The sequence below is a fragment of the Paraburkholderia sp. SIMBA_054 genome, assembly GCF_046534875.1.
Taxonomy (GTDB): Bacteria; Pseudomonadota; Gammaproteobacteria; order Burkholderiales; family Burkholderiaceae; genus Paraburkholderia; species Paraburkholderia hospita.
In genome coordinates this window covers 1-55,274 of sequence record NZ_JAWRXV010000069.1, presented here as the reverse complement: position 1 = coordinate 55,274, position 55,274 = coordinate 1, and the positions used below count along the sequence as shown (strand labels likewise).

Annotated in this window: 60 protein-coding genes and 1 pseudogene; 30 read left to right on the top strand and 31 right to left on the bottom strand. The window is 62.6% G+C overall.

Features of this window, described 5'->3' with window-relative positions:
* The first annotated feature begins 133 nt into the window (after positions 1-133).
* The 7 genes from SB822_RS46305 to SB822_RS46275 all read left to right on the top strand — a co-directional run bounded on the left by SB822_RS46305 (position 134) and on the right by SB822_RS46275 (position 2,889).
* Complete coding sequence (locus tag SB822_RS46305; RefSeq protein ID WP_090838939.1) at positions 134-346, top strand: hypothetical protein; 213 nt, start codon at positions 134-136, stop codon at positions 344-346.
* A gap of 154 nt (positions 347-500) precedes the next feature.
* Positions 501-749, top strand: coding sequence for a hypothetical protein (locus SB822_RS46300; protein WP_090838941.1), 249 nt, complete (start codon positions 501-503; stop codon positions 747-749).
* Between the two features lies 1 nt (position 750).
* Entirely contained in the window at positions 751-1,215 is a 465-nt protein-coding gene (locus SB822_RS46295; protein WP_090838942.1) for a glycoside hydrolase family 73 protein, read from the top strand.
* Between the two features lie 173 nt (positions 1,216-1,388).
* Positions 1,389-1,745, top strand: coding sequence for an HNH endonuclease (locus tag SB822_RS46290; protein ID WP_090838944.1), 357 nt, complete (start codon positions 1,389-1,391; stop codon positions 1,743-1,745).
* Positions 1,746-1,755: 10 nt separating this feature from the next.
* Entirely contained in the window at positions 1,756-2,031 is a 276-nt protein-coding gene (locus SB822_RS46285) for a hypothetical protein (protein ID WP_090838945.1), read from the top strand.
* Positions 2,032-2,071: 40 nt separating this feature from the next.
* Positions 2,072-2,512 (top strand): hypothetical protein, encoded by a 441-nt coding sequence (locus SB822_RS46280; RefSeq protein ID WP_090838947.1) that lies wholly within the window; start codon positions 2,072-2,074, stop codon positions 2,510-2,512.
* Positions 2,509-2,889 carry a DUF1353 domain-containing protein gene (locus SB822_RS46275; protein WP_208525948.1) on the top strand — a complete coding sequence of 127 codons (381 nt, stop codon included), beginning with the start codon at positions 2,509-2,511 and terminating at the stop codon, positions 2,887-2,889. Before SB822_RS46280 ends, SB822_RS46275 begins: the two co-directional genes overlap by 4 nt.
* Positions 2,890-2,923: 34 nt before the next feature.
* On the opposite strand, the gene SB822_RS46270 is transcribed toward SB822_RS46275, so the two are convergent.
* The 8 genes from SB822_RS46270 to SB822_RS46235 all read right to left on the bottom strand — a co-directional run bounded on the left by SB822_RS46270 (position 2,924) and on the right by SB822_RS46235 (position 7,993).
* Positions 2,924-3,232, bottom strand: coding sequence for a hypothetical protein (locus SB822_RS46270; protein WP_090838949.1), 309 nt, complete (start codon positions 3,230-3,232; stop codon positions 2,924-2,926).
* 122 nt (positions 3,233-3,354) lie between these two features.
* Positions 3,355-3,630 carry a type II toxin-antitoxin system HicB family antitoxin gene (locus tag SB822_RS46265; protein ID WP_090838952.1) on the bottom strand — a complete coding sequence of 92 codons (276 nt, stop codon included), beginning with the start codon at positions 3,628-3,630 and terminating at the stop codon, positions 3,355-3,357.
* 11 nt (positions 3,631-3,641) lie between these two features.
* Positions 3,642-4,292 (bottom strand): DNA ligase, encoded by a 651-nt coding sequence (locus SB822_RS46260; RefSeq protein WP_244144506.1) that lies wholly within the window; start codon positions 4,290-4,292, stop codon positions 3,642-3,644.
* Positions 4,264-4,518 (bottom strand): hypothetical protein, encoded by a 255-nt coding sequence (locus tag SB822_RS46255; protein ID WP_090838969.1) that lies wholly within the window; start codon positions 4,516-4,518, stop codon positions 4,264-4,266. The genes SB822_RS46260 and SB822_RS46255 overlap by 29 nt, the downstream gene beginning before the upstream one ends.
* Before the next feature lie 47 nt (positions 4,519-4,565).
* Positions 4,566-5,279, bottom strand: coding sequence for a translesion DNA synthesis-associated protein ImuA (gene imuA / locus SB822_RS46250; RefSeq protein WP_090838954.1), 714 nt, complete (start codon positions 5,277-5,279; stop codon positions 4,566-4,568).
* Positions 5,280-5,336: 57 nt separating this feature from the next.
* A complete protein-coding gene (locus SB822_RS46245) occupies positions 5,337-5,819 on the bottom strand; it encodes a hypothetical protein (RefSeq protein ID WP_090838956.1) in 483 nt (160 codons plus the stop codon).
* A gap of 485 nt (positions 5,820-6,304) precedes the next feature.
* Positions 6,305-6,517 (bottom strand): DUF3820 family protein, encoded by a 213-nt coding sequence (locus tag SB822_RS46240; RefSeq protein ID WP_007588014.1) that lies wholly within the window; start codon positions 6,515-6,517, stop codon positions 6,305-6,307.
* Positions 6,518-6,547: 30 nt separating this feature from the next.
* Positions 6,548-7,993 (bottom strand): MFS transporter, encoded by a 1,446-nt coding sequence (locus tag SB822_RS46235; protein WP_090839029.1) that lies wholly within the window; start codon positions 7,991-7,993, stop codon positions 6,548-6,550.
* A gap of 172 nt (positions 7,994-8,165) precedes the next feature.
* Here SB822_RS46235 and SB822_RS46230 point away from each other — a divergent pair, with 172 nt between their 5' ends.
* The 3 genes from SB822_RS46230 to SB822_RS46220 all read left to right on the top strand — a co-directional run bounded on the left by SB822_RS46230 (position 8,166) and on the right by SB822_RS46220 (position 11,213).
* Positions 8,166-9,218, top strand: a complete 1,053-nt coding sequence (locus SB822_RS46230; RefSeq protein WP_007737340.1) for an NADP(H)-dependent aldo-keto reductase — start codon at positions 8,166-8,168, stop codon at positions 9,216-9,218.
* A 265-nt stretch (positions 9,219-9,483) separates the two neighbouring features.
* Positions 9,484-10,542: a permease gene (locus SB822_RS46225; protein WP_090839030.1), complete on the top strand. Its 1,059-nt coding sequence runs from the start codon at positions 9,484-9,486 to the stop codon at positions 10,540-10,542.
* A 248-nt stretch (positions 10,543-10,790) separates the two neighbouring features.
* Entirely contained in the window at positions 10,791-11,213 is a 423-nt protein-coding gene (locus SB822_RS46220) for a hypothetical protein (protein WP_007588002.1), read from the top strand.
* Between the two features lie 54 nt (positions 11,214-11,267).
* Here SB822_RS46220 and SB822_RS46215 read toward each other — a convergent pair whose 3' ends face one another.
* Together SB822_RS46215 and nodI are read right to left on the bottom strand one after the other, a co-directional pair.
* The gene (locus tag SB822_RS46215; protein ID WP_090839033.1) at positions 11,268-12,092 is read right to left on the bottom strand and encodes an ABC transporter permease; all 825 of its coding nucleotides are present in this window, start codon (positions 12,090-12,092) and stop codon (positions 11,268-11,270) included.
* A 44-nt stretch (positions 12,093-12,136) separates the two neighbouring features.
* Positions 12,137-13,051, bottom strand: coding sequence for a nodulation factor ABC transporter ATP-binding protein NodI (gene nodI / locus SB822_RS46210; protein ID WP_086916371.1), 915 nt, complete (start codon positions 13,049-13,051; stop codon positions 12,137-12,139).
* Positions 13,052-13,318: 267 nt separating this feature from the next.
* Between nodI and SB822_RS46205 the strand changes: the two genes are divergently transcribed.
* The gene (locus SB822_RS46205) at positions 13,319-13,783 is read left to right on the top strand and encodes a universal stress protein (RefSeq protein ID WP_007587993.1); all 465 of its coding nucleotides are present in this window, start codon (positions 13,319-13,321) and stop codon (positions 13,781-13,783) included.
* Positions 13,784-13,820: 37 nt separating this feature from the next.
* Here SB822_RS46205 and SB822_RS46200 read toward each other — a convergent pair whose 3' ends face one another.
* The 3 genes from SB822_RS46200 to lexA all read right to left on the bottom strand — a co-directional run bounded on the left by SB822_RS46200 (position 13,821) and on the right by lexA (position 15,603).
* On the bottom strand, positions 13,821-14,462 hold the full coding sequence (locus tag SB822_RS46200; protein WP_090839035.1) for a DUF2939 domain-containing protein: 642 nt from the start codon (positions 14,460-14,462) through the stop codon (positions 13,821-13,823).
* Between the two features lie 118 nt (positions 14,463-14,580).
* A complete protein-coding gene (locus SB822_RS46195) occupies positions 14,581-14,925 on the bottom strand; it encodes a hypothetical protein (RefSeq protein WP_090839037.1) in 345 nt (114 codons plus the stop codon).
* A gap of 27 nt (positions 14,926-14,952) precedes the next feature.
* Positions 14,953-15,603: a transcriptional repressor LexA gene (lexA, locus tag SB822_RS46190; protein WP_007587989.1), complete on the bottom strand. Its 651-nt coding sequence runs from the start codon at positions 15,601-15,603 to the stop codon at positions 14,953-14,955.
* Between the two features lie 345 nt (positions 15,604-15,948).
* Between lexA and SB822_RS46185 the strand changes: the two genes are divergently transcribed.
* The 8 genes from SB822_RS46185 (at position 15,949) to SB822_RS46150 (ending at position 24,047) form a co-directional block, all read left to right on the top strand.
* Positions 15,949-17,007: a sulfate ABC transporter substrate-binding protein gene (locus SB822_RS46185; RefSeq protein WP_007587988.1), complete on the top strand. Its 1,059-nt coding sequence runs from the start codon at positions 15,949-15,951 to the stop codon at positions 17,005-17,007.
* Between the two features lie 105 nt (positions 17,008-17,112).
* Positions 17,113-18,009, top strand: coding sequence for a sulfate ABC transporter permease subunit CysT (cysT, locus tag SB822_RS46180; protein ID WP_007587987.1), 897 nt, complete (start codon positions 17,113-17,115; stop codon positions 18,007-18,009).
* Positions 18,006-18,974, top strand: coding sequence for a sulfate ABC transporter permease subunit CysW (cysW, locus tag SB822_RS46175; RefSeq protein WP_090839039.1), 969 nt, complete (start codon positions 18,006-18,008; stop codon positions 18,972-18,974). The genes cysT and cysW overlap by 4 nt, the downstream gene beginning before the upstream one ends.
* A gap of 15 nt (positions 18,975-18,989) precedes the next feature.
* Positions 18,990-20,048 (top strand): sulfate/molybdate ABC transporter ATP-binding protein, encoded by a 1,059-nt coding sequence (locus tag SB822_RS46170; protein ID WP_090839041.1) that lies wholly within the window; start codon positions 18,990-18,992, stop codon positions 20,046-20,048.
* Between the two features lie 76 nt (positions 20,049-20,124).
* Positions 20,125-21,051, top strand: coding sequence for a CysB family HTH-type transcriptional regulator (locus SB822_RS46165; protein WP_086916378.1), 927 nt, complete (start codon positions 20,125-20,127; stop codon positions 21,049-21,051).
* Between the two features lie 50 nt (positions 21,052-21,101).
* Positions 21,102-22,163, top strand: coding sequence for an asparaginase (locus tag SB822_RS46160; RefSeq protein WP_090839043.1), 1,062 nt, complete (start codon positions 21,102-21,104; stop codon positions 22,161-22,163).
* 313 nt (positions 22,164-22,476) lie between these two features.
* Positions 22,477-23,739 (top strand): PQQ-dependent sugar dehydrogenase, encoded by a 1,263-nt coding sequence (locus SB822_RS46155; RefSeq protein ID WP_090839045.1) that lies wholly within the window; start codon positions 22,477-22,479, stop codon positions 23,737-23,739.
* Positions 23,740-23,768: 29 nt separating this feature from the next.
* Positions 23,769-24,047, top strand: a complete 279-nt coding sequence (locus SB822_RS46150; protein ID WP_407671671.1) for a c-type cytochrome — start codon at positions 23,769-23,771, stop codon at positions 24,045-24,047.
* A 1,046-nt stretch (positions 24,048-25,093) separates the two neighbouring features.
* Here the strand turns inward: SB822_RS46150 and SB822_RS46145 are convergent.
* The 3 genes from SB822_RS46145 to gcl form a co-directional block, all read right to left on the bottom strand.
* Positions 25,094-26,002, bottom strand: a complete 909-nt coding sequence (locus SB822_RS46145; RefSeq protein WP_009769540.1) for a 2-hydroxy-3-oxopropionate reductase — start codon at positions 26,000-26,002, stop codon at positions 25,094-25,096.
* A 65-nt stretch (positions 26,003-26,067) separates the two neighbouring features.
* Positions 26,068-26,868, bottom strand: coding sequence for a 2-oxo-tetronate isomerase (gene otnI / locus SB822_RS46140; protein WP_090839266.1), 801 nt, complete (start codon positions 26,866-26,868; stop codon positions 26,068-26,070).
* 97 nt (positions 26,869-26,965) lie between these two features.
* Positions 26,966-28,741, bottom strand: coding sequence for a glyoxylate carboligase (gene gcl, locus SB822_RS46135; protein WP_042310181.1), 1,776 nt, complete (start codon positions 28,739-28,741; stop codon positions 26,966-26,968).
* Between the two features lie 180 nt (positions 28,742-28,921).
* On the opposite strand from gcl, the gene SB822_RS46130 reads away from it, so the two are divergent.
* Positions 28,922-29,833: a LysR family transcriptional regulator gene (locus SB822_RS46130; protein WP_007745410.1), complete on the top strand. Its 912-nt coding sequence runs from the start codon at positions 28,922-28,924 to the stop codon at positions 29,831-29,833.
* A gap of 952 nt (positions 29,834-30,785) precedes the next feature.
* Here the strand turns inward: SB822_RS46130 and SB822_RS46125 are convergent.
* Together SB822_RS46125 and SB822_RS46120 are read right to left on the bottom strand one after the other, a co-directional pair.
* On the bottom strand, positions 30,786-31,163 hold the full coding sequence (locus tag SB822_RS46125) for a cupredoxin domain-containing protein (RefSeq protein ID WP_090835326.1): 378 nt from the start codon (positions 31,161-31,163) through the stop codon (positions 30,786-30,788).
* Between the two features lie 13 nt (positions 31,164-31,176).
* Positions 31,177-32,070, bottom strand: a complete 894-nt coding sequence (locus SB822_RS46120) for a metallophosphoesterase family protein (protein ID WP_090835324.1) — start codon at positions 32,068-32,070, stop codon at positions 31,177-31,179.
* 156 nt (positions 32,071-32,226) lie between these two features.
* On the opposite strand from SB822_RS46120, the gene SB822_RS46115 reads away from it, so the two are divergent.
* From SB822_RS46115 to SB822_RS46075, 9 genes are all read left to right on the top strand, one after another.
* Positions 32,227-33,063, top strand: a complete 837-nt coding sequence (locus tag SB822_RS46115; RefSeq protein ID WP_176133829.1) for an RNA polymerase sigma factor — start codon at positions 32,227-32,229, stop codon at positions 33,061-33,063.
* Complete coding sequence (locus SB822_RS46110) at positions 33,053-34,003, top strand: anti-sigma factor family protein (protein WP_090835319.1); 951 nt, start codon at positions 33,053-33,055, stop codon at positions 34,001-34,003. The genes SB822_RS46115 and SB822_RS46110 overlap by 11 nt, the downstream gene beginning before the upstream one ends.
* Before the next feature lie 221 nt (positions 34,004-34,224).
* Positions 34,225-34,599 carry a 30S ribosomal protein S6 gene (gene rpsF / locus SB822_RS46105; RefSeq protein ID WP_007586564.1) on the top strand — a complete coding sequence of 125 codons (375 nt, stop codon included), beginning with the start codon at positions 34,225-34,227 and terminating at the stop codon, positions 34,597-34,599.
* A gap of 65 nt (positions 34,600-34,664) precedes the next feature.
* Positions 34,665-34,964, top strand: coding sequence for a primosomal replication protein N (gene priB, locus SB822_RS46100; protein WP_410857826.1), 300 nt, complete (start codon positions 34,665-34,667; stop codon positions 34,962-34,964).
* Between the two features lie 2 nt (positions 34,965-34,966).
* Positions 34,967-35,242: a 30S ribosomal protein S18 gene (gene rpsR, locus SB822_RS46095; RefSeq protein WP_007586560.1), complete on the top strand. Its 276-nt coding sequence runs from the start codon at positions 34,967-34,969 to the stop codon at positions 35,240-35,242.
* Between the two features lie 27 nt (positions 35,243-35,269).
* The gene (gene rplI / locus SB822_RS46090) at positions 35,270-35,722 is read left to right on the top strand and encodes a 50S ribosomal protein L9 (RefSeq protein ID WP_007586558.1); all 453 of its coding nucleotides are present in this window, start codon (positions 35,270-35,272) and stop codon (positions 35,720-35,722) included.
* 166 nt (positions 35,723-35,888) lie between these two features.
* Positions 35,889-37,277 carry a replicative DNA helicase gene (locus SB822_RS46085; protein ID WP_007735136.1) on the top strand — a complete coding sequence of 463 codons (1,389 nt, stop codon included), beginning with the start codon at positions 35,889-35,891 and terminating at the stop codon, positions 37,275-37,277.
* Positions 37,278-37,425: 148 nt separating this feature from the next.
* The gene (locus SB822_RS46080) at positions 37,426-38,052 is read left to right on the top strand and encodes a DUF47 domain-containing protein (protein WP_042310193.1); all 627 of its coding nucleotides are present in this window, start codon (positions 37,426-37,428) and stop codon (positions 38,050-38,052) included.
* On the top strand, positions 38,052-39,062 hold the full coding sequence (locus tag SB822_RS46075) for an inorganic phosphate transporter (protein WP_007586553.1): 1,011 nt from the start codon (positions 38,052-38,054) through the stop codon (positions 39,060-39,062). Before SB822_RS46080 ends, SB822_RS46075 begins: the two co-directional genes overlap by 1 nt.
* A gap of 26 nt (positions 39,063-39,088) precedes the next feature.
* Here SB822_RS46075 and SB822_RS46070 read toward each other — a convergent pair whose 3' ends face one another.
* The 13 genes from SB822_RS46070 to SB822_RS46010 form a co-directional block, all read right to left on the bottom strand.
* Positions 39,089-39,895, bottom strand: a complete 807-nt coding sequence (locus tag SB822_RS46070) for an SDR family NAD(P)-dependent oxidoreductase (RefSeq protein ID WP_090835317.1) — start codon at positions 39,893-39,895, stop codon at positions 39,089-39,091.
* Between the two features lie 90 nt (positions 39,896-39,985).
* On the bottom strand, positions 39,986-41,137 hold the full coding sequence (locus tag SB822_RS46065) for a C40 family peptidase (RefSeq protein ID WP_090835315.1): 1,152 nt from the start codon (positions 41,135-41,137) through the stop codon (positions 39,986-39,988).
* A gap of 235 nt (positions 41,138-41,372) precedes the next feature.
* Positions 41,373-43,190 (bottom strand): PhoH family protein, encoded by a 1,818-nt coding sequence (locus tag SB822_RS46060; protein ID WP_090835314.1) that lies wholly within the window; start codon positions 43,188-43,190, stop codon positions 41,373-41,375.
* Positions 43,191-43,288: 98 nt separating this feature from the next.
* Complete coding sequence (locus SB822_RS46055) at positions 43,289-43,420, bottom strand: hypothetical protein (RefSeq protein WP_255221895.1); 132 nt, start codon at positions 43,418-43,420, stop codon at positions 43,289-43,291.
* A 123-nt stretch (positions 43,421-43,543) separates the two neighbouring features.
* Positions 43,544-44,005: a peroxiredoxin gene (locus SB822_RS46050; RefSeq protein WP_007586546.1), complete on the bottom strand. Its 462-nt coding sequence runs from the start codon at positions 44,003-44,005 to the stop codon at positions 43,544-43,546.
* Positions 44,006-44,176: 171 nt separating this feature from the next.
* Positions 44,177-45,073: a polysaccharide deacetylase family protein gene (locus tag SB822_RS46045; protein ID WP_079485822.1), complete on the bottom strand. Its 897-nt coding sequence runs from the start codon at positions 45,071-45,073 to the stop codon at positions 44,177-44,179.
* A gap of 12 nt (positions 45,074-45,085) precedes the next feature.
* Positions 45,086-46,132, bottom strand: a complete 1,047-nt coding sequence (locus SB822_RS46040; protein WP_007586543.1) for a bifunctional UDP-4-keto-pentose/UDP-xylose synthase — start codon at positions 46,130-46,132, stop codon at positions 45,086-45,088.
* Positions 46,129-47,076: a formyltransferase gene (locus SB822_RS46035; protein WP_090835312.1), complete on the bottom strand. Its 948-nt coding sequence runs from the start codon at positions 47,074-47,076 to the stop codon at positions 46,129-46,131. The genes SB822_RS46040 and SB822_RS46035 overlap by 4 nt, the downstream gene beginning before the upstream one ends.
* Positions 47,073-48,122, bottom strand: coding sequence for a glycosyltransferase (locus tag SB822_RS46030; protein ID WP_007586541.1), 1,050 nt, complete (start codon positions 48,120-48,122; stop codon positions 47,073-47,075). The genes SB822_RS46035 and SB822_RS46030 overlap by 4 nt, the downstream gene beginning before the upstream one ends.
* A gap of 42 nt (positions 48,123-48,164) precedes the next feature.
* Entirely contained in the window at positions 48,165-49,316 is a 1,152-nt protein-coding gene (locus SB822_RS46025) for a DegT/DnrJ/EryC1/StrS family aminotransferase (protein WP_090835311.1), read from the bottom strand.
* 244 nt (positions 49,317-49,560) lie between these two features.
* Complete coding sequence (locus SB822_RS46020; protein WP_090835309.1) at positions 49,561-49,932, bottom strand: SMR family transporter; 372 nt, start codon at positions 49,930-49,932, stop codon at positions 49,561-49,563.
* Between the two features lie 28 nt (positions 49,933-49,960).
* Positions 49,961-51,793 carry a glycosyltransferase family 39 protein gene (locus SB822_RS46015; RefSeq protein WP_090835307.1) on the bottom strand — a complete coding sequence of 611 codons (1,833 nt, stop codon included), beginning with the start codon at positions 51,791-51,793 and terminating at the stop codon, positions 49,961-49,963.
* A 359-nt stretch (positions 51,794-52,152) separates the two neighbouring features.
* Complete coding sequence (locus tag SB822_RS46010) at positions 52,153-52,527, bottom strand: Mth938-like domain-containing protein (RefSeq protein WP_007586537.1); 375 nt, start codon at positions 52,525-52,527, stop codon at positions 52,153-52,155.
* A gap of 1,263 nt (positions 52,528-53,790) precedes the next feature.
* On the opposite strand from SB822_RS46010, the pseudogene ltrA reads away from it, so the two are divergent.
* Positions 53,791-55,197 (top strand): annotated as a pseudogene (gene ltrA / locus SB822_RS46005) (group II intron reverse transcriptase/maturase); the annotation flags it as partial.
* Positions 55,198-55,274: the final 77 nt, after the last annotated feature.

Genomic DNA, 55,274 nt, shown 5'->3' with positions numbered 1-55,274 from the left:
TCGGCTCCCAGGCGACCGAAGTGGCGGTTCGCGTCGGCGTGCTCAACCGCATGACGGCGCTCGCACGTCCGCAATCCTCTCGCATTGCCTGAATTCAAGATCACACGACCGCCTTTGTCTTCAAACCCGATTTATGCAACAACGCCCTGGCGATCCGGAAAAGATCAATGCGAAATTCAAGGTCACCGGCAAGAAGTTTCCGGCGTCGACCGAATATGAGTCGAATCAGAAGTGGATCGGACAACGCATGCGTGCCGATGCGCGGATGGAGCGGCAAATGATCGTCCTCGACTCCCTCAGCGCAGCCTTCCACGCAATGGTTTCGACGGGAAGGGCTGCCGCATGAAGCTCTACATCGCGGGTCCAATGACCGGTTACGTCGACCTCAACGATGATCGGCGTCTACAACATTCTGTTCACCGCAGCGACGGCCTTCACCGTCACCGCTCCGGACGGTCAAACCGCAACGGGATCGACGGGTGGCCGCACTGGAGAGCCAGATGAGGACTTTCGAACAGGAGATCAGCGCGTATCGCGCGGAGCTTTTGACGAACACGGAAGCGACGCTCCGCGTCGAGTCGAACACAAAGGAACTGGTCGAGTTGCTGAAGCTCGCTAAGTCGGGCGTCGGCTTCTTCACCGCGACAGGGCGCGTGCTCCGCCGTGTGGTTATCTGGGTCGGCCCGTTCCTCACGGTCGCCGGCGCTCTCTGGGCTCTCGCTCACGGCAAATGGCCGTCACTGGACTGATATGAACCCGAACGACTTCATTTACGCGATCGCGCCGGCGGCGCGCGCGAGCGCGAAGGCGACGAAGATCCCTGCATCGTTCGTCGTGGCGCAGGGCGCGCTCGAGTCAGGCTGGGGCACGTCCGCGCTCTCGAAACAGGCATTCAACCTGTTCGGTGTGAAGGCCGACTCAGCGTGGCATGGCGACGTGCTCACGATGGATACGCGAGAGTTCCTGAAAGGCCAATGGGTGACGGTGTCCGCGAAGTGGCGCAAGTACCCGAACTGGCAAGCGTGCATCGACGATCACGCGGCGTTTCTGCTGAACAACAGGCGCTATCAGCCCGCGTTCGCATATACGAGCGGCTCGACATTCGCGCTCGCGATCGCGGCGGCCGGGTACGCAACCGATCCGCAATACGGCCAGAAGATCGTGTCGATCATCAAGGCGCACAACCTGTCGACGCTGGACTCCGCTCCCGCCTGACGCAGACGGACAAAAAGATGGCCCGACGGCGAATCGCTCATCGGACCTTAACACGCACCGGAAATCGGGGATGACCTTCCGGTGCGTAAATCTACAGGTCCGTCGATCAGCAAACAAGACGAAAAAGTTGCTTCCACCACGACCGCCTTCGGGCGGTTTTTCCGTTTACGAACATGCCAATCATCAAACACCTCGTCGACGCGGCGAAGGGCAAGCATCCCATTGCGTCAAAGCGCTCGACGCATTGGCCGACCGTGCGTAAGCACCACCTCGAGCAAAACCCAACGTGCGCGGTGTGCGGCGGCGCCGACAAGCTTGAAGTGCACCACATCCGGCCGTTTCACCTGCACCCGGATCTCGAACTTGATCGGTCGAACCTCGTGACGTTGTGCGAGGCGAACAAGGGCGGCGTGAACTGTCATCTGCACTTCGGCCACCTGGGAAATTTCCGCAGTTTCAACGTCGAAGTCGTCGCCGACTCGCATCACTGGCACGACAAGATCTCTCACCGGCCGCTGGCCGATTCCTGAAGGAGAAAGCGTGAATAAAACTTCCAGCCTCATCACGGGCGGCCTGACCGTCAGCGCAGCTGAACTCGTGCCCGCAGTCGAATGGATCCTCGGCGGTTGCCGCGGCCCGGTACCGGCCAGCGTTTCTTCGCTCGTCGCCGGTCTGGTGGCCGCAGGCATCCACGCGGCATACAACGTCGTCGCCGCGCGCGCGGCAGCAAAGACGCAATTCGCGACGGCGCCGCTCATCAATCCGGTGAACGTCATTTCGCCCGCGGTGTCGGTGCCCGCCGGCGCACACCAGTAAATCCCCGCCGCACCCGCGGCAAATTTCAAAGGAAACCGAGATGAAAAAAATGCTGCTTGCGGCAGGCCTCGCCGCGCTCATGTTCTTCGCTGGCTGCGCGAATGCGCCGCAGGTCGCCAGCAACTTCCAGGCGCAAGTCGCCAAGGCTTGCGCAGTAGTTCAGCCGACGCTGTTGTCGGTGCAGGCCATGACGGTCAGCGACCCGACCCAACAGGTCATCATCGGCCAGGTGGTGAAGCTCAACGGCTCCGTGTGCGCCGCCAATGCATCGGTCGATCCTTCCAACGTGGTCGCACTCGTTAATACGTCGATTCCGGCCGCCGTGCAGGTGATCGCGCTGCTGCCGATCGACGATGCCGCGAAGTCGGGTGCGCAGATCGGGCTGATGGCGTTTCAGGTGGCTTTGTCGGCCGCGCTTGCGCAGTACGGCACCCCGACGACCGCCGCGCCGGCGGCCGCATTCGGAGCGGCGACGCAATGAGCAAGTTCCTGACTTCGCTGGTGATGGAGAACGCCACCGGCATCGATGACGGGAAGTGGCGCCTGACAGCGCCGCTGATCTACGACTCGGATGTCACGGGGAAGGTGATCGTCGTGCCGACCGGCTTCGTCACGGATCTCGCATCGGTGCCGCGCGTGCCGATCGCGTACATGCTCGCCGGTGGGACCAGCAACGAGGCGAGCGTCGTGCACGACTACCTCTATACCGCTCACATCGTCGACCGCGAGACGGCCGACGCGGTGCTGCGGGAGGCGTCGGCTGTGACGGGCGTTCCGGCGTGGCGCCGCGCGATCATGTGGGCGGCAGTGCGTGCGTTTGGCGGCTCGCATTGGGATGAGAAGCCAATCGCTGCGTGATAACAGCCCATAGCCTGTATTTCATTTTTACAGGCTATGGGCTGTATTTAATGGCTGGCTGGCCGAGGGGGACGATAAACGAATTGATCTCGCTTTGCTCGAGCGGGTCCCGACCGCCAATGCACACGACGTGCCCGATTTCCGTCACTCCGCGTCCGTTGCCAGTCATGGCGAGTTTCATTCCGTGGTAGTCGCCGACTCGATAGACAGTGGGTTCCGGTGCCCTGCCGAAAGTAAAACCTTGAGCGCACGCGGGTGCCTTGGGGCTGGTTTGAATAACAAGCAGGTCACCCTCGGCTTCCAAGATTGATTGGAGCCGTGCGATATATTCAGACAGCTTCATCCTTTCTCCTCGGACTGCCGAAAAGCGGCGCGACAATCTTACATTTCCCGCTTCCTCATTCGCGTCGATTTGCTAATGGCGTCGAATATGAGCCTGCAGGCCGCGGGCTGTACTGCGCCATCTTATGTGTTCGTCAGCGCTTCATTGAACGCCAGCACTTTGTCAGACATGCTTTCTGACAGGGCAACCAGTTCCTCCCCATCCTCGACGGCAGATGGAGGTGGGACGGGTCGCTGATCCTCGAAATAGAAGTCCATAGCAGTGGCCAACGCATCTGCGGCCATGATCACGGCTTCATCGATCGTGTCACCTTGGGTGATCGCCTCGGGAATGTCCCGGAACGTTACAACGAATCCGCCTTCCTCGAACGGTTGGAATCTAGCCGGGTACCTCAACATGTTCGTCTCCCTTATGTTTTGCCAAAGCCTAAAGCAGCCTGCCTACAGTAGCCAGCATTCTTCACTTTAATCCAGTTGAGCGAGCGGCCGCGCATATAGACGGACCATGTTCGCTTTGCCACCATTCCCTCGAAGTCGTTGAGCTGCACCTGCTCGAACACAAGCTCCCCGACGCCTTCAACATGCGTCGTATAGGCGAGGTGCGGCGTGTCGTCAAAGCTGTCGCGAAGCTGTTCTTTGCGCTCGAATAGCGGTCTGTCTCGAACGTCCCGCTTCCCCGACGAGAGCATGTCAAACACGTATAGCCGCGCCGGGCACTTTTTTGCGGCAGCCGGAACGTTCCTGGGCAATAGTGTGCGGGCCCGTTGCTGGAGGCTGGCAAATTCGATTGCACCTCGACCGCTACCGACGGTTAGCTCAGCATCCCACACAAAATCGCCGGGCACGGCTGCGATTGCCTTCACAATCTCTGGAAATGAGGTGTTGAAGAAATTGCCTTGGCGGCTGATCAGATCAACCTGTTCGCCATACTTCCTGACGAGGCATCTGAAGCCGTCAAGCTTCCATTCGAACACCCAGTCGCGGTTCGAGAACGGACGCGTTTGCAACGTCGAGTGCATCAGATCTGTAGCTTCAATCATCACCGCCATCGGAATCGTCATCGCGTCGCCGGGCAGGCGCAATCATCGGTTGCGTCGTATCGATCCCTGCGAGTTCGAGCGCAGCGTCTATGACTTCGATCTCTGGGCGAAAGTCCAGCGTCCATTCCTCGCCCTCGCACCTGATGATATTGCTGTCATGTATGACGAGTGTATAGCGAGCGAGAAGGAGCGCTTCGACGATTTTCGCCTGACGCTCAGCTTGTTGGATGAACTCGGTAGTATTCACGGCACCACCTCCTTGCCGTAGGTGCCGCACGAATCGAGCCTGATTCACTACGCAGGTACGTCGACCGGAATGCGGGCCGGTGCAATGTCCGGCGTGACGCTACGGCGCACGCGGTTGCGACTGCGGCTGCTGATGAGCGCGGTAGCCGGTTGGAGGTCAATGTCGAGCGAACCCTCGAAGCGCGGGCCTTTGCGCTTCAGGATCTCAACCGATGCGCCTACTTCGGAAGGTCTCACCGCGACCCTCAGGTCCGCCGGCGATGCGTCGCGGGCTTCGCTCAAATGGCGCATGACGAAGAAAATCGTTGTGCTCGATCTTGCGGCAAGAAGGAGACGGCGTAGAGAGTCGGTGCGCACGTGCTTTTGCCAGAGCAACACTGCGGCGCACGTGCCGGCGGTCAGAGCCTGTTCGGCTGACCATAGCTGATCGCGTGCTTGCTGCGCGCGGACTAGGATGAGCCGCTCCGGCGAGATGCCGGCATACGCTAAGCCGTGTGCCGACGGTTCAGCCGGTGGGCTGAGCAACAAGATTGGCGCCGATAATTTCGCGAGCGCTGGCGCGATCAGCCGCATTTCTCCGCACCCGTGGGTCTGCGCCAGTATCTCGATGAGTGAGCTGATAGGCCATCCTCCGCCGGGCAATTCCGCCGATAGGGACGGGTATCCGGTCTCGACTGTCGAAATCCGGCCGCGCGCCAACTGTGACGCGCGCCAGAGCGACGGGTGAATGCTTTCAGGTTGTGGGGCCGGAACAGTGCTCATGACCGCCTCTGATACTGTGCGGATATACAGTATAGACCACTCTCCCGCATGCGCTCCCTATTTGCCGCAGATCAAGTGCGCGACCTGCCCGAACGCGGTCCTAATGAATGGCCATGCGCCAAGGACGAACATAACGGCTGATGTCCATCCAGCGATGCTAGCTGCGACGAACCACCTTTCTCCCTTGCGGGTCATTTCGAACGCACGCCTCGCTTCCAACTCATCGGCGTCAAAGCGCTTGATACGCTCGAATATTTCGATGTTCCTGCCCAGCCATCCTTGCGCGTTGAAATACATATCAAATCCGGCAGCCATGAGTCCGACCATAAATAGAGCGGCCGATGGGTAATTTCCTAGCATCGCTTTCGCCACACCGTCGCTCGCGAAGATTGCCGCGACGCCGGCGAGGCCAGCGCTGTTTAGCAGCGCCAGAGTCTTTACGGTTTCGAGAATCCATTCTTTGAAGAGGCCGTCTGTTTGCTGTTTCCACTCAAAAAGCGACGCTCGTACCCTACGTCTACTTTCCTCTTGCAGGTCCATTTTTGCCCCCGGTCTGATGTTCAATTTGTGTCTAATACCGAATCAAGGAAGTCGTCCACATGCCGGCTTGAGACGCTCAAAAAAACAGCATGCATTAGACGAATCTGATCGATCGCCAATACTAATGCGCTTCTCTGGCGAGTGAAACCCCGCATGGGGTGCAGGAATGCGAGCGTCTTTTTTGCGCGAATTCGGCGAAGAAAATTTCAGAACGACTGCCCTGAAACCCGCATAAAACCGTTGTTGTCAGAGTGTATTTTGTTCCGAGATTATTTAGGCCGATCCTTCCCTGTCAAGGCTTAGGGCGATTTTGACGGCTGGATTGTGATTCCTGTCGTCGTGGGTTCGAGTCCCATCAGCCACCCCAAAGAATTCAGAAACGGCATTGCGAGAAATCGCAATGCCGTTTTTGTTTTGGCGTCCGTGACATGCGACGCGCTGTCGTTCAAAGAATTGAACGCGCGCGCATCAGGTCAACCGCAGATTCATCCCTTCCGCAACGGCTTCAGCAACTCCTTCAAGCCGTTGTGATCGATCTCGTGCATCAACGCGAGCAGCCTGCCGATCTCGCCAGGCGGAAATCCTTCGCGCGCAAACCAGTTCAGATAATGTCCCGGCAGATCGGCGATCACGCGGCCTTTGTATTTGCCGTAAGGCATCGTGCGCGTCACGAGTAATTCAAACTGTTCGACATTCATTTCAAGTCCACCTGTTCAGCGCCGGGCATCTCAAACCCGTTTCCGCCGATGATGCCCGCTTACATGCGCGCCTGCATCGCGTTCGAGCCCGAACACATCGACGATCGCCACCAGCCCGACGGCCGCCACCAGCAGGAAAGCAATGCTGAAATCGGCCGGCGTCACCGACTGCGCTTCATGTCCATGCAGCCACGCTGCAACCCGCAGTGCGATCGCGCCGAGCGCGACGCCCATACCCATCGTCATTTGCGAGAGTGTGCTCGATAACGTCGATGCGCCGCTCATCTGCGGCTTCGGTACATCAGCGAACGCAAGCGTGTTGACCGCAGTGAACTGCAGCGAGCGCGACAAGCCGCTAGCAAACAGCACGACGGCCATCGGGACGAGCGGCGTCGCAGCCGTCAGCAGACTCATCGCCGCAATGCTGATCGCCGCGAGCGCGCCATTCACGAGCAATACCGGACGAAAGCCAAAGCGCCGCATCACGGGCGTCGTCACGAGCTTCATCGACAGGTTGCCAGCGAACACGATGAGCGTCAGCAGCCCCGAATGGAACGCATTCATGCCGAAGCCGAGCTGGAACATCAGCGGCAGCAGAAACGGCACGGCGCTGATCGACACGCGAAACAACGAGCCGCCGCCCATCGCGACAGCAAACGTCTTCACACGAAACGCCGACAGATCGACAACAGGATGCGCGCTGCGGCGCAGATGAAAGAGGGCGCCGATGCCCGCGCCGAACCCGCCCGCGAGAAACGCGAGCGCTTCGCGCCACGGCGCATCCGAGCGTCCGAGCAGTTCCATCGCATACATGACGGCCGTGCCCGCGATGCCGCACAGCGCGAAGCCGATGCCGTCGAACGGACGTTTCTGCGATTCACCTTCCGCGCCGATAAAGCGCCACGCGAGCACGATGCCGAGAATCCCAAGCGGCACATTCAGATAGAAGATCCAGCGCCACGACGAGTACGTCGTGATGAAGCCGCCGAGCGGCGGTCCGAGCACGGGCGCGACGAGGCCGGGCCAGGTGATGATCGAGATCGCGCGCATCAGGCCGTCCTTGGGCGTCGCGCGCAAGACGGCGAGCCGCCCGACGGGCACCATCATCGCGCCGCCGATGCCCTGCACGATGCGCGCCGCCGTGAACTCGACGAGCCCGTTCGTCATCCCGCATACAACCGACGACGCCGTGAACACCGCGAGCGCCGCCGTGAACACGTTGCGTACGCCGAAGCGGTCGGCGGTCCAGCCGCTGATCGGGATGAACACGGCGAGCGTCAGCAGATACGACGTGATGCCGATGGAGAGATCGACGGCATGCACGTTGAACGACTGCGCCATCTGCGGCAGCGCGGTCGCGATGATCGTGCCGTCGAGGTTCTCCATGAAAAACGCCGCGGCCACGAGCGTCACGATCAGCGACTGCCGTCCGTGCGACGGGACGGATGACGTGGACGGCGTATCTGACATCGACATGACTCTCCGAACGTTGTAAGCGCATCGAAACCGGCCACGCGCCTGGCCAGATGCCTGGTCATGTGCCGGCGCGGCCAGCCGCTATTCTAGCCACGCACGCGGTTCGCGCGGACATGGTAATTTCGCCTTTTCCCGATTTATCACCCGCAAGAACACGAACAGGAACCAGGCGATGGAATACCGCAGACTCGGCGATACGGATGTGAAGGTCAGCCTGATCGGTCTCGGCACGATGACGTGGGGCGAGCAGAACACGGAGCGCGACGCGCACGAGCAGATCGATTACGCGCTCGACCAGGGCGTTACGCTGATCGACGCCGCCGAGATGTACCCGGTGCCGCCGCGTCCGGAGACGCAGGGCTTGACGGAGCGCTACATCGGCACGTGGATCGCGCAGCATCGCAGTATGCGCGACAAGATCGTGCTCGCGACGAAGATCGCAGGTCCCGCGCGTCAGCCGCACAACCCGCGTCACATTCGCGGCGAGGGCAACCAGTACGACCGCAAGAATCTCACCGAGGCGCTGAACGACAGTCTCAAGCGTCTGCAAACGGACTACGTCGATCTGTACCAGCTGCACTGGCCCGATCGCAGCACGATGACGTTCGGCCGCCCGGCGTATCCGTGGATCGACGATGCATACACGGTGCCCATCGAAGAGACGCTCAGCGTGCTGGCGGATTTCGTGAAGGAAGGGAAGGTGCGTCATATCGGCGTATCGAACGAAACGCCTTGGGGCGTCGCGCAATTTCTGCGCGCGTCGGAGAAGCTCGGTTTGCCGCGCATCGTGTCGATCCAGAATCCGTACAGCCTGCTGAACCGCACGTTCGAAGCGGGGCTGTCGGAGTTCTCACATCGCGAGCATGTCGGGCTGCTCGCGTATTCGCCGCTCGCGTTCGGCTGGCTGTCGGGCAAGTACGAAGGCGGTGCGCGTCCGGCGGGCGCGCGCATCACGCTATTCGAGCGCTTCCAGCGCTACAGCAAGCCGCAAGCCGTGCAGGCAACGACACGTTACGTCGAGCTTGCGAAGCGCCACGGCCTGTCGCCCGCGCAGTTCGCGCTCGCATTCGTCAACAGCCGGCCGTTCCTGACGAGCAATCTGATCGGTGCGACGTCGCTCGATCAGTTGAAAGAGAATATCGCGAGCGCCAATGTGAAGCTGTCGCCGGAAGCGCTTGCCGAAATCGACGCGCTGCACGAACTGCAGCCGAACCCCGCGCCCTGAGCGGCACGCCGCGCGCCGCGATGCCAATGTCGCGGTGCGCTGGCGGCAAGTGCACGAACGCACCCAGCGCCACGTTCAACAGCACGCGGTCGTGGATAAAAACCACCCGTCGCGCCGCTTTCGTCCCCACTTTTTACGATCCCGTTCGATCCGTGTAGAGTGACCGCTGCCGCGTGCCGATGCGGCAGCCCAGACGGCGCGCGAGCCCGCGCATGCCGTACGAGCGGCAACGTAGTCAACAACACAACGACCAATCCCCACGACGATGAACGCTACGCGTCCCACCACTTCGTCCGCCGCCTCGACCTGGCCGATTTTCGTGCTGCTCGCCATCGTCGGGCTCTTCTACGTCAAATGGTTTCCGTATTACAACCGCGCGTTCACGGCGGCATCGACGCATTCGATCGGCGCGTCGATCCTGATGGGCAAGGCGTCGAGCCCGCCTGCGCCGTCGTGGAGCGCGGCGCTGGCCTACGCGCTCGCGTACGGTAAGGCGATCTGGCAGGCGATGGTGCTCGGCCTGCTGCTCGGCTCGGCCGTGCAGGCGCTGCTGCCCGCGCATTGGGTCGCGCGGCTGCTCGGCAAGACGGGCTTCGGCAGCGTCGCGGCGGGCGGCCTGCTCGCGCTGCCGGGCATGATGTGCACGTGCTGCGCGGCGCCCGTCGTCGCCGGACTGCGTGCGCGGCAGGCTTCGCCGGGCGGCGCGATCGCGTTCTGGCTCGGCAATTCGGTCCTCAACCCCGCGACGCTCGTGTTCATGGGCTTCGTGCTCGGCTGGCACTGGGCCGGGTTGCGGCTCGTGCTCGGCATCGCGATGGTGTTCGGCCTCGGCTATCTGGCGAACCGGCTCGTGACACCCACGGAAGCGCAAGCGGCCGACGCGCACCTCGTCGAACTGGTCGGCGAGCAGCGTGACGGCAATCCGTTCGCGCGCTGGCTGTCGATCTTCGCGCGGATGGCCGTACGCCTCGTGCCGGAATACATCGTGCTGGTCCTGCTGCTCGGCGCGGCGCGCGCGTGGCTCTTTCCGCAAGTCGGGCCGGAGATCGGCAACGACATCGTATGGATCGTCGCGCTGGCCGTCGCGGGCACGCTGTTCGTGATCCCGACGGCGGGCGAGGTGCCCATCGTTCAGGCGATGCTGTCGCTCGGTATGGGCGTCGGGCCTGCGGGCGCGCTGCTGATGACGCTGCCGCCCATCAGCGTGCCGTCGCTCGCGATGCTCGCGCGCTCGTTCCGGCCGCGCGTGCTGAGCGTCGTCGCCGTCGGCGTGGTCGCGTTCGGCGTGCTGGCCGGGCTGCTGGCCGTGGCGCTCGGCTTCTGAGCAAGCGCTTGTAATTAAAACGCGGCGTCGCGGCGGCGAATCTCGTCCTAAACTGGGGAGGCAAGCGCGCGATCGCATGCATCGCCTGGTTGCATGGGCGTTGCCTTGTTGCACTGCAAGACGCAGGCGGACGGACGCAAATGCTACGATGGCGCCCGTTCATGCTGCCAACGCGGCGCAAGACAGGACGAATCATTCAGCTGCAGAAAACGGCGTGCAAGCGCCAACCAGATAATTCAGGACATCGCATGGCCCAACAAAAGACCAATCCGAAACTCGAGCAGGCGCTGACGCGCGGGGATCTCGCTATCCGTCAGGCCAACTCGGCACGCGCAACAGCCGTGCTGCGCGCATTGGGCAAGATGATCATCGACGCATCGGCGACGATCGGCGTCGAAGCGCATACGTCGATTCCCGACGGCGACCGCATTTACGATCCCGTCGACGGCATGTGGCCGCAGGCGCTGCTCGTTTCGCTCGATGGCCCCGTCGAGGAAGCCGATCCGGAAGAGTTGCGCACGATCCGTTTGCGCTCCGACGATCCGGGTACGATGTTCCGCGTGGAATGGCATCGCGCGGACGGCAAGATCGGTCGCCAGGAAGGCGGGCCGTTCGCGACGGTCGAGTTCATCTCGGACGTCGACGTGCCGTGGTCGGACGACGAAGAGTGATCTGATTGAATCGGCTTGAGGGCGCCGCCGCGTATGAACCTGCGCGCGGCGCCCTCAGCGCATCATGCGGCGGCGGAACAGCACCGCCGATACGCAGAACGGCACCACCACATACGCGGCCAGCACGGCCACGTGCAGCGCCGCGTCGTTCATCGGACGGTCGAGCAGCGCTGGACGGATAAGGTCGACGGTGTGGGCGAGCGGCAGCAGTTGCGCGGCGAACTGCGCAGCGTGCGGCAATTGCGACAGCGGAAAGAACACGCCCGAGAGCAACAGCATCGGCGTGAGCACCAGCGTCTGATAGAACATGAAGAAATCGTACGAGGGCGCGAGCGCCGTCACGATCATCGCCGTGCTCGCAAACGCAAGCCCCGCCAGCACGATGACGGGCAATGCGATGAGCATCGACGGAAAGCTCGCATAACCGAGCGCGCCCGCCACGACCATGATGGCGGCGCCCGACAGCACAGCCTTGCTGGCCGCCCACACGACCTCGCCGAGCACGATGTCGCCGAGTGTGAGCGGCGTGTGCATGATCGCTTCCCAGGTGCGCTGTACGTGCATCCGCGAAAAGCCCGAATACATCGACTCGAAGCTCGCCGACATCATCACGCTCGACGCCACCGTGCCCGCCGCGAGGAACGAGATGTACGAGACACCGTCGACATATCCGACCATGAGCCCCAGGCCGAAGCCGAGGCCGAACAGGTAGATCATCGGATCGGCGAGATTGCCGAACATCGACGCGAGCGCGAGCTTGCGCCACACCAGATAGTTGCGCCGCCAGACGGCAATCCAGTTGACGGCGTTCGCGGGCAACGCGGCGAAGCGCTCGCGTGTCGCGGCGTGCTCGGGGGTGTTGTAGGTGCGTAAGTCCATGTGTGCGGTGCGCCTGATGTCGTTGGCAAATTATTGTGTGCCCGTCAGTCCTGCATTTCGCGGCCGGTCAGACGCAAAAACACGTCTTCGAGATTTGCCGGCCGGTGCAGATAACGCAGCCCCGCGCGCTGTTTCAGCCGCGCATGAACCGGTTGCGGGTCGTCGACATAACAGAAGAGCGTCTCGCCGCTGATCTCGGTGCGTACCGACAGCGGCGCCAGTTCGTCGCGCAGCTTTGCCGGATCGGGGCCGTACACTTCGATCACGTCGCAGCCTATTTCCGAAGCGATCAATTCATTCGGCGCGCCTTCCGCGATCTTGCGTCCTTCCTCGATCACGCACAGCCGGTGACACAGACGCTCGGCTTCTTCCATGAAGTGCGTGGTCAGCAGAATCGTCTTGCCGCGCGCGAGCAGCGAGCGCAGCCGCTCCCAGATCAGATGGCGCGCCTGCGGATCGAGGCCTGTCGTCGGCTCGTCCATGATGAGCACGTCAGGGTCGTTGATGAGCGCGCGCGCGAGCGTGAGCCGCCGTTTCATCCCGCCCGACAACTCGCCGACGCGCGCATCCGCCTTGCTTTCGAGGCGCGCGAATTCGAGCAGCGTCGGCACCATCGCGCGACACTGCGCGGCGGACAGGCCGAAGTAGCGGCCGAACACGAGCAGGTTTTCGCGGACCGTGAAATCGGGATCGAGATTGTCGAACTGCGGCACGACGCCGACGCGCGCCCGCGCGAAGCGTGAGCGCACTGGAATCGGTTCGCCGCACAAACGGATGCTGCCTGCATCGGGTGCCGCAATGCCGAGCAGCATGCGCAGCGTCGTGGTCTTGCCTGCGCCATTGGGACCGAGCAGTCCGAAACATTCGCCCGCGCGCACATGAAACGACAAGCCGTCGACGACAGTTTTCTCGCCGTAGCGCTTCTCGACCTGATGAAATTCGATTGCAGCTTCAGACATACGAAGACGGATGTTCCCTGAATAGGTGCGTGTCGGGTGCAAAGCGGGGTGCAAAGCGCGAGACGGCTGCCTATTTTAGGGCATCGTGCGCGCCACGTTTGGCGCATGGATGCGCATCGCTGGCGGATCGTGTGCACGATCTTGCACCGCGTCATGGCGGACTGCGCGGGCCACCGCACTTAGCGTTTTCCATCCCTTGCATGTGGAATTGCGGCGCACCATGATTCAGATGAGACCGCGATAGTCGCGGGCATGGGGGGAAGCAAAATGGCGAGCTACAACAAGATTCTGCTGTGCTACGACGGCTCGCGTGAAGGCCGCAAGGCATTGCGTTGCGGCGCGAATCTGGCGCTCGATCTGGGCGCGGAAACGCATTTGCTGTCGGTCGTCGACATGCGTTCGAGCATCGCGCAAAGCGCAGGCCTGCTGACGGACGTCGCATGCGGCAGCTTCGAAAAGACCGCGCGTGAAATTCTGCAGGAAGGCGTCGACTGGCTCACGGAACGTGGCGTGAAGGCGACGGGGCATTTCGCGTTTGGTCATCCCATCGACGAAATTGCGTCGCTAGCGACCGAGTTGCACGCCGATCTCGTGGTGGTCGGGCATCGTTGCCGCACGGGACTGTCGCGCTGGTGGATGGGCGCGGGCAATACGCCGCTGCTGGACCGCGTGTCGTGCAGCATTCTGGTCGCGTGCTCGTCGGCGGCTGAGGAGGAGCAGGCGGCTGCGTGAGGCAGCCGCCATCTGGCGCACGTGTTGTGAAGAAGCGTCAGCCGTTCAGATCGACGGCTGACAGCTTCCACGTGAAAAGCCCCTGCCTACGAAAAATCGCCGCATAGCGCGTGTCGCCGACACCGTGCTGATAGCTCACAACGAACTCATTGACACCGCGATATCCCGCCGTGGTTTGCGGCGGCTGCGGCGGCGTGTTGCTATTGGCACTAGCCTGGCTAGATGCGGGCGCAGGCGTTTGTGGCGAGTTGGGCGCCGGATTGTCCGCTCGAGCAGCGGGCGGCGGAGGCGGGCGCTCTCCCGGTTCGCCGCGCGGCGGAATGCCGTTGAGCAACGCGGCGACACCATCCGGCGTCGCATAGGCATCGACGAGCGGACCAATCAATGCAACGCCGATCATCGCGCCGATGGCAGCTAGCGGATTGCCGTTGTGCTGCACGTCGAGCCGGCGCGTCAGCAATCCCGTGACCTGTAGCTTGAGGCTGTCGCGCAGCGCCGGATAATCGACGTACGCGTTGACCGTTTCGACATCTCGGGAATCGGCGGCGCGTTTGAGCCGGTCGAGCGCGATATACGGCGATGCGTACGCATAACCCAGCGCGGCCACGACGACGATCACGATCAACGCGATCAGAATCGACCGGCCAACCCGGCCTTTCATCCTTATCAAACCTGCCATTGTGCAGAACGCTCCGTTTTCAATATCGATCAGGTGTGGACCCGATCGGCACCGAAACGATCCCGCAAGTTTGCAAGCAAGCGTTTCTCAGCGTGAATGTCACACGCCTGTACCGCGCTCACGCCGCCTGCTGGGCCAACTGATCGCCTTGCTCCGCAATCGCGCGATCGATCATATTGCACACGGCGTCCACCGTGCCGACCATGATGAGTCGCGACGACCCGTGGTAGACCCGCACGGGCGCGCGCCGCGCCGGTTCCGCATTGAGGCCCGAGTTCAGCGACACGCGTGCGAATGCCGGCTGCGCGGACGGCAGCGGTTGGGGTTCTTCATCGAACAGCGATGCCGTGCCGCCCGTGACGTTCGACGCAAGCGCCGTCAGCGAACCACAAGGGACAAGCTCGCGCAGATGGCGCAGACGACCGAACTGGCGAAAGGGCAGCAAGCGGGCAAGGCGTTCCATGAGTCTCTCCAGACAGTGTTCAGCTAATTAGAATTCCGTCGGTCGGATCAACCCGACCGCGATGCCTTCCAGCGCGAACTCCGCGCTGCCGGCCTGAACAAAAATATTTTCGTAATCGGGGTTCTCGGCGATCAGCTCGATGCCGTTGGGCCGGCGCTTCAGGCGCTTCACGGTCACGTCGTCACCCAGACGCGCGATGATGATCTGGCCGTCTTTCGCTTCGCTCTTTTTCTGCACGGCGAGCAGGTCGCCGTCGAAGATGCCCGCGTCGCGCATCGACAGGCCGCGCACCTTCAGCAGGTAGTCGGGCTTGCTGGAGAACAGCGACGGGTCGCACGTATAAGTCTGCGAGATATGTTCTTGCGCGAGGATCGGGCTACCGGCTGCCACGCGGCCCACGAGCGGCAGTGACAACTGCATGATGCTCGCGTGCGGCAGCGTGAACTGGTGCGGGGAATCGTCCTGGCCCGCGAGCAGGCGGATGCCGCGCGACGCGCCCGCCGCCAGCTCGATCACGCCCTTGCGCGCCAGCGCCCTCAGGTGTTCTTCCGCCGAGTTCGCCGAGCTGAAGCCGAGTTCGGCCGCGATCTCGGCCCGCGTGGGCGGGAAGCCCGTGCGCTCGATGGCGCGGCGGATCAGTTCGAAAACCTGTTGCTGACGTGCGGTGAGTTTGGTCATGGCGCCACTGTATGGATAGACAGGTGACTGTATTTTTATACAGTATTCGGCGCATTTCAAGCTTTACTTTAAGTTCGTCGCGGCGGGTGTCGTGTGAACGTCGAAAGGCGACGCTGAAACGACGCTACGGACGCGCTCGCGGACGCAAACCATTCCTTTACCACTATTGCGTATTAAAAAATGAAGAAACATTATTTTTAATGATGAAGCCACCTGGATAGACTGCCTTCCATTGATGCAGCAGCAACGCCCACGCAGCGGCAGAGGCGCTTGCCGCTTGCGCAGCAGCGAAACGCGGCAATCAGCGGAAACCAGGCAGTCACACCAACAAGACGGAGAAGGTCGATGGGCATTCGGATCACGGGGTTGGCAGGAGCACAGAAGGCAAAGCGCGGCAGCGCGAAGCGGTTGGTCGCGGCGCTCGCGCTGGGCGCTGCGTCGGCGGTCGGGATGATCGCGCAGGCGCATGCGGACACCACGCTGCTGAATGTTTCCTACGATCCGACCCGCGAGCTGTATCAGGACGTCAATCAGGCCTTCGGCAAGGAATGGAAGGCGAAGACGGGCGAGTCGGTCACCTTCAAGCAGTCGCACGGCGGCTCGGGCGCGCAGGCGCGTTCGGTGCTCGACGGCCTGCAGGCCGACGTCGTGACGCTCGCGCTCGCTTATGACATCGACGCGCTCGCGAACAAGGGCCTCATCAACAAGGACTGGCAGAAGCGCCTGCCCGACAACGCGTCGCCGTACACGTCGACGATCGTGTTCCTCGTGCGCAAGGGCAACCCGAAGCACATCAAGGACTGGGACGATCTCGTGAAGCCGGGCGTGTCGATCGTGACGCCGAACCCGAAGACGTCGGGCGGCGCGCGCTGGAACTATCTGGCGGCATGGGCGTACGCGTCGCATCTGCCGGGCGGCAACGACCAGAAGGCGAAGGAATTCGTGTCGAAGCTGTATAAGAACGCGGGCGTGCTCGACTCCGGCGCGCGCGGCGCGACGACGAGCTTCGTGCAGCGTGGCATCGGCGATGTGCTGATCGCATGGGAAAACGAAGCGTTCCTGTCGGTGAAGGAATTCGGCACCGACAAGTTCGAGATCGTGGTGCCGTCGGCGAGCATTCTGGCCGAGCCGCCCGTCGCCGTGGTGGACAAGGTGGTCGACAAGCATGGCTCGCGCAAGCTCGCCGACGCGTATCTGAACTTCCTCTACAGCGAGCAAGGTCAGGAAATCGCCGCGAGGAACTTCTACCGTCCGCGTTCGAACAAGGTGCCGGCCACGCTCACCGATAAGTTTCCGAAGCTGAAGCTGTACACGGTCGACGACTCGTTCGGCGGCTGGACGAACGCGCAGAAGACGCACTTTGCCGATGGCGGCGTGTTCGATTCGATCTACCAACCGCAGTGAAACCACGCAGCGGCAATGTTTGAACAAAGGCGCGCCCTCGGGCGCGCTTTCGGCAATGGTGCGACGGCACGCGTTGCAACGCATAAAACCTGAAAGAGCTTTCGCATGACGACGTTGACCTTTCGCAAGCCGAGCGCGATACCCGGCTTCGGCCTGACGCTCGGCATCACGCTGGCGTATCTGAGCCTCGTGGTGCTAATTCCGCTCGCGGCCACTTTTCTCAAGACGGCCACGCTCGACTGGAGCCAGTTCGTGCGCGCCGTTACGTCGCCACGCGTGCTCGCGTCGTACCGGCTGACGTTCTTCTCGGCACTCGGTGGCGCGCTGATCAACGCGGTGTTTGGCTTTCTGGTCGCGTGGGTGCTGGTGCGCTACAAGTTTCCGTTCAAGCGCATCATCGACGCCGTCGTCGATCTGCCGTTTGCGCTGCCCACATCGGTGGCGGGCATCTCGCTCGCGGCGATCTATTCGGGCAATGGCTGGGTCGGCCAGTTTCTCGAACCGCTCGGCATCAAGATCGCGTTCACACCGGCGGGCGTGCTGGTCGCGCTGACCTTCATCGGCTTGCCGTTCGTCGTGCGGACTGTGCAGCCCGTGCTCGAAGAGTTCGAGCGCGAGCAGGAAGAGGCGGCCGCGTGCCTGGGCGCCTCGCGCTGGCTGACGTTCCGGCGCGTCGTATTTCCCAGTGTGTTTCCCGCGCTGCTGACGGGCTTTGCATTGGCGTTCGCGCGTGCGTTGGGCGAATACGGCTCGGTGATCTTCATCGCGGGCAACGTGCCGATGAAGTCGGAGATCACGTCGCTGCTCATCATCACGAAGCTGGAGCAATACGATTACGCGGGCGCGACGGCGCTGGCTGTCGTGATGCTGGTGGTGTCGTTCCTGATGCTGCTGCTGATCAACACGCTGCAGTGGTATCTGCAGCGGCGCACGACCCGCGGCCGCACGGCGCCTACGGTGCCGGTTGTGTCGTCGGCTGCGCTGACGGGAGGTGCGCAATGAGCCAGGATTCCGTAGTGCTTTCCGGCTCGGGCGCAGGCAACACTAACGCCGTGCGCCGTCCCGACCCGGTGACCGAGCCGCGCGTCGTGCGCTGGATTCTGACGGGCATCGCGTTGCTGTTTCTCGCGCTGTTTCTCGCGCTGCCCCTCGTTGCCGTGTTCTATCAGGCGTTCAGCAAGGGCGTTGCGTACTACTTCGAGTCGCTCGCGGATCCGGATGCCGTGTCCGCGATCAAGCTGACGCTCTTGACGGCAGCGATTGCCGTGCCGCTCAACCTCGTGTTCGGTCTCGCGGCATCGTGGTGTATCGCAAAGTTCGAGTTCCGCAGCAAGGCGCTGCTGACGACGCTGATCGACCTGCCGTTCTCGGTGTCGCCTGTGATCTCCGGCCTGATCTACGTGCTGATGTTCGGCGCGCAAGGCTGGTTCGGACCGTGGCTCGCCGATCACAACGTGCAGATCATTTTCGCGGTGCCGGGCATCGTGCTCGCGACGATCTTCGTCACATTCCCGTTCGTCGCGCGCGAGCTGATTCCGCTGATGCAGGCGCAAGGCAACGACGAGGAAGAAGCCGCGCACGTGCTCGGCGCGTCGGGCTGGCAGATCTTCCGGCGCGTCACGCTGCCGAACGTCAAATGGGGTCTGCTGTATGGCGTGATCCTGTGCAACGCGCGGGCGATGGGCGAGTTCGGCGCGGTGTCGGTGGTGTCGGGCCACATTCGCGGACAGACGGACACGATGCCGCTGCACGTCGAGATTCTCTACAACGAATATAACTTTTCGGCGGCCTTCGCCGTGGCGTCGCTGCTCGCGTTGCTCGCGCTCGTCACGCTCGGCCTGAAGCTGCTCGCCGAGCGCCACCTGTCGGCGGAACTGGCGAGCGCGAGCGACGTGCCTGCGCATGCCGGTCCCGTGAGCAAGCCGTCCACGCAGTCGACGAATACCGCCGCACAATCGGTCCAGTAAGGAGAGTTGTCAAAGATGGGCATCACCGTACGCAATCTGCAAAAGCGCTTTGGCGATTTCACCGCGCTCGACAACGTCTCACTCGATTTTCCGCCGGGCGAACTCGTCGCGCTGCTTGGACCTTCGGGCTGTGGCAAGACCACCTTGCTGCGCGTAATCGCGGGCCTCGAATACGCGGACGCGGGCCAGGTCGTGCTGCAAGGCCAGGACGTCGCGGAAGTGGGCGCGCGCGAGCGCAACGTCGGCTTCGTGTTCCAGCATTACGCGCTGTTCCGTCATATGACGGTGTTCGAGAACGTCGCGTTCGGCCTGCGCGTGAAGCCGCGCAAGGAGCGTCCGTCCGAAGCCGTGATCCGCGAGAAAGTGCATGAACTGCTGAAGCTCGTGCAGCTCGACTGGCTCGCGCAACGCTATCCGTCGGAGCTGTCGGGCGGCCAGCGGCAACGTATCGCATTGGCGCGCGCGCTGGCCGTCGAGCCGAAAGTGCTGCTGCTCGACGAACCGTTCGGCGCGCTCGATGCGAAAGTGCGCAAGGAACTGCGCAGCTGGCTGCGCCGTCTGCACGACGACCTGCATATCTCGACGATCTTCGTCACGCATGACCAGGAAGAAGCGCTCGAAGTCGCGGACCGTATCGTCGTGCTGAATCACGGGCACGTCGAGCAGGTGGGCAGCCCGCAAGACGTCTACGATCATCCGCAGACCTCGTTCGTCTACGAGTTTCTCGGCGCGGCGAACCGGCTGCATGGCAGCGTCGACGGCAGGGGTTTCGTCGTCGATGGCGCCGCGCAGCCTATCGCGATCGAAGCGAACTTCCAGGGGCCCGCGTTCGCTTACGTGCGTCCGCACGATCTCGTGCTGTATCCGCAGGCTTCAGGACATCGCGACGGCATCGTCGTCGGCGTGCGGCGCGTGGTGACGCTGGGCGGCTCGGTGCGTGTCGAGCTCGAAGGGCGTGCAGGTCACGTGCTCGAAGCGGAACTGGATCGCGAAGCATGGCGCGAATTGCAACTCGGTGTCGGCGATGGCGTGACGGCCGTGCCGCGCGCGTTGCGTGTATTCCCTGCACATTGAACGGCGCACCAGGCAGCGTCATTTCAACCCAGGCATTGAACAACAAACCTACTCTGGCTGAACCGGAGACATCGATATGAATTTCCAGCAGCTGCGCTTCGTGCGCGAAGCCGTACGGCAGAACATGAACCTGACGGAAGTCGCGAACGTGCTGTACACGTCGCAGTCGGGCGTCTCGAAGCAGATCAAGGATCTCGAGGACGAACTGGGCGTCGATATTTTCATTCGACGCGGCAAGCGTCTGACGGGGCTGACGGAGCCGGGCAAGGCAGTGCATCAGCTGATCGAGCGGATGCTGCTCGACGCGGAGAACCTGCGCCGCGTCGCGCGCCAGTATGCGGATCAGGATAACGGCCACCTCGTCGTCGCGACGACGCACACGCAGGCGCGATACGCGCTGCCGAAGGTGGTCCGCCAGTTCACTTCGGTTTATCCGAAGGTGCATCTCGCGCTGCGCCAAGGCAACCCGCAGCAGATCGCGCAGATGATCATCAACGGCGAGGCCGACATCGGCATCTCGACGGAAGCGCTCGACCGTTATCCCGACATCGTCACGTTCCCGTGCTATTCGTGGCACCACGTCGTGGTCGTGCCGAAGGGGCATCCGCTGGTGGGCCGTGAGAACATCACGCTGGAAGAGGTCGCCGAATACCCGATCGTCACGTACGACCAGGATTTCACGGGCCGCTCGCACATCGATCAGGCGTTTGCGAAGGTGGGCGCGCTGCCCGACGTCGTGCTGACGGCCATCGACGCGGACGTGATCAAGACCTACGTCGAACTCGGCATGGGCATCGGCATCGTCGCCGCGATGGCGTTCGATCCGAAGCGCGACACCGAACTCGTGGCGCTCGACACGCAGCATCTGTTCGAAGCGAGCACGACGCGCATCGGTTTGCGCAAGGGTGCGTTCCTGCGTGCCTATGCGTACCGGCTGATCGAGATGTTCGCGCCGCAACTGCACGAAGCGGATATCGCGAGCCAGTTGCGCGAAGCGGCCTGATAGTGGGTGTTTTGCGCGCGAGCTTCATCTAGAGGCTCGCGTTTTCATCGATGGCGGCGGCGTGCGCATCGCTTACAATCGCCGCCATGAATACCTCTACTTCTGCATCGCGCGCGCTGCCGCGCATCGCCGTGCTTGCGACGGGCGGCACGATCGCGGGCGCCGCGCCCGACGCGACCAATACATCGGGCTATCAGGCGGGCGTCGTCGGCGTCGGGCAACTGCTCGCCGCCGTGCCGTCGCTGGCTGCTGTTGCGAATGTGCAGGCCGAGCAGGTCGCGAGCGTCGACAGCAAAGACATGACGCTCGCGTTGTGGAGCACGCTCGCGCAGCGCATCAATGCGCTGCTGGCTTCCGATGAAGTCGACGGCGTGGTCGTCACGCATGGCACCGATACGCTCGAAGAAACCGCCTATCTGCTGCATCTGAGCGTCAAGAGCGACAAGCCTGTCGTGCTGACGGCGGCGATGCGGCCGTCGTCGGCACTGTCCGCCGATGGCCCGCTGAATCTGCTCAACGCCGTGATCGTCGCGGGCAACGCCAAAGCCCGCGGGCAGGGCGTGCTGGTCGCGTTCAACAACCGCATTCACAGCGCACGCGACGTCGTGAAGACGAGCACGTACGCCGTCGATGCGTTTCAGTCGCCCGAAATCGGCGCGCTGGGCTGGGTGCAGGATGGGCGCGTCGAGTTTCAACGCAGCGTCGTGCGGCCGCATACGGGCGCGACACCGTTCGTGATCGATTCGAACAGCGCGGCATGGCCGTTGGTCGAAGTCGTGACGAGCTATGCGGGTGTGTCGCGTGTGGCCGTCGATGCGCTCGTTTCAGCGGGCGTGAAGGGCATCGTCGTCGCGGGCACGGGCAACGGCTCGATTCACTCGACCGTGCAGACGGCGCTCGCCGAAGCGGCGGCAAAGGGCGTCGCGATCGTGCGGTCGTCGCGTGTCGGCTCGGGGCACGTGATGCGCAATGGTGCAGCCGCCGACGATGCGCTCGGCTTCGTTACGGCAGGCGCACTCAATCCGTACAAGGCGCGCGTGCTGCTGATGCTCGCGCTCGCGGCAGGCCATACGACGCCGGTTGCGTTGCAGCAAGTCTTCGATACGTACTGATTCCATCCGCATCACAAGACGACGCGATCGTTCCTCGCGAATATAACGCGTCGCTCGCTCACATTCCCTCGCCTGGAAGGCTGCTTCGCGGATGCCGCGTGGCAGACATTCGTCCGACGTTTGGCTGAACATCGTCTATAACAGTCAGTAGCCCGCCGCACGGCAAGCTTTCAGATGGCATCGCGCAAACGGGTTCCGTTGCACTTGCAACGGCTTGCGATGCCATCACACGCTGCATCATGACGTTCATGTCTTTCCCGTACCCGTCGTTGCAGGTCCAACAAACCGCATCAAAATGACAGGAGACATACCGATGAACGCATCCCTGAAGCTCTTGCCGCTCGCCATCGGCGCAGCATTCGCGATCCTGCCTGCCGCTTACGCCGCGCAGGACAACGTGCAGACGCTGTCGAACTTCAAGACCACGGGCAACACGAAACCAGCCGAAACGGTGCCGCAGACGGGCGCGCGCGCCGACGCGCTGCGCGAAAACCTGAAGGCGATCAAGCTGCCGTCTGGCTTCAAGATCGAACTGTATGCCATCGTGCCCGAGGCGCGCGCGATGACAATCGAGCCGTCGACGGGCGTGGTGTTCGTCGGCACGCGCAAGGATCGCGTGTGGCAGGTGACGGACCGGACCAAGCGGCGCGTTGCCGACGACGTCGTGCAGTTTGCGAGTTCCGTTACCTTCAAGGTGCCCAACGGCGTGTGCTTCTCGCCGGATGGCGTGCTGTACATCGTCGAGCAGAACCGCGTGCTGGCGTTTCCCGCTGCGCAGTTCTTCGGCGAGGGCGGCCCGGACGTGGCCGCCGCTGTGGTCGTGCCGCAGGGCAAGCTGATTCCGCCGCAGTTCGAAAGCTTCAATCATGGCGCGCGTTATTGCCGCGTCGGGCCTGACAAGAAGCTGTACATCGCGCTCGGCCAGCCGTGGAACGTGCCGCCCAAGGACAAACTCGCCGAGCTCGACAAGAACGGACTCGCGGGCATCATCCGCCTCGACCAGAACGGCAAGAATCGCGAAGTGTATGCACATGGGGTGCGCAATTCGGTGGGCCTCGATTTCAATCCGAAGGACAAGTCGCTGTGGTTCACCGACAACCAGGTGGACGGCATGGGCGATGACATCCCGCCCGGCGAACTGAATCACGCGACGAAGGCGGGCGCGAACTTCGGGTTCCCATGGTATGGCGGCGGCCATGTTCGCACGGAGGAATACAAGGACCAGACGCCGCCTGCGGGCGTGGTGTTCCCGATGGTCGAGTACGCTGCGCACGCGGCGGATCTTGGCATGTCGTTCTATACGGGCAAGATGTTTCCGGAGAAGTATCAGGGCGGCATCTTTGATGCGGAGCATGGTTCGTGGAATCGGACGAAGCCGATTGGTGCGCGCATCATGTACACGCCTGTCAAGGACGATGGCTCGGTCGGGGAGACCGAAGTTTTTGCGGAAGGGTGGTTGACGCCGAACGGTGAGTACATGGGACGTCCTGTCGATGTGCAGCAGTTGCAGGATGGGTCGTTGCTCGTGTCGGATGATTACGCTGGCGCGATTTATCGGATTTCGTACGCGAAATGAGGCGTTTTTTTTTGCTACCGATAGCGGTCGTGTTCGTTGTTGCAGGGTTCGCCTGCGCGGCGAATGCAGCCGATCTTGCCAAGGGGCGCGCCAAGGCTGTGCAGTGCCAGGCGTGTCATGGGATGGATGGCATCGCCAAGATTCCTGAAGCGCCGAATCTGGCTGGGCAGAATGAGGATTATTTGATTAAGGCGCTGAAGGACTTCAAGTCGGGGGCGCGGCAGAATGACATGATGTCGCTGGTCGCGAAGCCGCTGTCTGATGGTGATATCGCCAATCTGGCGGCGTTTTATCATGGCCTTCGGTGAGGTTTTTGTTTGTCTTCGACGTTCTAGTGTGGTGTGCTTGTGTTTTTGCTGGCATCCGCGTTACGGTGTTTGCCATTCAAGCGTCGCCCCTGTGCGGGGCGGCACCTACTTTTCTTTGCCGCCGCAAAGAAAAGTAGGCAAAAGAAAGCGGCTAACACCGCCAATCTTTCTTCTTGCCTGAGGGCCCCCAGACGGTCCCACACTTCACACGGCAACGTCCTTCTTCGCGTGCGTTGCCAACGCTTCGAATGACCGCCTCACCCACTTCAAACACCCGCACAAGGGCTCGCGGCAGCGAATGGTTTGCGCCGCCCAGGTGGCAAACTATGTGTAGGTTGTCGCGGCGTACAGCTTGGTGCTCTTACATGGTGGAACGCCGGCGCTATCGGTTCGGAGTGAGGCGTGTGAGGTGCTACGGCCTACACACAGTTTGCCACCTGGGCGGCGGAGGAATATCTGGCACTGCGTGCTGTAACGCGGGGGTGTGAAGCGGGTGAGGCGCTCATTCAGCGCGTTGGCAACGAACGCGGAACAAGCAGATCGCCGTGTGAAGTGTAGGACCGGTTGGGGGCCCTCAGGCAAGAAGAAATGTTGGCGGTGTTAGCCGCTTTCTTTTGCCTACTTTTCTTTGCGGCGGCAAAGAAAAGTAGGTGCCGCCCCGCACAGGGGCGACGCTTGAAGCACGAAGGCAAAGCGCGGATGCCAGCGCAGAGACAAACACCGTAACGCGGATGCCAGCGCAAAGCCAGGCACACAACATCAACGCCGCCAGCGCAAAAGCAAAGCCCCCACCAGCGTCGCAGACAAAAAAAACCAAAAAACCAAAAAACCAAACCACAGCAGGACACCCGACGATGACGTCTGACCGACCAAGGCTTCCCCGTCATCGCCGGGTGCCGCTGCGGACCCCACTTGCCGCTCTCAGCCCAGAGCGACATGATTTGCCCAATCCGATGCGTGCCGCGCGCCGGACCAGGCGCCCCACTTGTGCGCCACCGTGTTTCGCACACGGCAGCCGTCGTTGCATTAAAGCGTCACAGGCTCGCTCAAGCCGCTTTCTGATCTGCTGCAGGCGCCTGTGCGACTTCAAAATTCGCCATGATTTCGAGCGCGCGAACCATCGCCGAGTGATCCCATGCCTTGCCGCCATTCGCCGCGCACACGCTGAACAGTTGCTGGGCACTGGCCGTATGCGGCAATGCGATGCCAAGCTTGCGCGCGCCATCGAGTGCGAGGTTCAGATCCTTCTGGTGCAACTCGATCCGGAAGCCCGGGTTGAACGTGCGCTTCGTCATCCGCTCGCCGTGCACTTCGAGAATGCGCGACGACGCGAAGCCGCCCATCAACGCTTTGCGCACGCGCTCCGGATCGGCGCCCGAACGCGCCGCGAACAACAGCGCTTCCGCGACGGCTTCGATGTTCAGCGCGACGATGATCTGGTTCGCCACCTTGCAGGTCTGTCCCGCGCCGTTGTCGCCGATCAGCGAGATGTTCTTGCCCATCAGGTCGAACAGCGGCTTGGCCAGATCGAACGACTTTTGCGGGCCGCCGACCATGATCGTCAGCGTCGCATCCCGTGCGCCGATTTCGCCGCCGGAGACGGGCGCGTCGAGATAGTCGCAACCCAGTTCGTTGATCTTCTTCGCGAACGCCTGCGTGTCAAGCGGCGAGATCGAGCTCATGTCGATCACGAGCTTGCCCTTCGTCAGGCCTTTCGCCACGCCGTCATCGGCGAACAGCACGTTCGCGACGTCGGGCGTGTCGGGCACCATGATCACGACGATATCGGCCGCCTGCGCAACAGCCGTCGAATCAGCGACCGACGTGGTCGTGTTGGCGAGATCTTCCGGCACCGGGTACGCGCCATTGACGAACAGCGTATGACCGCCCTTGATGAGGTTGCGCGCCATGTGCGCGCCCATGATGCCGAGGCCGATGAAACCGATCTTTGCCATTGAATGAGTCTCCAGTAAATAAGGTTCGAAATGTGCTCGTGTGTCGTTGCAATCAGGCGCCGATATCAGGCGGAGGCATGAGCGCGCTTCACGCCCGCGACGCTCTCCAGCCAGCCGAGGCCTTCCGCCGTCGTCGTGCGCGGCTTGTACTCGCAGCCGATGTAGCCCCGATAGCCGAGCGAATCGAGCAGATCGAACAGGAACGGATAGTTGATTTCGCCCGTGCCCGGCTCGTTGCGCCCCGGGTTGTCGGCGAGCTGGATGTGAGCGATCTGCGCGAAATTCTTCTTGATCGTCGCGGCGAGTTCGCCTTCCATCCGTTGCATGTGATAGATGTCGTACTGCAGGAACAGGTTGTCGGAGCCGACGGCCTGAATCACATCGAGTCCTTCCGACGAGCGGTTCAATGCGAAGCCCGGAATGTCGTACGAGTTGCACGGCTCGACGAGCAGCCTGATGCCTTCGTTCTTCAACGCGGCAGCGGCAAAGCTCAGGTTGTCGACGATCGTCGCGCGCGCCTTGTCGGCATCAACGCCCTTCGGAATGCCGACGAGGCAGTTCAGTTGCGGCACCTTCAGCGCCTTCGCGTATTCGATGGCACGGCCCACGCCTTCCTGAAACTCGCCGACGCGATCCGGCAGCGAAGCAATCCCGCGTTCGCCCGCTTCCCAGTTGCCGGCGGGCAGGTTGTGCAGCACGAGCTTCAGCTTGTTCTGCGCGAGCCGCTCGGACAGTTCGGCGATCTGATACGGATACGGGAACAGAAACTCGACGGCGTCAAAGCCCGCGTCGGCGGCCGCTGCAAAGCGGTCGAGGAACGGGACTTCGTTGAACAGCATCGTGAGATTCGCGGCAAATTTCGGCATGTTGCTTTTTCTCTCTGGTCGGTCAAATTGAACAGCACGGCGCGGGCGGATGCGTTTCACTGGAAACGCGTCCGCCCGGATGAGGCGGGTACGGCATTTAGTCGAGCAGGCTGACCGCGCTCGGCGCATCGGCGCGCGTCACGGCGAGATCTTCGAACTCGTTGATCGCGTCGATCTCGGCGCCCATCGAAATGTTGGTCACACGCTCGAGAATCACTTCGACGATCACCGGCACGTTGTACTCGGAGAGCATCGACTGCGCTTTTTCCAGCGCCGGCTTGATCTCTTCCGGCTTGAACACGCGGATCGCCTTGCAGCCGAGGCCTTCAGCCACCGCGACGTGATCGACGCCATAGCCTTCGAGTTCCGGCGCGTTGATGTTGTCGAACGCGAGCTGCACGCAGAAGTCCATGTCGAACGCGCGCTGCGCCTGGCGGATCAGGCCCAGATACGAGTTGTTCACGACCACATGCACGTACGGCAGCTTGAACTGCGCGCCCACGGCCAGTTCTTCGATCATGAACTGGAAGTCGTAGTCGCCCGACAGCGCGACGATGGGGCGCTGCGGATCAGCGGCACGCACGCCCAGCGCTGCCGGAATCGTCCAGCCGAGCGGGCCGGCCTGGCCGCAGTTAATCCAGTTGCGCGCCTTGAACACGTGCAAGAACTGCGCGGCGGCGATCTGCGACAGGCCGATCGTGCTCACGTAGCACGTATCGCGGCCGAACACCTTGTTCATCTCTTCGTACACGCGCTGCGGCTTGATCGGCACGTTCTCGAAGTGCGTCTTGCGTTGCAGCGTGCGCTTGCGTTCCTGGCATTCCTCGACCCACGCGCCGCGGTCCTTCAGCTTGCCTGCTGCCTTCCATTCCTTCGCGACTTCGACGAACAGTTCGAGCGCGAGCTTCGCGTCGGACACGATGCCGAGATCCGGGCCGAACACGCGGCCGATCTGCGTCGGTTCGATATCGACGTGCACGAACTTGCGGCCCTTCGTATATACCTCGACGCTGCCCGTGTGACGGTTCGCCCAGCGGTTGCCGATGCCGAGCACGAAATCCGAGGCGAGCATCGTCGCGTTGCCGTAGCGATGCGACGTTTGCAGGCCGACCATGCCCGCCATCAGCGGGTGATCGTCGGGAATCGCGCCCCACGACATCAGCGTCGGGATCACGGGCACGCCGATCGTTTCGGCGAACTGCACGAGCAGATCTTCAGCGGCAGCGTTCAACACGCCGCCACCGGAGACGATCAGCGGCTTCGCGGAATCGTTGAGCAGCGTGAGCGCGGCTTCGATCTGCTTGCGCGTCGCGGCGGGCTTATAGATGGGCAGCGGCTCGTAGGTCTCGATGTCGAACTCGATCTCGGCGAGTTGCACGTCGATGGGGAGGTCGACCAGCACGGGACCGGGACGGCCCGAGCGCATCAGATGGAACGCCTGCTGGAACACGCGCGGCACGAGGGCCGGTTCGCGCACCGTGACGGCCCACTTCGTGACGGGCTTGGCGATCGATTCGATATCGACGGCCTGGAAGTCTTCCTTGTACAGACGCGCGCGCGGCGCCTGACCGGTGATCGCGAGAATCGGAATCGAGTCGGCGGAGGCGGAGTAGAGGCCGGTGATCATGTCGGTGCCGGCGGGGCCCGACGTGCCGATGCACACGCCGATATTGCCGGGCGCTGCGCGCGTATAGCCTTCCGCCATGTGCGATGCGCCTTCGACGTGGCGCGCCAGCACGTGACTGATGTTGCCTGCCTTGCGCATGGCCGAGTAGAACGGGTTGATGGCGGCGCCGGGAACGCCGAAAGCCGTGTCGATGCCTTCTTTTTCGAGCACGAGTACCGCTGCGTCGACGGCTCTCATCTTGGCCATGAATGTCTCCTGGAAGTCTGTAAAGCGGATGGGTGTTAGGCACACTTTAAGACTGCATCTAAGGTTTGATAAGATCATTCACGGTCGCTTATTCCAAAACAAAAAGTATGGAATACGGGTGGGACGCCCATTGGGGCGCGTTGCGGCGAGACGCCCGTGCACAGCACCTGGAGACGAAAAATGGATCGCTTTAAACAGATCGAAACGTTCGTGCGCGTCGCGGACGCGGGCAGCCTGGCGTCGGCGGCGCTGGAAGAGGGCGTGTCGCCCGTGATCCTCGGACGCCGGATCGACGCGCTCGAAAAGCGCCTGGGCGTCAAGCTGATGTACCGTTCGACGCGCCGGCTGGTGGTCAGCGAAGAGGGCGCGGCGTTTCTCGAACGTTGCCGCGGCCTGCTCAGCGAATGGGACCAGGCGGAAAACGAGTTGATGGCGGGGCGGCGGTCGGTCAACGGGCATCTGATCGTGTCGGCGCCTGCCGCGTTCGGGCGTAAGCATGTTGCGCCGCTCGCGCCCGAATTTCTGAAGGACAAGCCCGAATTACAGGTTTCGTTCAATCTGACCGACCGCGTCGTCGATCTGGTGCGCGAGGGCTACGATCTGTCGATTCGCATCGGCGGGGCTGTCGATCCGAACTTTGTGGCCGTCAAGCTTGCGACGAACCGGCGCGTCGTGTGCGGGACGCCTGAATACTTCCGCAAGCATGGCAAGCCGAAGGCGCTCGAGGATCTGCCGGCCCACAACTGCCTCGCGTTCAACCTCCAAGGCGGGCAGAACCGCGGCTGGTACTTCCGGCGCAATGGCAAGCTGACGACGGTGCGCGTCGGCGGCACGCTCGATTGCAACGACGGCGAGTTGCTGCACCGCTGGGTGTCGGAAGGGCTCGGGCTTGGCTGGCGCTCGACGTGGGAAATCGATCAGCAACTCGCGAGGGGCGAGCTCGAGACCGTGCTCGATGAATATGCGCTGCCTGATTACGACATTCTTGCTGTTTATCCGCAGCAGCGGTATGTGCCCGCGAAAGTCAGGTATTTCATTGATTATCTGAAAGAGGTTTATGCGCGGCCTGATTACTGGGTTAATGCGGGGTGATGTGGGGTTTTTTCGCCTTGCGGTGGGAGTGTTTTGGTGTTTTTGGCGGTTGCGCCTTCGTGGCGCGGGCGTTGCCGTTCGGTGTTTTGGTATTTGCGATGGCATTCGTGAGGCGGTGGGTTTGCTGCGCAGACGGTTTGGTGTTTCGGCGTTTGCGCTGGCATCCGCGCTATGCCTTCGTGCTTCAGGCGTTGCCCCTGTGCGGGGCGGCACCTACTTTTCTTTGCCGCCGCAAAGAAAAGTAGGCAAAAGAAAGCGGCTCACACCGTCAGTTCTAGTTATTGCCTGAGGGCCCTCAACCGGTCTTACGCTTCACACGGCAGCATATCTGCTCGCGTGCGTTGCCAACGCGCTGAATGAGCGCCTCACCCGCTTCGAACTCCCGCACAAAGGCCAACGCCAGCGAATGGTTGCTGCCGCCCAGGTGGCAAACTGTGTGTAGGTTGTCGCGTCGTATAGCTTGGCGCTCTTACATGGTGGAACGCGTGCGCTATCGGTCCGAAGTGAGGCGTGTGAGGTGCTACGGCCTACACACAGTTTGCCACCTGGGCGGCGGTGGAATATCTGGCACGGCATGATGCAGCGCGGGTGCGTGAAGCGGGTGAGGCGCACCGCAAGAGCGTTGGCAACGAACATGGGTCACGTGATTGCCGTGTGAAGCGTAGGACCCTTTGGGGGCCCTCAGGCAAACACAAGTGCTGGCGGTGTGAGCCGCTTTCTTTTGCCTACTTTTCTTTGCGGCGGCAAAGAAAAGTAGGTGCCGCCCCGCACAGGGGCGACGCCTGAAGCACGAAGGCAATACGCGGATGCCAGCGAAAAGGCCAAAACACCGAACGGCGACGCGTGAAGGGCGAAGGCAAAACGCGGATGCCCGCGAACACCAACCCTGGCAAAAAACAAATCGCATCGCAGGATGCCGGCGCAACCCCAGGCGAACCACCAAAACCCACCCCTACCCAACCAAAATAGTCCCACTCATCGTCTCATGCCCCGACCCACAAAAAATATCGCACAAAAAATCGACAGTCCCAGCCGGTCCAGCCTGCGCCGGTAGGCGCACAACAGCCCCAGGCGGCACATCCGCCCGCACGTTGAACTGCGGAATCGCAAACCCCATAATCGTATCCACCGCGGTCAGCTCAAACACAACATTCTCATGCGGCGCGAGCTTGATCTGATTCGGCGTGAACACGAACTTGCGCGCACTAACCTTGATGACGCGCGGTTCGGCGGCGCGCGCGTCGAAATGGCCCGCGACGGCCAGCACCGCGCCCATCGCGGCAAGCGTGAAAACGCGGCGTCGCTTCCTGTCGACGGCAAAAGTCGGCATGGTGATCTCCCCGTTATGACGCCTTGATCGGCATTTCATCGAGCGCAAGCGCGCCCGACGGCCTCGCGACCTGCACTTGCCGCCAGCCCAGCCCGCGATACGGCGCGGACGCGTCCCACGGCACCGGCAGCTTCTTGGGCTGCGACATCGCAAGCGGCAGCGGAAACATCAGCGAGCGCGCCGCGTGATGCGCAATGTTGCCCGTCACCATGTGATGCTCCTGATGGATGTGGCCATAGAACACGGTCACGTTCTTGCGCCGGCTCAACACGTCGATCACCTGCGCGCCGTCGCGCGTCGCCCAGTCCCATTGCGGCGCGAGATCGAACAGCGGCCGGTGCGTGAAGACGACGATGCGCGCGTCCTGCGGCTGCTTGTCGATATCGGCTGCAAGCCACGCGATCTGCTGCTCGCCGACGCGGCCCGCCGGGTCCGACACGTTGTCGATCGTGATGAAGTGCACGCCCTTGTGATCGAACGTGTAGTGCGTCTGCCCGAAGTGCTCCTTGTACGCCGCGCCCGCGTCGAGGCTCGCGTCGTGCTCGCCAGGCATCAGGTACAGCGGCTTCACCTTCAGTTGCGCGATGATTTGCTGGAACTGGAGCATGCGTTCGTGGCGCAACGCGGTGTCGTCGGTGGTGTGCGTCAGGTCGCCCGTGAAGATCACGAAATCGGGCGGAGACGGCAACGCGTTGACGGCGGCAATCGCCTTCGGCAGCGTGCCTTTCGAATCGGGATTCACGCCGGGGCCTTCGAAGCCCCAATGAGCATCCGACAACTGGACGAAGTAGAAATCGTCGTCGCGTCCATACGAGAAGCCGGGCAACGCCGACGCGAATGCCGCACCGCCGACGGCCGCAAGGCGCAGGAAATCGCGCCGCTTCAGACATTTCAGATTGTTTTGCATGATTCTCCTCGCGAGTGAATGACTCATTTGCGGTACTGCGAGGCCATGCTTTCTATTCCCAACTTTATTTTTTACGGCAGGCGCGAATACCGGGAATAAACTGGATTCGAAATGGGTTTTGCAGCCGTGAAGTCTGGGCAAGCCTGGAGGCGATCGGTGGATGAGACCGGAAAACATGCTGGGGGCGACGCGCGCGCCGAGGCCGCGCGCAGTCTGCGCTTTCAGCAGATGGCGCTGCCGCATCTCGATGCGGCGTACAACCTTGCGCGCTGGCTATGCGGCAACGGACACGACGCCGACGACGTCGTGCAGGAAGCGTTCATGCGCGCTTACCGTTTCTTCGACACGTTCCACGGCGAGACCGCGCGGCCCTGGCTGCTCGCGATCGTGCGGCGCACGTGGTACACGGAATGGCGCAGGCGCTCGGGCGGCGTCAACGCGACGATCGAGTTCGATGAGAACCTCGACGACGAGACGTTCGAAGGCTGGAGCGCGAACTCGCCCGACCCCGAAGCGCTGCTGATCCGCGAGGAAAACACGCGGCTCGTGCACGAGGCGCTGGACATGCTGCCTGTCGAATATCGCGAGGTGCTGATCCTGCGCGAGCTGGAAGAGTTGAGCTACCGCGAGATCGCCACGATTGCGGATCTGCCCGTCGGCACCGTGATGTCGCGGCTCGCTCGAGGGCGACGCAAGCTCGCGACGGCGTTGACGACCTTGCAAACGAAGGGGAGCGCGCGGCCGAGAGGCGGCGCGCGCGATGGGGGCGCCGCGCAGCGTGGGCCGGACGGGGCAGACGATGTGCCGGGCGCGCGGCCAGCCATGCGCGCATCGGCCCGGACCGAGGGTCCGGGTCGTTCGGCGCACGCCGGCAGCGGCGCGCTGCCCGGCGGATCGCCCGATACCCCACGTAAAACCGAAGGCGGCTGGTTGCCGCACGCTCCCGGCGCGTTGCCGGGCGGACTCGCACAGGAGGCGCCAGATGGACTGTAACGAAGCACGGCCGCTTCTCGATGCGAATGCGGACCACGAACTCACGCCGCCGCAATCGCGCGACGTGCAGCGGCATATCGAAAGCTGCGAGGCATGCCGGAGGGAAAGCGAGATGGTAAGGGCAATGAAGGGCGCGGTGCGCTCGGCCAACTACTATCGCGCGCCGGATGAACTGCGCGCGAAGATCATGGCGGCGCTGCCGCCGACCGAGCTTGCCGCTCCGCAAGGGGCGGTGCGCGACAGCGAAATGCGGCCCGAGCCACGCGCGAGGCAGCGCAAAGGCTGGTTCGACTGGGTGCGGCTGCCGCAACTGCCGCAGCTCCCGAAAGGCGGCGGCTTCGGGCCGCTGGCGGGCGAGGGCGCGGGCGGCGCGATGAGCGGCGGCGGATGGCACACGGGCGCGGCCTGGCGCGGCGGTCTCGCGCTGGCGTTCTGTGCGCTCGTCGCGGCGGGCATCGCGGTGACGCTGCACCGGACGGGGGAACCGATGCCGTTGGTCGACGAACTGGTGGCGAGCCATGTGCGTGCGCAGCTGTCGGGGCACGATATCGACGTCGTGTCGACGGATCAGCACACGGTCAAGCCGTGGTTCAACGGCAAGCTCGACTACGCGCCGCCTGTGGAGGATCTCAGCGCGAGCGGCTTCCCGCTGGCTGGCGGGCGGCTCGACTATGTGGGGCATCGGCGGGTGGCTGTACTCACGTACCGGCATGCCAAGCACGTGATCGACGTCTACGTGTTCCCCGAAGACGACCGCGCGGCGGGCAAACCGGGCGCGGCGATCGTGCAAGATGGCTATGCGGTGGCGCGCTGGCGCGACGAAGGGATGATGTGGTGGGCCATCACGGACGCCGCGCCCGAGTCGCTGACGGCGTTGCAGGCCGCGCTGACGGCCCGGCTGCACGGCGGGGAGCCGGGGGCCCCTTATTCCGGCAGTTGAGGGCGACTGAAGACTTTTGATGGCATTTGAAGGGCGGCTGGCGGCATGTTTTTGTGCCGCCAGCCGCCCTAAATCATTGAAAACACGCCCGAATCCGGCGGATGCCACCTGCTTTATCTTGCAAACAGTGCCGATTCAGGTTATATTCTTCGGCTTCTCACTTGCCACACCGGTTCGACGCCCGGGTGGCTTCTATCCATAAGTCAGCACAAGGAGTGAACATGCGTCATTACGAAATCGTCTTTATCGTGCACCCCGATCAGAGCGAGCAAGTGCCCGCCATGATCGAGCGTTACAAGACCACGATCACGTCGCACGGTGGCCAGATCCACCGCATCGAAGACTGGGGCCGTCGCCAACTGGCCTACATGATCGAGAAACTCGCGAAGGCTCACTACGTCTGCATGAACATCGAATGCGACCAGACTACGCTCGACGAACTGGAACACGCGTTCAAGTTCAACGACGCCGTTCTGCGTCACCTCATCGTCAAGATGAAGAAGGCCGAAACCGGCCCGTCGCCGATGATGAAGGAAGTGCAGCGCGAAGAAGCCAAGAAGGCGGCTGCATCGCAGCCGACGGAAGCGCAGGCTTAAAGCAGAACCATTAAGCCATCAGAGTCACGCGGCGTGCTCTCATTCAGCGTCCGTAAAAGGAATCGATGAACCGGCTGCAACTCACGGCGAGCATCGTCGAACGCGAAATAGTGCGGTACACCCCCGCAGGCGTTCCGATTGCAGGCTGTACGTTGCAACACCGCACGCAGGTCGTCGAAGCGGGCGTTGCCCGAACCGTCGAGCTGATCATGCAGGCGGTCGCGGCCGGCGAGGCGAGCGGCAAGCTGGAGCGGGTTGAAATGGGCGTCGAAACGCTCTTCACCGGCTTCCTGGCGAAGAAAAGCCGCAACGCGAGAACTCTGGTGTTTCACATCACAGAATTGCAGGACATTGGAAAGGACTGAACATGCCCCGCCCGACTGGTAAGAAATTCGACAAGCGTCGTCAGCAACAAAACCCGCTCTTCAAGCGCAAGAAGTTCTGCCGTTTCACGGCTGCAAATGTCGATCAGATCGACTACAAGGACATCGATACGCTGAAGGACTTCATCGGCGAGAACGGCAAGATCACGCCGGCACGTCTGACGGGTACCAAGGCCCATTATCAACGCCAGCTCGACACGGCGATCAAGCGCGCACGTTTCCTCGCGCTGGTGCCGTACACCGATCAGCACAAGGCCTAACCGGACGACGTCACAAGGAGCATCTGGATGCAAATCATTCTTCTCGAAAAAGTCGTGAACGTCGGCAACCTGGGCGACATCGTCAAGGTCAAGGACGGCTATGCACGTAACTTCCTGATCCCGAACAAGAAGGCACGCCGCGCAACGAAGGAAGCGATCGCTGAATTCGAAGTTCGCCGTGCAGAACTGGAAAAGGTCGCAGCTGAAAAGCTGACGGCTGCTCAGGCACAAGGCGAAAAGCTGTCGGGCCTGACGGTTCAGATCGCGCAGAAGGCTGGCGTCGACGGCCGTCTGTTCGGCTCGGTGACGAACGCCGACATCGCCGAAGCACTGGGCAAGCAAGGCTTCGCAGTTGAAAAGGCGCAAGTGCGTCTGCCGGAAGGCCCGCTGAAGATCGTTGGCGACCATTCGGTTCACGTCTCGCTGCACACGGACGTCACGGTTGACGTCACGGTGTCGGTGCTGGGCGAGCACGTCTAAGCAACACAGGAAACACGATCGCCAGGCAGTTGCTGGTGATAAAGGGCAGGGGCCGGGAAACCGGCCTCTGCCTTTTTTATTGTCGGCGTTGGCTTTCCGCGCGCTGCGGCGGTTCGATTTTCAGGATGCTATCCCGCCGTCCCACTTTGCCTGATAATTCCACCCCATGAACGCACCGTCGAAAGATCCGCAAATTGAGTCGCTGAAAGTCCCGCCCCATTCCATCGAGGCCGAGCAATCGGTGCTGGGCGGTCTGCTGCTCGACAACGCCGCATGGGACCGCATTGCCGACTTCCTCTCGCAAAGCGATTTTTACCGCTACGACCACCGCCTCATTTTCGAGCACATCGGCAGGCTGATCGCGTCGACGCGTCCCGCCGACGTCGTGACCGTCTATGAAGCGCTGACCACATCGGGCAAGGCCGAAGAGGTCGGCGGACTCGCGTATCTGAACGCGCTTGCGCAGAACACGCCGAGCGCGGCGAACATCCGGCGTTATGCGGAAATCGTGCGGGATCGTGCGGTGCTGCGCCGGCTGGTATCAGTCGCCGACGAAATTTCCGCCGATGCCTTCAATCCGCAGGGCAAGGAAGTTCGCCAACTGCTCGACGAAGCGGAATCGAAGGTGTTCTCGATCGCCGAAGACGGCGCGCGCGGCACGCAGGGCTTTCTCGAAATCGGGCCGCTGCTGACGCAGGTTGTCGAGCGCATCGATACGCTGTACCACACGGCCAATCCGAGCGACGTGACGGGCACGCCAACGGGCTTCGTCGACCTCGACCGGATGACCTCGGGCATGCACGGCGGCGAGCTGATCATCGTGGCGGGGCGCCCGTCGATGGGTAAAACAGCGTTCTCGATGAACATCGGCGAATACGTGGCCGTCGAATACGGTTTGCCAGTCGCCGTGTTCTCGATGGAAATGCCGGGCACGCAACTGACCATGCGTATGCTTGGCTCGGTCGGCCGGCTCGACCAGCACCGCATGCGGACTGGGCGCCTGACGGACGAAGACTGGCCGAAGCTCACGCATGCCGTCCAGAAAATGAGCGAGGCGCAGCTTTTCATCGACGAAACGGGCGGCCTGAACCCGATGGAACTGCGCTCGCGCGCGCGGCGTCTGTCGCGCCAGTGCGGCAAGCTCGGCCTCATCATCATCGACTACTTGCAGCTGATGAGCGGCTCGTCGTCGGGCGAAAATCGCGCGACGGAAATTTCGGAAATCTCGCGTTCGCTGAAAAGCCTCGCCAAAGAACTCGACGTGCCCGTGATCGCGCTGTCGCAGCTGAACCGCGGTCTCGAACAGCGCCCGAACAAGCGGCCGATCATGTCCGATCTGCGCGAATCGGGTGCAATCGAACAGGACGCGGACGTGATCCTGTTCATTTACCGCGACGAAGTCTACAACCCGGACAGCCCCGACAAGGGCACCGCCGAAATCATCATCGGCAAACAGCGTAACGGTCCGATCGGCCCAGTTCGGCTCACGTTCCACGGGCAATTCACGAAGTTCGACAATTTTGCGGGCGCGCAGAATTTCTACGGCAGCGAGTAGCACACTCCGCGCGAGCGGGGGCACCGGGTTGCGCCCGCCGTTGCGCGCGCGCACAAAACACGGCTGCGCGCCGCACCCGGAATGGTCCGGAACGGTACAATGTTGCGGTTTTATGACAGCGCCACCGTGACCATTTTCTGGGACCCCAATGTTCGGTCGATTCATGCCCACCGAGGGCAAATTTTTTGAAATCTTCAACGCTCACGCGAAGCACATTGTCGCGGGGAGCCACGAACTCGAACTGTTGATCGACAACCTCGGCGACGCCGAGATCCACAAGCAAAACGTGCAGACGGCCGAAAAAGCGGCCGACAAACTGACGCACGAAACCATCGATCTGCTGCACAAGACTTTCATCACGCCGCTCGACCGCGACGAAATCCACAAGTTGATCACCACGATGGACGACATCCTCGACCTGATGGAGGACGTCGCCACGGCCATTTCGCTGTACGACGTGCGGGCGGTGACGTCGGAAGCGAGCCAGCTCGCGCACATTTCGACCGCTTGCTGTGAGCGTGTGCAAGCGGCCGTCGCCATGCTGTCGGACATGAAGCAGGCGCGCGAGATCCTGAAGGCGTGCGAAGACATCGACCGTCTGGAATCGGACGCCGACCGCGTGCTGCGCTCGGCCATGTCGAAGCTGTTCCGCGAAGAGGACGACGTCAAGACGCTGATCAAGCTGAAGGCGATCTACGAGCTGCTCGAGTCGATCACCGACAAGTGTGAGGACGTGGCGAACATCATCGAAGGCATCGTGCTGGAAAACGCCTGATGCATTCGATACAACTCGCTATCTGGACGGTCGCGACGCTCGTGGTCGTCGCGCTCGTCTTCGACTTCATGAACGGCTTCCACGACGCAGCGAACTCGATCGCCACCGTCGTGTCGACGGGCGTGCTGAAGCCGCAACAGGCCGTTGCGTTTGCGGCGGCGTTCAACGTCATCGCCTATTTCATCTTTCACCTGAAAGTCGCGCAGACGGTCGGCAAGGGCACGATCGACCCCGGTATCGTCGATCACTACGTCGTGTTCGGCGCGCTGGTCGGCGCGATCGGCTGGAACATCGTCACCTGGTACTACGGCATTCCGTCCAGTTCGTCGCACGCGCTGATCGGCGGGCTGGTGGGCTCGGCGCTCGCCAAGTCCGGCTGGGCCGCGCTCAACTGGGACGGGCTGCTGAAAACAGTCACGTTCATCATCGTGTCGCCGCTGCTCGGTTTCGTGCTCGGCTCGTTCTTCATGCTGCTGGTGTCGTGGATCTACTTTCGCACGCCGCCAAGCAAGGTCGACCGGCGCTTCCGGCGTCTGCAACTGGTGTCGGCGGGACTGTACAGCCTTGGTCACGGCGGCAACGACGCGCAGAAGACCATTGGCATTATCTGGATGCTGCTGATTGCGACGGGGTACGCGTCGGCCGCAGCCGACGCGCCGCCGCTGTGGGTGATCGGCGGGTGTTATCTGTCGATGGGCCTCGGCACGCTGTTCGGCGGCTGGCGCATCGTGCGGACGATGGGGCAGAAGATCACGAAGCTCAAGCCCGTCGGCGGATTCTGCGCGGAGACGGGCGGCGCGATCACGCTGTTCATCGCGTCGTTCCTCGGCATTCCCGTATCCACCACGCATACGATCACGGGCGCGATCGTCGGCGTCGGCGCGACGCGGAAACTGTCGGCCGTGCGCTGGGGCGTCGCCGGCAATATCGTCTGGGCGTGGGTGCTGACGATTCCGGCGTCCGCCGTGCTCGCGGCGGCCGGCTGGTGGCTCGGCCATCGCTTCCTGTAAGGCTGCTTTAAAACGGCGCGCCGCGTTCAGATCAGCGGCGCGCTGCCTCCATCCATCGGGACGATCGCGCCCGTCACATAACTCGCGCGGCGGCTCGCCAGAAACAGCGCAACGTCTGCTATCTCCTCCGGTTTCGCGAAACGTCCGAGCGGCACGCGTGCCTCGCCACGCGCCTGCGCTTCGGCGGTTTCGATCCCTTCGCGCGACGCTTCCAGTTGCAGGGCTTCTTCGACACGCTCCGTCAGCGTCGCGCCCGGATTGATCGCATTGATGCGGATGCCGTAGCGCGCGTAGTAGTGCGCGAGGCCGACGGTAGCGAGCATCAGCGCCGCGTTGGCCGCGCCGCCCGCGATATGGATGTCGCTCGCGATCTTGCCGCCCATGCCGATGATGTTGACGATCGTCCCCGGCTCCTTCGCCGCGCCGGACTTCACGCGCTCGGCCATGCGCCTGAGCACTTCTTGCTGCGGGTAGATATACGGGAAGTATTTGGCTTCCATCGTCGCCTTGAACGCCGCGGCGTCGAGCGTTTCGGGGTTGTAGCGGCGCGCGGCGCCCGCGCTGTTGATCAGGATGTCGATCGGGCCGACGGCGCTCGTCGCTTCCTCGACGACATCGGCGGCGCTATGCGGTTCGTGCAGATCGGCGCGTGTCAGGTGAACGTGCAGCCCTTCGCTCGAAAGCTGCTCGCGGGCGCGGGCGAGGTTGGCGGGATCGCGTGACACGATCGCGACTTTTGCGCCTTCCATCGCGAACGCCCGCGCGCACGCGAGGCCGATGCCCTTGCTGCCGCCCGTTATCAGAACCACTTTGTCTTTGAGCCCGAGATCCATCGTTGTCACCCGCCGTTAGGGAAATATCGTCAAAAGATAGCAGAGGTGTGGCGGCGCGGGTGAATCGAGCGTCAATGACCAGTGCACGAATCAGTACTTGGCAAAGCCCGCGATCGGGTCGTCGTTGGTTTGCGTCGGCGCGGGAATGGGGTGCGAAGCCGTCGACGCACGCATGATCTGTACGCCGCCCGATTCGCGGTTCTCGCCGGAGAACTGCGCCTGGCGGGCCTGACGCGCCGCTACGGCGGCGGGAGGCGGTGGTTCGTAGGCATCGGCGGCGGCGTCGATGGCATCGGGGGCGGAAGCGGGCGTTGGCGCGGCGCCGTACACGCGTGAGGGCGTGGCATCCGCGGGCGTGGAGGCAACGGGTGAAGCGACCTGCGTCGGCGACATGGCGCCCGCTGCACGCGCCTGCATTTGAGCGGCGCTCATGCCGGGAGGCGGCGGTTCGAACTGATCGACGGATGCTGACGCCGTGGCGGCTGGTGCGGCGACGCTTTGATTCGCCACGGGCGCGGGTTGGGCACGACTCTGCGCCACGTAAGCGCCGGACGCGCCGCGGGACGAACCGTACGCGCTGCCGGCGACGTCGGGTGCGACCGGTTTAGGCGCTGCTTCTGCCGCCGCAACGGCGGGTGCCGGAGTGACAGGCGTCGCGGCCTCATAGCTCGGTGCATCGAACGGCGTCGTTGTCGGCTTGTTCAACGCGGGCGCCACCCGGCGGATGCCGTCGAAGCGCTTCGCCCAGTAGGAATTGGTCAGATAGTCGAGCCGCACGGTGCCGCCCGTCGACGGTGCGTTCACGAAACGCAGCTTGCCGACATAAATCCCGACATGCGAATGCGGTCGCCCGGTCGTGTTAAAGAAAATCAGATCGCCCGGCGCGATTTCGTCGGGTTCGATGGAATCGCCGCGCGAGCTCATATCGGCCGTCGTGCGTGGCAGGTTCACGGAAGCCGCGCGCTGCACGACGTAGTGCACGAGCCCGCTGCAATCAAAACCGCTATCGGGCGTATTGCCGCCCCAGCGATAGGGCACGCCGACGAGACTCATGGCCTGAATGGAGATTTCCTCGCGCCCGATGCTGTGATCGACGAAACGGGGAAAGCCCGGTGGCGCAGTGCGATACGCGCCGCCCGATGACGCATACGACCCGCCCGAGCTGCGCACGGTCTTCTGCGGCGCGCCTGAGCAGGCGGCGAGCAGGGCGACGAGCAACAGTGACAGGGCGAGGCGAAGCATGAAAGCGGAGGCGAGCGACGACGCCCGCCAGAAGCCGGTGATGCCCGATGGTAGCCCGTCTGACAGGCCTCTCGCAAGAAATGTTGATGAGTTACTTGAAGTTTACGCGCTAAATGTCAATTTTAGGCGGGCGGTCATATGCCAATCGCATGGGAGTCTGAAAAGGCGAAACACAAAGAAAAAGCCGCTTCCAGAGCGAACCGGAAGCGGCTTTTGAACCAGCAAAGACAGCGCGTTAGAGAATATCCGACGCGTAATCGGCCAGCCGCGAGCGCTCGCCGCGCGCCAGCGTCACATGCCCGCTGTGCGCCCAGCCCTTGAAGCGATCGACGACGTACGTGAGGCCCGAACTACCTTCTGTCAGATACGGCGTATCGATCTGCGCAATATTGCCAAGGCAGATGATCTTGGTACCCGGACCGGCGCGCGTGACGAGCGTCTTCATCTGCTTCGGCGTGAGGTTTTGCGCCTCGTCGATGATCAGATACTTGTCGACGAACGTCCGGCCGCGCATGAAGTTCATGCTCTTGATCTTCAGGCGCGAGCGGATCAGTTCCTGCGTCGCCGCGCGGCCCCATTCGCCCGCTGCGTCATCCGTTTTCTGCAGCACTTCGAGGTTGTCGTCGAATGCGCCCATCCACGGCTGCATCTTTTCCTCTTCGGTACCGGGCAGAAAACCGATGTCTTCGCCGACAGGAACCGTCGCGCGCGTCACGATGATCTCGTTGTAGCGCTTGTCGTCGAGCACCTGTGCGAGACCAGCCGCCAGTGCGACCAGCGTCTTGCCCGTGCCCGCCTGGCCAAGCAGCGTGACGAAGTCGATCTCCGGATTCATCAGCAGGTTCAGCGCGAAGTTCTGCTCGCGGTTGCGCGCCGTGATGCCCCACACGTTGTTCTTGTGGTGGCCGTAGTCGCGCAGCGTCTGCAACAGCGCCGTCTTGCCGTTCAGCTCGCGCACGATCGCGTGGAACGCCGGCTCGCCGTTCTGCGGCTCCAGATAGACGAACTCGTTGACCAGTATCGACGCGCACTGCGGGCCCGTCACGCGGTAGTACGTGGTTCCCGTCTTGGTGTCCTGCCAGCTCTCCATGTCCTTCGCGTGCTTCGTCCAGAAGTCGGGCGCCAGCTGACGGATGCCGGAGTAGAGCAGGTCCTTGTCTTCGAGAACCTGGTCGTTGAAGTAGTCTTCGGCGGGCAGGCCGAGCGCGTGCGCCTTGATGCGCATGTTGATGTCTTTCGACACCAGCACGACCTGGCGGTCCTCGCGATCGCGCTGCAACGCGCGCACGACGCCGAGAATCTGGTTATCCGCCTTGCCTTGCGGCAGGCCTTCGACGGGCTCGATATGCGTGAGCTTCGTCTGGAAGTAGAGGCGTCCCAGCGCTTCGCGGCTGCCCAGACGCGCGAGCGAAATGCCTTCCGACATGTCACCTGCATTCGCGACGAGCGAATCCAGCGTGCGGCTCACCTGACGTGCGTTGCGTGCGACTTCCGACATCCCCTTCTTGTGATTGTCGAGCTCTTCCAACGTCATCATGGGCAGATAGACGTCGTGTTCCTCGAAGCGGAAGAGGCACGTCGGATCGTGCATCAGCACGTTGGTGTCGAGCACGAACAGCTTGCGAACCTCCACCTGCGCACCCTTGGCCGTGCCTTTCTTCGTTCCGGTGCGGGTCGACTTGGCGCTGGTGGCGGCGGGCGCTTCCGCTTCGGCGGAACCCTTGCCACGCGCGACGACAGGCGCTGCCGTCACGGCGACTTCGGCCGGCGCGGCGGGGACGGGCTGCAGCAACGCGGCGGTCTGCTTCGACTTGCGACTGCGGGACGGTGTGGCTTCGGCAACGGGCTCGGCGGCGCTATGAACGGGGCGCAGCGTGGTGGCCGCGTTGGCGGCGTGCGTCATCGGTGCGGCGACGTTGGCGCGGCCATATTCGGCCGATGCGGCTTGCTCCCCTTCATACGCCTGTTTTCGACCAGGCTTTGCAGGCTTCGCCGTGTATTCATCAGGCGGCAACAGATTGCCGAGCTTGCTGGGTGGGGTAGGCAAAGGCATGGTTTCCCTCGAGTAAAGCGGGTCACAATTCTTCGCCGCCTGCCGCAAACTGTCGTGCGTCGTGCGCCCGCAATTTGCGTCCGGTGGCGCGTGTCGGATTAGTAATGCCGGTTCGCCTGGTCTTCGATCGGCTCCTTGACGAAAGTGCGCTGCGAACGACGCAAACTGCTGCGCGCAATTAAAAAAGCCGCCGCCCCGGCAGACGGGGCAAGCGGCTCGACTTCGGTCATCGCATTGCGCCTCATGGCTCGCCTCATGGCCGACCTGTCAGCGGCGGCGACGACGCGATCTGCAGCGCAACTGCGGAAAAAAGTATGTGAACAGGCACTCATTGCGGCCCAATATAACGCGCCTCAAAGCGCTTGTACAGCCTCCAGAATCTCGTCGACGTGACCTGGCACTTTCACGCCGCGCCATTCGCGGCGCAGCACGCCTTCAGCATCGATGACGAACGTGGAGCGCTCGATTCCCCGTACTTCTTTGCCATACATTTTCTTCAATTTCATGACGCCGAAGAGCGTGCACAGCGTTTCGTCCGGATCCGATACCAAGGTAAACGGCAGTTCCAGCTTGGCCTTGAAGTTATCGTGCGAGCGCACGCTGTCGCGCGACACACCGATGATCTCCGCGCCCGCCTTCTTGAACTTCGGATACAGGTCGCGGAACTGCAGTCCTTCCGTCGTGCAGCCGGGCGTGTTGTCCTTCGGGTAGAAATACACGACGACTTTCTTGCCGCGCAGGCTGGACAGCGTGAAGTCGCCGCCCGTAGCCGGGGCGGTGAAATCGGGAACGGCTTGATCGACTGCGATGGGCACGAGGTCCTCCGGTTTGTTATCGGTTGTTATCGGTGTCGGCGGCGGCGTGGGCCGCGCCTGAGCGCGTTCTTCGGGGTTGCTGGGTGTTCTTCGGGACGTGTCGCGCGTTCGGCCAATGAGGTCTTTGACATTGGGCGAACGCGTGTCGAATGACGCCCGGCCGCCGTGCGGCTAGTCGGGCTGAACGATCAGTTCGCCGGAACGGCCCGGAATCTCGCCCCACGTCACAGGGTACGACGGCAGTGTGTCACGGTCTAGCGTGGCGTGATAATCGCCCATCGTGGCAAATGTGTGACCTTGCGCGCGCCAGCCGGCAAGCAGCTGCTCGAACACGGGCGCAAGCTTCTGGCCTTCGAGTTCCGCGTGCAGCGTGAACACCTGATCGTGCGGATTGTTTTCCGTGCGCTTCAACATCCACGCGGCGACGTTGTGCGTGTCGATGCCGTCGATGCCCAGCACTTCGTCCAGCGTAGGCAGCGTGGTCGGCATCTGCACATGCGAAAGCGTGCGGCCGCCCACCACGGGGAAGTACGGCGCATGCCCGCGTCCATCGGACGCGTACCGCATGCCCCACGCGTCGATCTGCTCGAACGCATGGCCGTTCATCTGCCAGCCGGCCGCGCCGTGCGTGACGGGCGGCATGCCGAAGATCTCGGCGAAGCGGTCGTGGCTCTTCTGCATCTGCGCGACGGTCCAGTCGCGCGGACGCGAACGCACGTTGTCCTGCCAGTACACGTGATCCCACGTGTGAATGCCGCATTCGAAGCCGGCTTCGTGGATCGCGCGCATTTCGGAGCGGGCGCGCGCGCCGATGTCGGGGCCGGGCAGCAGCACGCCGTACATCAACTGCTTCACGCCGTAATGCTCGACCACCGACGTGCGCGACACCTTCTTCAGAAAGCCCGGCCGCAGCACGCGCCGCATCGCCCAACCGGTGTGGTCCGGGCCGAGGCTGAACAGGAACGTGGCGCGCGCCTTGTAGCGGTCGAAGATACGCGCGAGATTCGGCACGCCTTCACGCGTGCCGCGCAGCGTATCGACATCGATCTTCAGGACGATCAGAGCCAAGCGCGGCAGCCCTTACTGTTGTTCGACGAGGGCGCGTGCTTCGGCGACATGGCCGCGGTACGCTTCGAAAATCTTGCGCAGCGCTTCGTCGAAAGTCGAATGCGGCGCCCAGGAGAGTTCCTGCATCGTGTTGTCGATCTTCGGCACGCGGTTCTGCACGTCCTGGTAGCCCGCGCCGTAGTAAGCGCCCGACGACGTCTCGACCAGTTGCACCTTCTTTGCCGTTTCCGCGTACTCGGGGAATTCGGCGGCGAGCGCAAGCATCTTGTGCGCCAGTTCGCGCACCGAGAAGTTGTTCGTCGGGTTGCCGATGTTATAGATCTTGCCCGTCGCGATGCCGTCCTTGTTATCGATGATCTTCATCAGCGCGCTGATGCCGTCGTCGATATCCGTGAACGCGCGCTTCTGCGCGCCGCCGTCAACGAGGCTGATGTTCTCGCCACGCACGATATGGCCGAGGAACTGCGTGACCACGCGCGACGAACCTTCCTTCGGCGTGTAGATCGAGTCGAGGCCCGGGCCGATCCAGTTGAACGGACGGAACAGCGTGAAGTTCAGGCCTTCCATGCCGTAGCCCCAGATCACCCGGTCCATCAGCTGCTTCGAGCACGCGTAGATCCAGCGCGGCTTGTTGATCGGGCCGTAGGTGAGGGCGGACTCGTCCGGGTCGAATTGTTCGTCGGAGCACATGCCATAGACTTCCGACGTGGACGGGAAGACGAGATGCTTGCCGTACTTCACGGCCGAACGGACGATGGGCAGGTTCGCCTCGAAGTCCAGTTCGAACACGCGCAGCGGCTGCTTCACGTACGTAGCGGGCGTGGCGATCGCGACCAGCGGCAGGATCACGTCGCACTTCTTCACGTGATACTCGACCCACTCCTTGTTGATCGTGATATCACCTTCGAAGAAATGCATGCGCTCGTGGTTGACGAGATCGCCGAGGCGTTCGGTCTGCATGTCCATGCCGAACACTTCCCAATCGGTCGTTTCGAGAATGCGCTTGGACAGGTGATGGCCGATGAAGCCGTTCACACCCAGAATCAGGACTTTTTTCATGTGTTACGGGAAGATTGAGTGAGCTGGGTGAATTCGGCGGGGGTGACGACGCGCTCGTTGCCGTCGCGCAGATGCCGCAATTCGTGGATCACGATGATGCGGCCGTCGCCGCATGTCGCAAAAAAGCCATTATCGCCTACGTGGATGCCGGGCGGCAAATCCCCGTCTGGCGCGCCGGGCGGTGCCAGGCGCGCCCGCGCGACGATAAAGCGCGCGCCGTCCGGCGCGTCGTCGATGTCAGTAAACGCTCCCGGATACGGCGGCGCGACGGCGCGAATCAGGTTGTAGACCTGCTGGCCGCTCTGGCTGAAGTCGATGCGCCCGTCTTCCGGCTTGCGTCCGCCGAAGTAGCTGCCGTGCGCGAGATCGTTCGGCAGGTGCGGCGCCTCGCCCTTGAGCAGCGCGGGCAGCGCGCGCCACAGCGTCTGCTCGGCGGCCACGGTTACCTTGTCGAACACCTGCGCGGCTGTATCGTCGGGCAGGATAGGCACGGGCGTCTGCGCAATGATCGCGCCGGCATCCGGCTTCGCGGCCATCTCGTGCAGCGTCGCGCCCGTCTCGGTTTCGCCGTTGAGCACGGCCCAGTTGGTCGGCACGCGGCCACGATATTTCGGCAGCAGCGAGCCGTGCATGTTGTACGCGCCGCGCGGCGCGACGGCCAGCAGATCGACGGGCAGCATGTGCCGGTAATAGAACGAGAAGATGAAGTCCGGCCGCGCCTCGACGACGCGCGCGCGCAATTCAGGGCTCTTCGGATCAGCGGGCGTGACGACGGGAATGCCGTGCTCGGCCGCCACCGACGCGACGCTGCCGAACCAGATGTTTTCCGTCGGGCTGTCTTCGTGCGTGACGACGAGTGTGACGTCGACGCCGCGCGCGAGCAGCACCTGCAGACAGCGCACGCCGACGTTGTGATACGCGAAAACGACGGCGCGCGGCTTCATCGGATGAGCCCCTGGTCGTCGCCGGTGACGGGCGCGGCTTGCACGCCCGGGATGACCGACTGGCGCGGCTGCGCGGCAACCGGTTCGCCGTTGCGTTGTTCGAGGATGGTCTGCACCAGATAGCGAGGCCGCGCGCGCACCTGCTGATAGATGCGGCCGATATATTCGCCAAGCAGCCCGAGCGCGAAGATGATCACGCCGAGCATGAAGAACGTGATAGCGAATAGCGTGAACACGCCTTGCACTTCCGCGCCGATGATGAAGCGGCGAATCAGCAGCAGCACGAACAGGGCGGCCGAACCCATTGAAAGAATCACGCCGATGAACGACAGCCATTGCAGCGGCACGACCGAAAAGCCCGTCACGAGGTCGAAGTTCAGACGGATCAGGCTGTACAGCGAATACTTCGACTCACCCGCGAAGCGCTCTTCGTGCGCGACGTCGATCTCAACGGGGTTTTGCGCGAAGGTGTAGGCGAGCGCGGGGATGAACGTGTTGATTTCGCCGCAGCGGTTGATCGTGTCGACGATATGGCGGCTGTACGCGCGCAGCATGCAGCCCTGGTCGGTCATCTTGATGCGCGTGATGCGCTCGCGTAGACGGTTCATCACCAGCGACGCCTTGCGCCGCCACAGGCTGTCCTGGCGCTGCATGCGGATCGTGCCGACGTAATCGAAGCCTTCACGCATCTTCGCGCACAGCTTGCCGATTTCTTCAGGCGGATTCTGCAGGTCGGCGTCGAGCGTGACGACGATCTGGCCGCGCGACTGCTCGAAGCCCGCGAGAATCGCCATGTGCTGCCCGTAGTTGCCGTTCAGCAGGATCACGCGCGTGGTGTCGGGACGGGCGCGGAACTGCTCGGCGAGCAGCGCCGGCGACCGGTCACGGCTGCCGTCGTTGATGAAGATCACCTCATAGCCCGTGCCGAGCGCGTCGAGGGCCGGGTACAGTCGCGAGAACAGCTCGCCGAGCCCCGCTTCCTCGTTGTACACGGGGATGATGACCGAGAGTTCGGGAGCGACCGTGCGTGGGTCCGTTTGATTCATTTCCGCTGGGTTTCCGCTTGGTTGACCGCTTGATTGACCAGATTATCGGCCGTATTGTTCGCAAATCTCGTTGACGGCGCGGCACACGCGCGCGACGTCGCCTTCATTCATCTGCGTGAAGAGCGGCAGCGTGAGCGTGGTCGCGCCATAGTGCTCCGCATGCGGATACATGCCCTCCTTGTAGCCCATCGCGCGGTACAGCGAAAACAGGTGGATAGCCGGGTAATGCGTGCCCGTGCCGATGCCGCGTTCCTTCATCTGCTCCATGAACGCTGCGCGGCTGAGCGACAGGCGCGCGAGCGGCAGCGTCACGAGGAACATGTGCCAGTTGCTGTTTTCGAAGTCCGCGAGCGGCAGGCCCATGCCGAGCTTCACGGCCGCGCCGCCTTCGAAACCATCGAAGTACGCGTGCGCGAGCTTCTTGCGCTGCGCGTTGAAGCGCTCGATGTGCTGCAGCTGCCCGAGGCCGACGCGCGCCGCGACGTCCGTCAGGTTGTACTTGCCACCCAGCAATTCGCAATCCATGCCGTCGAAACCCGTGCGCACGATGCCCTGCAGCCGGTATTTCTGCGCGAGGACGGCTTCTTCCTCGTTGTTCAGCACAAGTGCGCCGCCTTCGATCGAGGTCAGGTTCTTGTTGGCGTGGAAGCTGAACGACACGATGTCGCCGAGCTTGCCGATACGCTCGCCGTTCCACGTCGAGCCGAACGCCTGCGCGGCGTCTTCGATCACGCGCAGCTTGTGCGCGCGGGCGATCGCGTAGAGGCGGTCCATGTCGACGGGCAGGCCCGACAGGAACACGGGAATGATCGCCTTGGTGCGCGGCGTGATCGCCTTTTCCATCAGATCCAGATCGATGTTGCGCGTGGCCGGGTCGATATCGACGAACACGGGCGTCGCGCCCACCTCCAGAATCACGTTGCTGGTCGACACCCATGACGCCGGCGTCGTGATGACTTCGTCGCCGGCGCCGACGCCCGCGATGCGCAGACCGATTTCCAGCGTCGCCGTGCCCGAATTGAACGTACGCACCGGGCGGCCGCCGCAGTATTCCGACAATGCCTTTTCGAACGCCTGGTTCTGCGGGCCCGTCGTGATCCAGCCGGAGCGGAGCACGTCGACAACACCGCGGATCGTTTCTTCATCGATCTCGGGACGGACGAACGGCAAAAACGGAACGGATGACTGGGTCATGGATGGTTTTGCTCGATATTAAAAAGGGTCGCCGGCTGCTTTTCTAAACGAAGCCCGGCATTTAGCTTTCATTAAGCTTAATTTGCCGCGGCTGCGCTGATCAGTGCCGGAACGCGGCGGCGATAATGTGCGAGTTCCGCTCCAATGTCCAGCGCTCGAAACAATTTGGAATACGTTAGCAGACGCCGGCGTGCTTGCCAGGGGCGTTTCTTCTATGTCCGGACCGCGCCGGTAGGCCGTGCCGTCAGCTACGCGCGACGAGCACCACGCCGACCAGGATCACGCCAATGCCGATCAGGCGTTGCGCCGACAACACCTCGCCGAACAGATACCACGCGGCGAACGCGTTCACAACATAGCCGAGCGACAGCATCGGATAGGCAATCGACACGTCCACACGCGACAGCCCGACAACCCATACGACCACGCTCAGCACATAGCAGGCGAGGCCGCCGACGATGGGCGGCTGCGTCGCGATGCGCCAACCGATCGGAATGACGTTGGCCATCGTGAAGTCGAAATGGCCGACGGCATTCGTGCCGGCCTTCAGAAGCAGCTGGGCCGTCGCGTTCAGCGCGACGCCAGCGAGGATGCAGAAAAGCGAAATCGGGTTCATCGAAGGATAGTTCGAGTGAGGGAGGAGGTCATTGCTGCGGTTGGGGCTCTGAAGCCGCGGCCGGCGCGGCGCCTTGCGAGGCGGCGCCTGCTTCAGCGGGAAGCGGCTTTTCGACGATCACGCGGCGCGAATCGCGTGCGACGACGGTCATCGGCAGATGCTGCTCGCTGAATGCCTTGTAGCGATCCGGCGACATCAGTGCCAACGCGTATCGGTCGGCCTTCCAGCGCTCGATCCATTGCGGGATCGTCGGCACCCATTTTTGCGGTTCCACCGACACGCCAAACGCCAGTTCGTCCGCATGCTCGACCATGATCATCGTGTGGTCGATGTAGAACGGCAGCGTGTGATCAAGCACGCCGACCGAGTAGAACGGCGTGTCGGCGGGCAGCTTTGCGAGCGCCGCCTTGACGTCGGGCGCCAGCGGCGCGCCCGACGACAGCCGGCCGAACGCGTCGTGGCCCGTGCCGGCGATCGTCGCGAGCAGCACCCAGCCGATGCCGAACGCCGTCGCGGCGCCGACGATGCCCGTCGATGTTGCGCTCCCGCTCGCCACGCCCGGCGTGGTGGCCATGGCGCCGGCGGGCAGACCGTTCTGCGCGCCGCTCGCGGCGCCGCGCCTGCGCCGGTTGATCCAGATCGCGACGAGCGTAAACACGAACCCGATCGCGAGCGCCGCGAACACCCATGTGCGGAATTCCAGGTACAGCGCATTCGGATTGCGCCGGTCGCCCAGGCGCCCGAGAAACACTGCGCCGAAGCCGCCCGCCACGAGGAATAGCGCGTAGCCCGTCAGATGCCGGTGAAACTGCTCGCGCGTGACGAGGGGCAGATACATGCCGATCACGAGCGCGATCGCGGGCGCGATGGGGAGCGTGTACGACAGCAGCTTCGAATGCGACGCGCTGAAGAACACGAAGATGAACGCGGTCCACACGAACAGCAGTGTGACGGGCGCGAAGCCATTCGCCTGGCGCGGCATGCGCAGCGCGTGCCGCGCGCTCTGAAATGTGACCGACAGCCACGGCAGGAAGCCGACCAGCATCACGGGCACGAAATACCAGAGCGGGCCGGGGCGATTCTGCTCGGGCGTCAGATAACGCCTGAACTGCTGGACGACGAAGAAGAAATTGAAGAACTCGGGGTTGCGGTCCTGCACGAGCACGAACCACGGCGTGACGACCGCGAAAAACACGATCAGCCCGCTCACGAGGTACAGACGCTTCCAGAGCGCCCAGTCGCGCGCGACCACCGTGTACAGCACGAGCACGGCGCCCGGCAGGATCAGCCCGACGAGGCCCTTGGACAGCACCGCGAGCGCCATCGACGCCCACACGAGCCACATCCACAGCCGCTGCTCACGCGCGGCGAGCCCCGGGCGCTGCGCGAGCAGCAGCGCGCACAGCGTGACTTCCATCCAGAACGACAGGCCCATGTCGAGCGTGTTGAAATGGCCCATCAGATACCAGTACGGTGCGCTCGCGAGCACGAGCGCGGCGAAGAAACCCGTCGCGACGTTGAACACGCGCGCGCCCGTGTAGCCGATCAGCAGCACGCCCGCGAAGCCGGTCAGCGCGGTGTAGAGGCGCGCCTGCCATTCGCCGATGCCGAACCACGCGAACGACAGCGCGTTCGCCCAGGTTTGCAGCGGTGGCTTCTCGAAGTACTTGTAGCCGTTGTAGCGCGGCGTGATCCAGTCGCTGGTGACGAACATTTCGCGCGCCATTTCCGCGTAGCGGCCTTCGTCGCTCGGCAGCAGATGACGCCAGCCTAGCGGCACGAACCAGATCACGGCCAGAGCGAGCACGAGCAGCAGGACCGTCGTGCGATTGAGCGTCAGCCCGGACGGCTTGTCGTTCATGTGTTTTTCAACCTTTGTCGGCGCCGCTGTCGCGGCTTCTTTCTTATTCCGTTCGGACGGAATCTTTGCTGCGGCGCGTTGAGGCAGCGCGCAGCGCGAATTCCGCTGCCGGCGTGCCGCAGGGCGCGCGCGGACAGGGTGTGGCGCGACTGAGCTGCAGCCGATGCCGCGCAGTCCGCCGGCGCGGATTGTCCGTGCCGGGTCCTTAACACAACCTTATGCAACCTGATTGGTGGCGTGCTTCGTGGCCTGCGTTCGCCCGCTTTCGGGCGCCGGGCCGCGCAGTGTACTTGATCCGCAAGGCAGCCAATCCAAAAACGCCGCGGCGTCCTCTGGAAGAGCGGGCGCAGACGCAGCCTTCAGCCTTCGATCAGCAGCGCGGCGGCGACCTTGCGGCCTTCCGCCATCAGGATGTTGTAGGTTCGGCAAGCGGCCTTGAAGTCCATCGTCTCGACGCCGATCCGGTGGGCGGCGAGCGCGGCCGTGAGGCGCGGATGCGGAAAGCGCAGGCGCTCGCCGCTGCCGAAGATGACGACTTCCGGCGCGGGCTCGATCAGCAGCGCGAAGTGCTCGGGCGAGAGGGCCTCGAACGACGACACCGGCCAGCTGATGACCGGCTTTTCCGGCATCACGATGATGCTGCCCGTATGACGTTCGAGATTGATGTCGACATAGCCGGCGCCGTAGCCCGTGACGGTGTTCAGGGCGCCGCTTGAATCCTGGTGTAATTTCAAACTGGTTTTCCGTGGTCGTCGTTAGACATGAAGTCGCGGTTCGACCGGCATACGCAAGCTCGGGTTCAATGCCACAGGGACAGTCGAGACTCCGGGCAACCCGCGCGAACGGCGGCTGCGGCACGTCGCGCGCGTGGGCGGGCGCTTGCTGCCGCTTGGCTAACACTTGCCGCCGCGTGCTCCAGGCTTGCAGAGCCTTGCGTGGTGCATTGCGGAAGTCGGTCAAAATCCGCTAAATTATAACTTTTTGTGCGACGCGAGTCGCATCGACTGGACGGCGAAAGCCGTCCCATTGGTGGCACCTTGTGGCCACCCCTTGTGTAGCAAGCGAAACCGAGCGCCGTCTGGCTTGGAATTGCGGCCTTACACGCTCGCAGGTCTTAGGACCCACGAGCGTAATTGCATTGACCTGATTTCCGTCAGGTTCCGCCCGGTTAGCGGCCTCACCTCCGCTAACAAGGCGGATTGGGGTATGTGATTTTAAGGTATGTCGAGCGCAAGCTCGGTGTGTCATTGTTCCAGCCCGCGGCTTAGTGCGGGACAGGGAACCTGCTGTACGACCAGCAGTAGCCTAGGAGAACATGCGTCACTGGTAACGGTGGGGTCTGAAGCTTCTCTGACAACGTAGCCCCCGGATGGTTTCGGGCGAATGCTTGCCGTGAGGTAGGCATTCGGAGACTCCCAGCAGCAAGGGGGGTCGAGGAGCTAGGCTGGCTGATAGGGTTAATGTAAGTGAACTGCTGTTAAACCTCGTTAATAATGCAGTGCCAAAGCTGCTGATAGGCACTAACCAAAAGGTGTGCGGTCGGTCAATCCGCTAGAAGGTCGGATTGCGTCGTCGTTGGACCGTCGGGGAATAGGCAGAACCTACGTCAGTCGTGTGACATGCCGGGAACGCGGTAAGCCCGTATCGTTGCCAGCGCGGTTTGGCTGGCAGGTGGACCGTAAGGAACGCTGTTGACGGTGCGGGTATGGGAGGACGGAAAAAGCGAATGCCGGGCTGTAATGGTCCGGATAGGGGTTGGGACATTACCCCACGCGAAAGCGGGCAGACTTCCGTCTGGTCTACCGTCGCAAGATGGCTGACAGACCTTGATGCTTTGGTAGACACGGGCGTTCGCGCTCGTGAGTCGTACATGGATGACATGTGGGCGCATGCGGCCACATTTGTTCAACTGTTGTTCCCCAGCGGGGTGTGTCTACCCCGTTGGGGAAGATGCGCCTTCTGCTGCGGGAATGATCAACCCAAGGTAGGAGAGCAGCATGAAAGTATCCGTCCGACAGGATGGATCTGCGCTTTCCCACGTGCCTGACAACTGGTACGCCGTAGATTGGCGTCGGGTCGAACGGAACGTGAGAGGGATGCAGATTCGAATTGCGAAGGCGACGCGGGAAGGTGACTGGCGCAGGGTGAAGGCCCTGCAACGGATGCTGACCCGCACGTTGTCCGCAAAGTTGTGTGCGGTACGACGTGTTACGCAGAACCAGGGTGCGCGAACGGCGGGAGTCGATCGCGAACTGTGGGATTCGCCTGAGAGCCGATGGGAAGCCATCGGCCGGTTGAAGCGGCGTGGATACAAGCCTCTGCCATTACGGAGAGTCTTTATCCCTAAGGCCAATGGGAAAGAGCGCCCTTTGGGCATTCCGACCATGCGGGACAGGGCGATGCAAGCCCTGTATCTGCTGGCACTGGAGCCGGTGTCGGAATCGACGAGCGACCCGAACTCCTATGGGTTCAGGATTAACCGCTCGACGGCCGATGCCATGTCGCAGATATTCGTCGCTATGTCCCAGAAAGGCTCTGCCAAATGGGTATTGGAAGCGGATATCAAAGGCTGCTTCGACTGGATCAATCACGACTGGCTGATTGCGAATGTCCCAATGGACAGAGGCATTCTGCGGAAGTGGTTGAAAGCTGGCCTGATTTACAAAGGGCAGTTGCAGGCGACTGAGGCCGGTACGCCGCAGGGAGGAATTATCTCCCCGACGTTGGCTAACGTGACGCTGAACGGGCTGGAACGTGAACTAAATTCGCACCTCGGTGCGAAGCTAGGGATCGCAAAAGCCAAGAAGCTGAAAGTGAATGTGGTGCGGTACGCGGACGATTTCGTCATCACCGGCGACTCGAAAGAGGTGCTGGAGAGTGAGGTCCAGCCCTGGGTGGAAGCATTCCTTGCGGTTCGGGGACTGCGACTGTCGGAGGAGAAAACGCAGATCACCCATATTGCTGACGGTTTCGATTTCCTTGGGTGGAATTTCCGGAAATATTCGGGAAAACTGCTCATCAAGCCGAGCAAGAAAAACGCGCAAGCGTTCTATCGCAAGGTGTCGGAAACGATCAGCGGCAATAAGACGGTGAGGCAGGAGGATCTGATCCGGCTGCTGAACCCGATGTTACGGGGCTGGGCGCAATATCACAGTCCCGTCGTGGCCAAACAGGCGTACAACCGCATGGAGTATCTGGTTTTTCGGAGACTCTGGTGGTGGTCTAAGAGGCGGCATCCGCAAAAGAACGCCCGGTGGGTGGGACAGAAGTATTTCCACTCAGTCGGCGAACGTCAGTGGGTGTTCGCTGCTCCTGTGGTTTGGAAAGACGGCAGCAAGGGGCTATTTGAGCTATACCAGATCAACGGTACGGTTATCAAACGGCACAAGAAGGTGAAAGGGGACTGAAGTTGACCCAGAAAAACGGACATCTATCCTTTGGAGAAGGAGGTGCCGATTATGGGCAAGCATCGTACCCCGTA

Coding starts and splice junctions, on each gene's coding strand:
- SB822_RS46305 (WP_090838939.1), top strand. CDS start 134: ATGCAACAACGCCCTGGCGATCCGGAAAAGATCAATGCGAAATTCAAG.
- SB822_RS46300 (WP_090838941.1), top strand. CDS start 501: ATGAGGACTTTCGAACAGGAGATCAGCGCGTATCGCGCGGAGCTTTTG.
- SB822_RS46295 (WP_090838942.1), top strand. CDS start 751: ATGAACCCGAACGACTTCATTTACGCGATCGCGCCGGCGGCGCGCGCG.
- SB822_RS46290 (WP_090838944.1), top strand. CDS start 1,389: ATGCCAATCATCAAACACCTCGTCGACGCGGCGAAGGGCAAGCATCCC.
- SB822_RS46280 (WP_090838947.1), top strand. CDS start 2,072: ATGAAAAAAATGCTGCTTGCGGCAGGCCTCGCCGCGCTCATGTTCTTC.
- SB822_RS46275 (WP_208525948.1), top strand. CDS start 2,509: ATGAGCAAGTTCCTGACTTCGCTGGTGATGGAGAACGCCACCGGCATC.
- SB822_RS46270 (WP_090838949.1), bottom strand. CDS start 3,232: ATGAAGCTGTCTGAATATATCGCACGGCTCCAATCAATCTTGGAAGCC.
- SB822_RS46265 (WP_090838952.1), bottom strand. CDS start 3,630: ATGTTGAGGTACCCGGCTAGATTCCAACCGTTCGAGGAAGGCGGATTC.
- SB822_RS46260 (WP_244144506.1), bottom strand. CDS start 4,292: ATGACGATTCCGATGGCGGTGATGATTGAAGCTACAGATCTGATGCAC.
- imuA (WP_090838954.1), bottom strand. CDS start 5,279: ATGAGCACTGTTCCGGCCCCACAACCTGAAAGCATTCACCCGTCGCTC.
- SB822_RS46245 (WP_090838956.1), bottom strand. CDS start 5,819: ATGGACCTGCAAGAGGAAAGTAGACGTAGGGTACGAGCGTCGCTTTTT.
- SB822_RS46240 (WP_007588014.1), bottom strand. CDS start 6,517: ATGAATGTCGAACAGTTTGAATTACTCGTGACGCGCACGATGCCTTAC.
- SB822_RS46235 (WP_090839029.1), bottom strand. CDS start 7,993: ATGTCGATGTCAGATACGCCGTCCACGTCATCCGTCCCGTCGCACGGA.
- SB822_RS46230 (WP_007737340.1), top strand. CDS start 8,166: ATGGAATACCGCAGACTCGGCGATACGGATGTGAAGGTCAGCCTGATC.
- SB822_RS46225 (WP_090839030.1), top strand. CDS start 9,484: ATGAACGCTACGCGTCCCACCACTTCGTCCGCCGCCTCGACCTGGCCG.
- SB822_RS46220 (WP_007588002.1), top strand. CDS start 10,791: ATGGCCCAACAAAAGACCAATCCGAAACTCGAGCAGGCGCTGACGCGC.
- SB822_RS46215 (WP_090839033.1), bottom strand. CDS start 12,092: ATGGACTTACGCACCTACAACACCCCCGAGCACGCCGCGACACGCGAG.
- nodI (WP_086916371.1), bottom strand. CDS start 13,051: ATGTCTGAAGCTGCAATCGAATTTCATCAGGTCGAGAAGCGCTACGGC.
- SB822_RS46205 (WP_007587993.1), top strand. CDS start 13,319: ATGGCGAGCTACAACAAGATTCTGCTGTGCTACGACGGCTCGCGTGAA.
- SB822_RS46200 (WP_090839035.1), bottom strand. CDS start 14,462: ATGGCAGGTTTGATAAGGATGAAAGGCCGGGTTGGCCGGTCGATTCTG.
- SB822_RS46195 (WP_090839037.1), bottom strand. CDS start 14,925: ATGGAACGCCTTGCCCGCTTGCTGCCCTTTCGCCAGTTCGGTCGTCTG.
- lexA (WP_007587989.1), bottom strand. CDS start 15,603: ATGACCAAACTCACCGCACGTCAGCAACAGGTTTTCGAACTGATCCGC.
- SB822_RS46185 (WP_007587988.1), top strand. CDS start 15,949: ATGGGCATTCGGATCACGGGGTTGGCAGGAGCACAGAAGGCAAAGCGC.
- cysT (WP_007587987.1), top strand. CDS start 17,113: ATGACGACGTTGACCTTTCGCAAGCCGAGCGCGATACCCGGCTTCGGC.
- cysW (WP_090839039.1), top strand. CDS start 18,006: ATGAGCCAGGATTCCGTAGTGCTTTCCGGCTCGGGCGCAGGCAACACT.
- SB822_RS46170 (WP_090839041.1), top strand. CDS start 18,990: ATGGGCATCACCGTACGCAATCTGCAAAAGCGCTTTGGCGATTTCACC.
- SB822_RS46165 (WP_086916378.1), top strand. CDS start 20,125: ATGAATTTCCAGCAGCTGCGCTTCGTGCGCGAAGCCGTACGGCAGAAC.
- SB822_RS46160 (WP_090839043.1), top strand. CDS start 21,102: ATGGCGGCGGCGTGCGCATCGCTTACAATCGCCGCCATGAATACCTCT.
- SB822_RS46155 (WP_090839045.1), top strand. CDS start 22,477: ATGAACGCATCCCTGAAGCTCTTGCCGCTCGCCATCGGCGCAGCATTC.
- SB822_RS46145 (WP_009769540.1), bottom strand. CDS start 26,002: ATGGCAAAGATCGGTTTCATCGGCCTCGGCATCATGGGCGCGCACATG.
- otnI (WP_090839266.1), bottom strand. CDS start 26,868: ATGCCGAAATTTGCCGCGAATCTCACGATGCTGTTCAACGAAGTCCCG.
- gcl (WP_042310181.1), bottom strand. CDS start 28,741: ATGGCCAAGATGAGAGCCGTCGACGCAGCGGTACTCGTGCTCGAAAAA.
- SB822_RS46130 (WP_007745410.1), top strand. CDS start 28,922: ATGGATCGCTTTAAACAGATCGAAACGTTCGTGCGCGTCGCGGACGCG.
- SB822_RS46125 (WP_090835326.1), bottom strand. CDS start 31,163: ATGCCGACTTTTGCCGTCGACAGGAAGCGACGCCGCGTTTTCACGCTT.
- SB822_RS46120 (WP_090835324.1), bottom strand. CDS start 32,070: ATGCAAAACAATCTGAAATGTCTGAAGCGGCGCGATTTCCTGCGCCTT.
- SB822_RS46110 (WP_090835319.1), top strand. CDS start 33,053: ATGGACTGTAACGAAGCACGGCCGCTTCTCGATGCGAATGCGGACCAC.
- rpsF (WP_007586564.1), top strand. CDS start 34,225: ATGCGTCATTACGAAATCGTCTTTATCGTGCACCCCGATCAGAGCGAG.
- priB (WP_410857826.1), top strand. CDS start 34,665: ATGAACCGGCTGCAACTCACGGCGAGCATCGTCGAACGCGAAATAGTG.
- rpsR (WP_007586560.1), top strand. CDS start 34,967: ATGCCCCGCCCGACTGGTAAGAAATTCGACAAGCGTCGTCAGCAACAA.
- rplI (WP_007586558.1), top strand. CDS start 35,270: ATGCAAATCATTCTTCTCGAAAAAGTCGTGAACGTCGGCAACCTGGGC.
- SB822_RS46085 (WP_007735136.1), top strand. CDS start 35,889: ATGAACGCACCGTCGAAAGATCCGCAAATTGAGTCGCTGAAAGTCCCG.
- SB822_RS46080 (WP_042310193.1), top strand. CDS start 37,426: ATGTTCGGTCGATTCATGCCCACCGAGGGCAAATTTTTTGAAATCTTC.
- SB822_RS46075 (WP_007586553.1), top strand. CDS start 38,052: ATGCATTCGATACAACTCGCTATCTGGACGGTCGCGACGCTCGTGGTC.
- SB822_RS46070 (WP_090835317.1), bottom strand. CDS start 39,895: ATGGATCTCGGGCTCAAAGACAAAGTGGTTCTGATAACGGGCGGCAGC.
- SB822_RS46065 (WP_090835315.1), bottom strand. CDS start 41,137: ATGCTTCGCCTCGCCCTGTCACTGTTGCTCGTCGCCCTGCTCGCCGCC.
- SB822_RS46060 (WP_090835314.1), bottom strand. CDS start 43,190: ATGCCTTTGCCTACCCCACCCAGCAAGCTCGGCAATCTGTTGCCGCCT.
- SB822_RS46055 (WP_255221895.1), bottom strand. CDS start 43,420: ATGACCGAAGTCGAGCCGCTTGCCCCGTCTGCCGGGGCGGCGGCTTTT.
- SB822_RS46040 (WP_007586543.1), bottom strand. CDS start 46,132: ATGAAAAAAGTCCTGATTCTGGGTGTGAACGGCTTCATCGGCCATCAC.
- SB822_RS46035 (WP_090835312.1), bottom strand. CDS start 47,076: ATGAAGCCGCGCGCCGTCGTTTTCGCGTATCACAACGTCGGCGTGCGC.
- SB822_RS46030 (WP_007586541.1), bottom strand. CDS start 48,122: ATGAATCAAACGGACCCACGCACGGTCGCTCCCGAACTCTCGGTCATC.
- SB822_RS46025 (WP_090835311.1), bottom strand. CDS start 49,316: ATGACCCAGTCATCCGTTCCGTTTTTGCCGTTCGTCCGTCCCGAGATC.
- SB822_RS46020 (WP_090835309.1), bottom strand. CDS start 49,932: ATGAACCCGATTTCGCTTTTCTGCATCCTCGCTGGCGTCGCGCTGAAC.
- SB822_RS46015 (WP_090835307.1), bottom strand. CDS start 51,793: ATGAACGACAAGCCGTCCGGGCTGACGCTCAATCGCACGACGGTCCTG.